The organism is Bacteroidales bacterium (genome assembly GCA_035299085.1).
In the GTDB taxonomy this organism is placed as follows: Bacteria; Bacteroidota; Bacteroidia; order Bacteroidales; family UBA10428; genus UBA5072.
In genome coordinates this window covers 1-49057 of sequence record DATGXG010000054.1, presented here as the reverse complement: position 1 = coordinate 49057, position 49057 = coordinate 1, and the positions used below count along the sequence as shown (strand labels likewise).

Below are 49057 nucleotides of genomic sequence, written 5' to 3'. Positions count from 1 at the left end.
GCAGTCTGGCTTTTAACCGGCAGTGCGACTGAAACAAATGCTATGAGTGAAATAAATATTTTCCTTGTCATCCCTTTTTTTTACAAATGTAACAGAAACCCCCGGAATAACCTGACAGCGTCGCAGACCTGTCAGCGTTATTCCAAACTGTCAGACTTCAAGAAATCCTCTCTTTTTCAACATGGCAAAAAGTGCGGTTTCCGATGCCGCCGGTTTCGAATCATCGGCAAGCCAATCTTTAAACAGCCATTGCAGATAATGATCGAATCCGTTCTTCTTCCATTCGGAATTGATTCCGATATGCTTGTCCGGATCGTCGTATTCCTTAGTAATTGATTCCGTTTCATTCGTAGTAGGAACATGATATGTGCCTTCATGAAAAATAGCCGGGCCGCTGAGTCTTCCGGTTTTGTAATCAGGCTTCTTATCTGCATATCCCATTACAAGAGCTATCAGGGGCATACAATATTTTTCAGGCAGGTTAAGCAATTCCCATAACCTTTCCATATTTCCCCTGTGGATTCCATTTGTAAGGAGTGAATCAATATCAAGAGAGCGGGCTGCTACCGTGGCAGTCTGGGCTGCAAGAGCAGTATTTATTGATGCTGTTATAAAGGAGGTCATATTCCCCGGATAATAAGGCAAAGCGAGTGATTTGGCACTGGCAAGCAGTCGGGTATAATCAACATTGAAAAGCATGAGACAACTCCCTGAATACCCGCAAATATCAGACATAAGCTTTCGGTCGCGCACTATAACTACAGAATAGGTTTGCATGTTGGATGAATTCGCTGCACGGATGCATGAACTTTTAATCACATCCAGGTGTGAATCCGGAATCTCCTTTCCAGAGAAGTTGCCATGTGTTGTGTGAAGGTCTCCTATTGTTTTAAGCGTTTCGTTAAGAGGTTTTGGAGTAGACCCGGAGAATGCATCCACACCTGAATGGTTAGCAGATACAAATGGTTTGGCAAGAAAAAAGCCGGCTGAAGCCGCAATTCCGTTTTTTACAAAATTTCTGCGAAAAAGTTTTTGTTCCATTGGTTTATTTAGTAGGTATGCAAATATGAGCAATACATTAAAATGAGCAATAAAGCAAATCGTTAATCATTCTTAAAATAGTATTAATTCAGGCATGAAAAAGTAAGCCTGTTAACCTGACAGCGTCGCAGACCTGCCAGCGTTTTTGCACAGTTTGTAAATGCTCAAAAATTAATTAATGATTACTTTCTGAACCACTGTTTGGTTTTTGGTTATTATTTGTATTACAAAAACACCGGTTTGAAAATCATCAACGGGTATGCGGTTATTCAATTGACTGATCTGTGCGACTTTGATCAGTTTGCCATTCAGATTGAAAATCTTAGCAGTTGCCGTTTCATTTTCATCCAGGTAAATAGTGATAAAATCTTTTGCCGGATTCGGAAAAACTGAAGGCTTTGAAAAATGGCCTCCGGTTGAGGAATTAACCACTGAATGAAGCGAATAGTAATAAAAATCCTTGTTCATGATAAACGATCCTGGCTCTCCATTTGTATTATTCCACACAGCAAGAGTCCGGTTATTATTGACATCATATACATTTTCCCAGCTCTGTTCTTCTATCCACTGGCTTCCGGAATTATCCCACGAGAAACCAGTTTCTTTTATCTGATTATGGTTTGAATCATAATCATATTCGGTTTTGAATTTTGTCAGCCATTGTGACAGGGCATTGTCCCAGCGATAACTCATCCTGGAAATTTTATTCCCATTCAAATCATACCCGACAACATATTTGTAATCCGGTATCCAGTCATCTGACTCATTATTCCAGATGGAACCTTCAGAAACACTGTCATTGCCATGTATATCATAAAAATAAAGTTCCCTGTTAACATTAACCCAATCAGTATCATTGGCATTCCAAGTAAAACTAACTGATGAAATGCGATTACCCGATACATCAAAAATACTTTCCGCTTTGCCCTGTTCAACCCAGGCATTGTTCGTTGTGTTCCAGGTATAGGCCACAGAGCCTTTTTTATGATTAACAGTATCAATGTAAGATTCGCTTTTGTAACTATTAATCCATTCACTTTTCTCCGTATCCCATATGGTGGATATAATTGCGCTGACTTCCCCTGAATCATCAACCGTCAGATCAATCTTGAACTGAGGAATCAATTGGTTAGTGTTATTATCGCGGGTGTAATAAATTTCCTGAATTACTTTATTATTATCATTAAACGAAGTTTCTTTTGCTGACGTAGGTATCCAACTGTTCAATGTATCTTCCCACCAATGACTTTCTTTACCAATCTGATTGTCCCTGGCATCATATTCGTAATCGGTATAATAAGTTGGATTCCATTGGTTATCACGCCAGAAAAAAGTATGATCAGTGATCAGATTATTCCTGTCATCATAGGTATAATAGATCTTGAATTCTGCAATTGAATCCAGGGTTGAAAAATAACAATACTTAAATGTTGAATCCATAAGAAAACCGGAACCATTCATCGTATGAGGTTTGTTCCGTGCTTTAAAATCAAGCATGTTTAAAAGTGTATCACCTGCCGGGATAACTCCAGTGACATTCTTTTGATCGATTCTCCTGAATTCCTGTGACAATCCGGAGAAAGGTATTAAAAGCAACAATAGCCATCCTAAACTGACAGCAATGAAAATTTTTTGAATTGGTTTTTTCATGATAATTTTTGCCTTAAGGTTTATTACTATTCAAATCTAATAAAATTCTGTTTTCATACGTTTTCCTGCTTATGGTTTTCAATCGGCAGAGCTTATTTTAAACAGAATGGGTCTTTTGATTGTTTTTGTGTAGGATTTGGCATCTTAAGTTTAATCATTAACCCTTAACCCATGAAAATGACTTACTTCATTACAGCTTCACTGGCCCTGGTAAGCTTATTCTCCTGTAACCATAACCAGGCAGCCAATGATGAAAATGCAAACACAAAAGATACAACGGCTGCCTCTCAGGCTGGAATAACTCTTCCGGCAGGATTCAGCGCCACTATTTTCGCCGATAATGCCGGCCCGGGCAGACACATTACTGTCGGGGAAAACGGCAATGTTTACATGGCCCTCAGCCAGCTTACAAATAATGGCGGTATTGCTGCACTGAAAGATAACAATGGTGATGGAAAAGCCGATGTAACACAGTATTTCGGGAAAGAAACTTCAACAGGTATTGAATTAAAAAACGGATACTTATATTTCAGCAATTCAATGCAGGTTTCAAGAGTTGCGGTCACTGGTGATGAACTTGTGCCAACTGCTGCTCCGGAGGTGATTGCAACAGGCTTCCTCAAGCAAAACCAGCACCAGGATAAAACCTTTGCACTCGATAACAACGGGAATCTTTATGTAAACGTAGGAGCCCCGTCTAATGCCTGCCAATTCAAGGACAGGACGCCCGGTTCAAAAGGTCAGGATCCCTGTCCCCAACTTGACCGGCATGCCGGTATATGGAAGTTCAAAGCCGACAAACCCAACCAGGACCAGGTAAAAGACGGGCACCGTTATGCGACAGGCATACGAAATTCGGTTGCCATTACGTGGAGCCCCGTAAACAATAAGCTTTATGTGGTTCAGCACGGAAGAGATCAGCTTTACCAGTTCTATCCCGAATTATTCACCGAACAACAGGGCGCTGAATTGCCTGCTGAAGAATTTCTTCTTGTTGAAGACGGCGATAACTTCGGTTGGCCATATTGTTACTATGACCAGTTTCAGAAAATAAAGCTCCTTGCTCCTGAATACGGCGGAGACACGAAGAAAAAAGGACGCTGTGAAGATGCGAAAGACCCCATAATGGCCTTCCCCGGCCACCTTGCACCCAATGATATATTGTTTTATACAGGCACCATGTTCCCCGAAAAATACAGGAACGGTGCTTTTATTGCATTCCATGGATCATGGAACCGTGCCCCTCTCGAACAAAAGGGATACCTCGTTGCCTTTGTGCCTTTTAAAAACGGCCTGCCTTCGGGCGAATGGGAAACCTTTGCTGACGGATTCGCCGGGATCAAACCGATCCAGAATATGAATGATATCAAATACAGGCCTACGGGACTGGCACAGGGACCTGACGGATCAATTTATGTATCTGACTCGGAAAAGGGAAGAATTTGGAAAATCACGTACACTATAAAATGAGAAGGATTTTCATATTGGCTGTCTTAATTGTACCTCTTAGCCTGGCATTCGGTTGCAAAGGCACAACCGGTGAAAAAGAGGTTGCAAATAAACAGGATTCTTCGGTTATGGAACAGGGAACCATTGCCACAGGCCAGAATGAATATGTAAAATACTGCCTTACCTGTCATCAGCCCGATGGCAACGGGGTAAGAAGCCAGTTCCCTCCCCTCGCCGGCAACGTACTGGTCACCGGCCCGGCAGATACACTGATTCGCATTGTGCTTTCGGGACTGGAAGGGCCAATTACTGTGATGGGTCAACAATACGGAACACAAATTATGCCGGCACAGAATTACCTTACGGATCAGCAAATAGCGGATGTATTATCGTATATACGGAATACGTGGGGAAATAAGGCAGATGCGGTTAACGCTGAAGAGGTAAAGAAGATCAGAGGTGAGAGATAGTTCGTCATTGCGAGGAGCTTGAAAATGCCTAATGAAAGACGATCTTATCCAGTATCCAGGATCCAGTATCCAGTATCAATCTTTTTTACTATTTTTATAACATGAAGATTTGAAAGTGAACCCTTTTCAAACTTCTCAGGTTTGTTCAGTATTCCGGATGATCAAATTAATTCTATATAATTTAAACCTCTTATTATTATGAAAAACAATACATCCAGAAGGGAATTTCTGAGAATGTCGGCCACAGGAATGTTGGGTGCCTGGGTGCTCGCACAAAATGCATCAGCATTGGACTTTAAATCAGTTGACCCTAAAACTTTCGGTCTTGCTTTGCAGTTGTATACCATCCGCGATGCCATGAAGGCTGATGTTCCCGGTTCTCTGAAAAAAGTTTCCGACATCGGTTTTAAATACCTTGAACTGGCAGGTTATTCCGACAGGAAATTCTATGGCATGGAACCCGATGCTTTTAAAAAGCTTGTAAATGATCTTGGAATGGAAATACTCAGCAGCCACACACAGGTGGAAGCACAGGGTATTACCCTTGACAATGCCAAATATATGGCTGAAGATCATGCCAAACTGGGTGTAAAATATTGCATACAGCCATGGGTGGTTGCCGAAGCACGCACAGTGGACAGCTATAAGAAAATGGTTCAGGACTGGAACCAGGTCGGAAAAATCATGAAAGAAAACGGCATCCAGTTCGGCTATCATAACCATAACTTTGAATTTGCCAACCTCAACGGTGTGGTGCCCTATTTCGACATCATCATGCCGGGACTCGATAAAGATCTTGTAACTATGGAACTCGACTTATTCTGGGTGAACAAGGCAGGACAGGATCCGGTTGACCTCTTTAAGAAATACCCGGGCCGCTTCCAGCTTTGGCATATGAAGGATATGTTCACCAAGGAAGCTCCGAAATTCACAACCGACGGTGAAACCGATTTTGCACCTGTCGGCGCCGGCGTGATCGACTTTAAGCGTATCCTTGCAGCCAAAGACACTGCAGGAATGAAATATATGATCGTGGAACAGGATTCAACAAAAGACGGCAAACCGTTCGATGCCATCAAAACCAGTATAACAAACCTTACCACTAAAATATTGGTGTAATAAAGCGTAGCAGTTAAAGAGACTCTAGAGACCTTAGGGACTCTAGGGTCTTCTTATTCCCTACTCCCTACTCCCTACTCCCTACTCCCTACTCCCTACTCACCTCTCACTTCTCACTTCTCCTGTTATACAAATCAATTGCCATAGCCATGCCTTTCTCGTTATTGAGGACTGAAATTCGGTTGTGACGAAGCACCTTTTTCATGTCGGCTTTGACAATAAAGGGCAACTCAAGCAGACTTTTACGTTTGAGTGGAATAACATAATCTTTGCCACCGGTTTGGAGTATATACCGGGTATTGTCCATCAGATTGTATTCAACAGGTTCTTCCTTTACCTTCCTGTATACATAAAATGAAATATCCCCCACTACCAATTCCTGCAGAAAAACTTCAGTTGAATCGAGCCATGGCAGAAAGATCCTTCTCTTGGTAAAGTGTGATTGCGGCTTATTCCAAAAATCTTTTACAGTAAAACCTGTAATAATATCCTTATTGAGCATACCCTTGCGGTAATCCATTTTTCTAAGCCACAAAAGCTGATCAGCGTACCGGTCATATCGTATTATAATATCACGGATAATTTCGCCATCGGTGAGCTCTACATCTCCGTATGCCCAATCCTGCAAATACTGTGATCCTTTATATCCGTTTACGGGATTGAAATATTCCACCCCTATAAGGCCTTTTAGCAGCCACCGGCTGTATTCATCGGATGATGAACAGTTACAGTTGTCCTGTTGTGACCAGGCTCTTACAATTATAAACAGAAGGGTCAAAAATGCGGTGAGACGTTTCATATCCTTTTTCTTATTCTTTTACTTCAAATGATGCCGAAGCATGTACCGGTATTCCGTCTTCAGTGATACCTTCAACCTGAACCTTAAAATGGCCTTGCAGCATGAGTGCAGGGAAGATGACAGAAACCGGCTTATTCCCCTCAGTTTTAATAAAGGGATTCCAATACACGCAGTTTCTGATTTGGGGGAAATGATTTCCCTGCATTGATTCCGCTTTGGTTTCCTGAGGTTGTGATGTGGCATCCATAACCGAATTCATGAAACGGACAGCAAAACTCTTTAGATAATGCTCCGGTATTTCTGTCTTGTATGTGTAAATTGAAACCAATCCGGGAAGGGTTATATCACCAACCAGAACTTTTGATTTAATTATTTCTATCCTTTTGATGTCTTTTGTTCCGAGTGTTGAAACATAGGCCATATCGGTAAACGGTACACCGTTTAATAAAACAAGATTGCACTCATCCCATGAATTTACGATATTCAGAACCAACAGGTTGAATTTCCCGCTCCGCGATAGAAACCTGATATCGGGGGCAATATTATTGGCAATTTCCTTGAAATTCCTCATGTCAGAAAATTCAGAAGGTATGATAACTTTATCCGGTTTTCTGAGAAAACTCAATTTGCGGGTTGTGGTTCCCGGCTTACCCGGAGTCTCTTCATTTTCATATACGGCCTCAATAAGCCTTATGTCCTCGCAGGTTTTCAGATACGATTCATGAATCGAATCAAGAAACATTGTATTTGTAGCCGTGTCGGCAATATAAGCTTTGGGAAACAGCTCCATGCGACAATCCCGGTTCTTTTCCGGATCAGCGAGTTGTATGATCAGTTCTTTATTATCAAATTGACTGCTGAGGTAAAACCTGAAATTTCCCAGGGAATCAGTCAATGAATATTGCAACGCAGGTTTAATACTGTCAACAACCGAAAGCCATACATTGCATGGCTCTGAAAGGGGCTGAAGAGAAATAATCCGGCCTGAAAGGATAAAACCTTTGTCTTCTACAGGGTAGAAACAGTTAATAACATTCTTCTGCCTTAAATTTCCTTTCTGAAGAGGTATTGCATCTGTAATATCCTTATGATCCAGAATTTCGGTAAAAGGGTTATCTGCATTTACACTAACGGACAGGTCTGCGATTTTCCCGGCTGTCGGCATACTAATTTCAAGATTAACGGGCTGATTTATGCTGTATTCTTTTCTGTCAGTCACAGCCTGCAAAACCGATTCCTGATCCTCACCTTCAACATCCCGGTTAGTATTGTCGAGCACCCTGATTTGATTTCCCGTTTCTTTTGAAAGGCTTGTGATTAAAATTTTCTGTTTGAAGAATGTTGAAGGATCATCGTTCAGCATCCAGTTTGTATATGCTGTAAGCTGATACATTCCTTCTTTTAACCGGTCGGGCAATGGAAATGAACCTGCCATTGATTTGCCGGTGATGTTTATTCTCCAGTTAATCACCTCATTCCCGCCGGAAAGCGTGAAATATAGTATTTTACTGCACAGGGCACTGCCCGGATTAAGCGCGTTGACAAGGTATGTCTTATATTTCAATGACTCCCCTGCAACGTATGTCGATTTGTCAAGATGCACGTATACTAATTCATTGCCGGCATAATTATACCGAACCTGCTGTGATGTGACCTGTGTCGGAAAGAAGATCGCAGCGCTGAAAAAGACACTGAAAATAATTGGTTTTATAACCTTCATATGATCATTCTAAAAATAAATCCAGAAATCCGGGGGCAAGCGCTCCTGTGATCCGGAACCCACCTCAGGAAAATAGTACAGATCTTTAGTTCTGTATTCGGTTTTTGATTTCCATGCAAAACCCTTGTAAATCCTTAGTTTTGCACATGCCTCGAAAACACCTGCGACTCTTGTCACAGAACCGGCGACATACGACATATTACTTTTAACCTGAGACGTTGCCGGTGCAAAAATCTGATTATCCGGATTCAGCTGTTTGTTAATCGAGTTATAATAAGAATATACATCCTTTGAAATGGAATATATGTCACATGTAAGAATCCAACCCTCGGTAAACGGGGCTGTGCTTGTTTCAGTCTCTAATGTGGCATCATAAAAATAACGGAGAAAACCTATATTGTGCTGTAACAATAACTGGCGGTTATTGCTTAAAGTGGTATAATCAACGGTGTACGTGTTGTCCATCGAATGCGTCTCCCACATATACACGCCGTGAGATGCAGGGCTGCCAATATCTTCTGTTTTCACCATGAGTTTAACCATCCTGGTATTGAACCGGTAATACACAGTTGATTGACTATAATCACTTAAATCGCATTTCACCTGCAATCCGACCTGGTTTTGAACCATGGGTTCGCCGGAAGAATTATAATAAAGTATTTTATATTCTCCCGGTTCTGCGTAAATCCTATCTATTTGAGGGATTCTTTCAATTCGTTGCCAGTTGGATTGAAACAGGCTGCTATCGGCTAATCTCACTATCAACCGGTAGGATTGTCCAATGTCACCGACAATACCATAAGCAGTGTATTGCCCGGCTGAAATCTCCTCAAATATGGTGCTTCGTCCAAAATCATCTTCAATGGTAATAGTAGCACCACTAACATAATCCGGAGTCTGCTGCCCATAATTCCTCGCCCATGTAAGAGTAACCTGCGGGAATTCGCCATACTGAACCATGCCCTGAACAACTAATATCGGTTCAGAAGTGTCAATATCTTCCGGATCATATACCTCACTACAAGTCCAGGTTATAAGAGATATTATAAATAATCCTGCAAAAAACAGCTTTCTCATATCACACTAAAAAATAAAGGTGTAAGCAAGCGTAGGAACCGGTCTGCCGATAAGGTAAAGCTTATATAAATTAAAACGCTCGTAGTTGTTAGAAGCATTAGGTTCCTGTTGTTTATAATATATTGTATAGGGGTTTTTCCTGCCGTAAACATTCAGAATTGAAAAACTCCAGTATCCTTTCCATTTTTTATGCAGCCTCAGGCTTTCATTCATTGTCATGGTCAGGTCAAGCCTGTGATAAGGAGGAATGCGGTACTTGTTCTTTTCAGAATACAAGGCTACCTGATCATTGCCGAGGTCATAAAAGCTTTCGGGAAGAGTGATCGGCCTGCCTGTTGAGTAAGAGAAGTTTCCGCTGAAGATAATTCTCTTGTTCAGATGAAAATTGGCAATCATACTGAAATCGTGCGGCCGGTCATAAGAGGAAGGATAATATTCATTATTATTTATTTTCTTATTGCTGAAAGAGGAGAACGTTTTCCTCAATGAGCGGGAATACGTGTAACTGATCCAACCATCTACCTGGCCTGTATTTTTCTTCACCATAATTTCGAAACCATAGTTCCTGCCCTTTGCCTCGGTTAATTCCGTCTCAATATGATTGTTCATTTCAAGTGAGGCGCCGTCCATGTAGTCAATCACATTTTTGAGCCCTTTATAATACACTTCAATTGAAGTCTCAATGGTATTATTCAACATATTCCTGTAAAAACCAAGGGCAAACTGGTCAGCTATAAGAGGCTTGATATGGGCTCCGGCCATTTTCCATATATCGCTCGGAGTTGAAACTGAGGAATAGGATATTAATGCAAGATACTGGACATTTCTGTTGTAGCTCATCTTCAGTGAACTTTCGTCATTCAGTTTTAATCTCATTGAAATTCTCGGTTCCAGTCCACTGTAAAATTTGATCATATCCTTATTCGCGTAATCCGCATAACCGCTTATGTTGACTGTGTCGATCGGCATGTTGGGTAAATATTGTGCCACGTGTCCCGGTCCCATAGCAGCATAACCGGAATACCGCAAGCCAATATTGATCAGGATCCGGTTATTCAGGCTGAATTCATCATCAAAGAAAACGGCTCCTTCATATCCTTGTTCTTTATCAAGTGAAGCAGAATGAACAAGAGATATGCTGTCCAGGGGTCCGAACTTTCCGGGGGCTATATCATACCGGTTAAAACTTATTCCTGCCTCAATATTGTGTTTCTGAAATCCGCCATATTGAATCCGGTATTTAAAGCTCCTGTACTGAATCTGCGAATTCAGTCGGCTTTTCGTAGTAGCTGTATTGATTGCGTCCTTGTCAACATTATAATCACTGTAAGCCAGGGTCAGATAGGAAGCAAGATTTGAATTATGCAGGTATTTCCAGTTAAGCGATGCCAGTTTGTTCTGGTATTGATATTTTACATAGGACGAGAACCTGAATTCATCATAACCATAGTAACCTGAAACAGAGATATGGCTTTTCCCGAGATTCAGATGAACCGAACTGTTCACATCATAAAAACCGGCTTTGCTGTTTTTCAGATCATAATCTTTCATCATATCCAGAAGCCAGCCTGAGTAACTGGCCCGGGCACCAATATCAAAAAACACCTTATCCTTTACTACAGGAACCGTAAACATAAGCCGGCTGTCATAAATTCCGACTCCTCCTTTTGCTGTGAATTTTTTAGGCGGCGTATCAGCTGTTTTTATGTCGATTACCGACGACACCCGCTCCCCATAACTGGCCGGGATATGACCTTTATAAAGTGTTAGTTTATCCACCGCATCGGGATTGATGACAGAAACCAGGCCGAAGACATGGGCTGTATAAAACAGTGGTGCTGAATTCACCAGGTACAGGTTCTGATCTTCACCTCCACCCCTTACATTAATTCCAGAACTGAATTCTCCTATCGATTTTACACCGGGCATGATGGTAAGGCCCTTAAGAATATCTCTTCCACCGGCAACCGAAGGAAGCTGCCCGATTTCACGCAAATTCAATTCTACCATGCTCATCTGGTGACCGGATACATTTTTATCGAGCCGCTGTCCATAAATGACGATATCATCAAAACGCACTGATTTATCAAACAGCTCCATTTTGAATTCACCGTTGCTGATTACCTTTATGTTGAACTGTGATGTTTCATATCCTACACTTGAAACAATCAGAGTATAAAGCCCGGGGGCTATCAGAAGTTTGTAATCACCCTGTGTATTTGTTACCACACCCTGTTGCAGGTTCTGAATTTGTATGGTGGCGCCAATCACGGGTTCCCCGCTTTTACCGTCAGTTACCTTACCCGTCACAGCAGCCGTTTTGTGCTTTCCTATTTCGGCCACGTTGCCTACGATGCTGAAATCCTCATCGGAACCGTTATTGCTGAAATTCGGCATCTGTCCGGCCAGCAAGGCAACCTGTGCCCTGGGAAGCAATACGATCTTGTTACCGTTAACAACCCGATACGTATACGGTTTGCGACTGAACATCAGATCAATCGCTTCACTCACTGTATGGTTTGAAAAACGTACGGTCACTGAATCCTTTACAAACCATTCTTCTTTATAGAAGAACTTAACCCCGCCTTTTTCTTCAAGGTAGTTCAGGACTGTAACTGTCGGGACGCGGTTAAAATTTGCCGAGATCCGAACCACTTCATCAGATTGGCAGAAAAGGGATGCCGGAATCAGTAAACCGGAAAGGTATAATAATAAAAGAGGAACAAATTTTTTAGACATACTGATAGATACAAGGGCATCAAATTTAAAAAATAAAGATGCACAAACAACCTTTATCTACCAAATGACTGAATTTATCGGCCAAAAGGTCAAGTTTTTATCCGGTAACCGATAAACGGATATAATCAATCATCATGGGTATATCAATCTGCTCTATGCCAAACTGTCCAAGATACTTGCTGTCCTCGGGAAACGCTTTTGAAAACCAGTCGATATCCATGCCTGAAACAATAAGGCTTTGTCTGTAGTTTTCTATTGCCTTCTGTCTTTCATTTTTACACCAGTATATATGCCCGAGATTAAGGTAATCATTCTTGCTTGTGCCGTGCAGGAGCGGTTTTTCGAGGTACTTTGCCGCATTGTCAAATTTCCCGAGCATAAATGAACACCATGAAATTGGCCTGTACACCTTAAAATTATCAGGCTGAAGATATTCCACTTTAAAATAATACTTCAGGGCCTTTTCATAATCACCGGTTTCCATGTAAACATGACCAAGGTAGGCCTGCACCTGAAGGTTGTCGGGTTCAAGTTTTTCAGCTTCAAGGTAATATCCGATTGCCAGTTCAAACTCACCTTTCTTCTTATAACACCAGGCTATCCTGTTGATCAGCCAAAGTTTGTTTTTGTCAAGCAGCTCGGCCTTATGATAGTATTCAAGCGCTTTATCAAAATCACCGGTTTGCTCATAGCAATATCCGATTTTTTCAAAGAGTTCATAGTTGTTAGTCGATTCAACTATCTGCCTGAAAATGCCCAGTGCATCTCTGAAATAGTTCTTCTCAAAAAAGAATTCGCCTATATTTCTCAGAATACGACTGTCATCAATCCAGTTCCTGAAGAATTCGGTTTCATAAATCGGTACGGGAAGTTTAAAGACATCATCGAATTCAGTGCGCAGGGGGTACAATTTATAGAACCTGTAAAGGTCATGAAAATACTGTGTAATGATAATACGCGTGGCAGAATCCGCATTGATCATCTCGTCATCCACGGCCATTTCATTCATCGCCTTCAGTTCCATGTTAAACAGTTCCATAACCGTTGATTTCTGAAAGGCCGGCATCTGGCGGATGTTCAGACAGAACGAATATTTATCTGAATTGCAGAGGAAGTTGCTCTTTTCTATGCCCTCTCCGAACATCTTAAGGTTCACGCCTTCGCTCACTCCTTCAAAAGCTTCGGCTATATATTCATTTTCTTTATAGAAAGGAACAAACCAGTTGTTCATTTCATTGAAGAAATCAAAATGCTTGAGCATGGCAAAGGCCCCAAGGAATACATCGGCTCCCTCCATTTGCAGGTTTGTGAATTCCTCAAGCTTATTGTAAACATCAGGCGATTCCTTAAAAAATCCTTCCCATTCGGGATTTTTATCTTCGGGATTTATTGAGGAGAGCATATTTTCAAGATCAAGCTTTTCTTCAAGTTTCGATTTGATCCTGATCATTTCAGGAAGTATCTCCTGCTGGATCTTGCGGGTGATTTTCTCGGTTTCCCTGGCTTTGATGAACTGCTGAACTATGATTTCAATGCTTTTATTCACCCGGTTCATTCCCTGGAGGGCTTTCAGCCGCTGGAGGATTTCGGGATAGTAACTGATGCGCCGGTTGTAAAAAGCCAGTCCTAAAACAAGACCTACAAGGGCTCGCTGCCAGATCTGTTTCTCACCTGCTTCATAAAACCTGAAAAGCAAATCGATTTTAGCACTGTCAAAATGGCGGATTAATGACAAGGTAATGGCACTAACAACCACACATTTGTCATACCAGGCAATTGTATTCGGGGCGCTGATATCCGACAATAACTTGATTTCTGTATCCTTTAATTTGTCGGAATGCCAGATTATTCTGAAAAGGGTTCGTATGTTTTCTTTATATTCTTTAGATTTATACAGTTCTGAAAGATCGACGTTATCAGTGTTTGTCTCGAATTGCAGCGACAACTCTTCAACCATCCTGGAAATATCTGCTACCAGGTTTTCCGACAGGCTGTCAGGGTTCAGCTTAAGCTTATAGTAGCTGAGCAGCTTATTTGAACGGATGATATCTTCCTTAACATCATCCGCAAGTGAAATGATAGCTTTGACAAGCCGGTTGTATACCTTTTCTTTCTCAGGATCATCATTCAGCTCGAACGCATATTTCAGCATATTCAGGTAAGTTTCCGAATGGTTGTCAAGCTGTTCCCTGAAATCGCGGTTCCTGCTGTTATTGCATAAAAAACCAAGGGCATCCAGTGCGTCTTTGATCCGGCTTTTTGATATATAGTCAAAAACCTGGAGGTATCTCGAATTAAGTTCCTGATAATTCATATTGTAGAATAAGAATTATTGTAAATCAAGATATATGCCAAAAAATTGCCCCGGCCTTAAGGTCGGGGTAGTGAAATATCTTATCTGATCCCCGGCCTAAAGGCCGGGGCAATTACTTATTCCGCCAGCAAAAACATGGCTATGGAGGCTAGAACAAGGCCTGAGAGCAAAACACCGCCGGGAACCACACCATATATAATAAGAGAAAGGATGATTGTGATTACAGGGGCAAGTCCGGTCATCGGCACCACAATGATTGCCTTGCCGTACCTGAGGGCATACACCAGGGTCAGGGCGCCAATGGCATTCAGGATCTGAATCATGGCGGCAAGCCACGGTCCTTTAAAACCCCAGTTTATAGCCACTGAAAAATCGGTCATGAATAAAGCCAAAGGTGCCAGGATTAACGATGTGATCGCCATGTAAAAATAGATGCTTTCAGCCCGCATGGTGTTATTGGCGAATTTCATCACATACGCCTGTATGGCCCACATTACGAAAACAAGTATCGATAGTGCAAGCCAACCCATTCCTGTTGACTGCACCGGGTTATTCTGGGGATTCGACAAAAAGAACATGGCTACAAGGGCAAGTACAATTCCTGTCCATTGTTTAAAACGGGTTCTTTCTTTTAAGAAAATAATGGATAAGGCAATCGTTAAAACAGGGTAAAGTGAAATAATCGGAAAGACTATGTAAGCGGGACCCGAACGTAAGGCCTGGAAGAGCAGGAGCTGACCACCCGCACCGAGGAACCCCGTAGCGGAACCAAGAATAACCGATCGGAGGTCCTTCTCAGGTTTCCAGTTTATTTTATACAATGCAAACAGGGCACAAGGGATCATCGTCAGGGCCCATACCATATAGCCGAGAGTGGCAGGGAATCCGGCCTTTTCAGGTATTTCGATAAATGCACCCCATACACCCCAGAATAAAGTGGTGACAAGAGCATAAGTGAGCCAAAGTCGGTTTGCTTTCATGAAAAGTGAAATTTATACGACAAAGATAAATTAATAAGATTTCATAACTAATTTTCAACGAAAAAAAATATATCAAAAGATAATAATCGTTAAAAATAATTTTTACATTTGCTTTAATAATGAAATGAAAGTTTTCTTACTCTTTTTGCTTTTGTTTTGAAAATTAAAATCAAATAACTACTGATTCATGAAAATGTTTTCTGACCATTTAAGAAAGATCTGGCTGATTTTAAGCCTGATTCTTACAGGTTTTACCTGCACTTACGGGCAGATTGCCGTTAAGGGACAGGTACTGTCTTCTGAGGACGACCAGGCGTTGCCAGGGGTTAATATCCTTTTAAAAGGAACAAACCAGGGAGTAATTTCCGATGTGGACGGCAATTTTTCGATCAACGTCCCGGACGAATCCAGTGTGCTGGTCTTTAGCTATATCGGATACAACACTGAAGAAGTAACCGTTGGTACCCAGCGGACTATTACAATGAGTATGGTACCCAATATTACATCCCTTGAAACTGTGGTTGTGATGGGCTATAGTTCAAAGAAAAGAAATGAAATAACAAGTGCCGTAACCACAGTGTCATCGGATAAACTGATGGATGTTACCGCAAATGACATAGGATCGATGTTACAGGGGAAAGTCCCGGGCATCCAGGTCACTCAGGGTACCGGAACTCCCGGAGCTGCACCCGATGTTCGGATCAGGGGTATTTCATCCTTTAATGCCCCACAAGGTCCACTTTATGTGGTCGACGGAATCATCGGTGGTAATTTCGACCCGAACGATGTGGAAACCATCACCGTTATGAAAGATGCAGGTGCAACTGCATTGTACGGTTCACAGGCAAACGGAGGGGTTATCGTAGTTACAACCAAAAAAGCCACATCGCAAAAACCACAATTTGAATTCAAAGCGGTTACCGGCATGCGCGTTGCAGACCATGGCCATGTAAAAATGATGGATAGCAAAACGTTATACAATTACCACAGGGAGTATTTCAGGGATCCAAACCTTTATGTAATTGATGACAGAAAATTCCTTGCAGCCAGGCCGGATTCGGTGTTAAAAACAAATACCAACTGGCTTGATGAAGCCTTTAATCCTGCCCTCGTTCAGAACTACTTTCTGTCTTCGGCCGGCAAAGCAGGTAAGCTGGATTATTATTTAGGAGCAAGCTATTACGATGAAGACGGAACATTTATCAATTCAGGCTATAAACGGGTAAATGTAAGAGCAAATACTACTTATAATTTCTCTGACAAGGTAACCCTTTCAAATAACATAAACCTCAGCGGATCGAAAACACGTGGTGCCGATTATATGAATATTTATTATTCATACACCAGTATGCCGTGGGACAATCCCTATGATGCCAATGGAAAAATAAGGAGCTTTAAAAATGCAACAGGAATCTGGTCGAAAGATAAGATCAATCCCCTGCAGGCAGCCAGGAATTCAGAACTCACCAACATGGGATTCAACCTGGATTATGATCTTGACTTGAATATCAAACTTACCAACTGGCTGACTTTCTCGACAACAAACCGCATCAGTGCCGGTTCCTACCTCGACAAACAGTATTATTCGGCACTTGCCGATAACCTGGCCTATTACGGTACTGGGTATGTAAATTCACAGAGTGATATGAGTTTTGGAGGGATAACAACCAACCTGTTAAAATTCAATTTCCTGGGAACCATACATTCACTTACAGGACTTGTTGGTTTTGAAGCTCAGGGCGATAACACTGATTATATTAGAGGTTCGGGTACCGGAATTCCTGACGGCTTAAAAGTCCCTACTGTTGCAGCGGGTCAATATGAAATAGAAGGTGCACCTGACAAATCGTTCATGCAATCGCTAATTTCCCAGGTTAATTACATTTACAACAATAAATACTTCCTTACTGGTTCACTGCGTGTTGACCAGTCGTCATCGTTTACGGCTAAAAACCGGACGGCTATATTCCCCAGTTTCTCGGCCGCCTGGAATATCAACAAGGAATCCTTTATGGAAGGCGTTGACTTTATTGACAACCTGAGATTAAAGGCAAGCTGGGGAAAAACAGGGATGAAGGATATCGGTCCTTACATGTATCTTGAACAGTTCAGTTATGCCACCCAGTATGACGGCGAAACGGCAGCAGTGCCATACCGGAGGGCCAACCCTGATCTGACCTGGGAACAGACCGACCAGTACAATGCGGGAATTGAAATCGGCCTTTTCAACCGGATCACCTTTGAACTGAATGTATACAACAACATTACAAACGACCTGCTGGTTTACCGTGACCTGCCCCCTTCGGGAGGTTTCAGAAAACAGTGGCAGAACATTGGAAAAACCCATAATAAAGGAGTCGAAATCGGAATTAGTTCAACCAATGTGAAAACACAGAATTTCACATGGACAACCGACTTTTCAATGGGCTATAACAAGAACAGCCTGTCGGGGTTTGGCAGCGATACCATTTATAATGCCAATGCCTACGGTATTATGCAAATATATCACGACGGAGGTTCGCTCTACTCATGGTATGCCAAGGAATATTACGGTATCGACCCTGAAAATGGATCCATGCTTTGGGTAGGAAAAGACGGCAATCCCACACACGATTACCAGGCAGCCCGGAATATTGAATACGGAAGCCCTATTCCGAAACTCCAGGGCGGTTTTGGTACCGAAATGAAATATAAAAACCTCTCACTCCGGGCAAATTTCTCTTTCCTAACCGGAAACAAAATTTACAACTACTTCAGAAGATATGTGGATCATGATTTGCAGGACGCAGGCTTCAACGTAATGATGCCTCGTGACGACTGGAAGATCTGGCAAAAGCCGGGCGACAATGCCAATCATCCGCTGCCTCAGAATGCCAGCAATTCATACGATCCTTCCACCCGGTATATTGAGGATGGAAACTACCTGAAGGTTCGCAATATTACACTCACTTACAACCTTCCGACCGCACTGGTATCAAAAATGAAGCTAACCGGATTGTCAGTTTCAATTGGTGCTGACAACCTCTATACCTTTACAAGGTTTTGGGGACAGGATCCCGAAGTATCTATAGCTTCATCTACCGGAAATTTGCCCGGTTACGCAGAATTTAAATATCCCAACAACAAGCAATATGTACTTGGCATACAAGTAAGATTCTAAAACAAAAAACTTAAGAGAAAAAATGAAAAAGGCACTATTATATAGTATGCTCCTGCCTGGTTTCCTATACCTGGCAAGCTGCGATCTGGATGTGATTCCCAGTGCTGCACTCACTGGTGACCAGATCAAAAACACATCTGACGGACTGGTAAGCCTGGTGAACGGGTGCTACGCCCAGTTCAAGGATTTCCCCGATGAAGGTAGCACAAACAACTGGTACCTGCGTCAGTATTTCCAGCTGAGCGATTTCGCAAGCGACGACATTGTATGCGGTTACAAAACCGAGGACGACCTGATCAACAGTTTCAGGTTTAAAGACCGGATATCGGAGAAATCAAACATAAACAGCTTCTGGGAAGTATCTTATAAAATTATCTATGGCGCCAATGTCGCCATTAAGATGGCAGACGAAAAAGGAAGTGATGTACTTACCGACCACCTGAAGGGTGAAAGTTACTTCCTGAGGGCTTATGCCACCCACAGCCTTGTGCGTGTTTTTGCAAGGCCCTATTCTGAGGCCAACGCCGGTTTACCTGGCGTTATTCTGCGTGAATCATCATCTGACGGTGCTCCCAAGGCAAGAGCCACTCTGGCCGAAACATATGATTACATCATTTCGAGCCTTAAGACAGCTGCCGCCCTGATGAGTGCTGAAACTCCCGAAGCGAGGAACACAAGGGGCTACGCGACAAAATATACCGCATGGGCTATGCTTTCAAGAGTCTACCTGTATAAGGGCGATTATGAAAACTCAATAGCTTATGCCGATTCTGTAATTAATTCGGGTAATTATTCCCTTGAAACGGCTGAATCTTTCCCCGGCTATTTTGCCGGTGCAAAATCATCACCCGAAACCATCTGGTGCATTCCCTTCACTGTAACCGACGACAAGAAAGAAGCTTCCGTTGCATCCATGATTTACAATGGTGAAGCCTGCTGGGGTGAAGAAGGAGCTTCCCCGTCATTACTGAAAGATATGGGATACGGCACAGAACTCATGGATGTGGATCAGCGCTGGTCGTATATTGAAACACAGGAACCGGGATTGAAAAACGGCGTTGTTCTGTATTACATCAGCAAGTTCTCGGGGCAGGAAGGTCTGTCAACCCTGAGTTCGCCTGTCATGCTGCGTCTTGCCGAAGTATACCTAAACAGGGCAGAAGCTTATGCCAAAACAGGGAACCTGGACGCTGCCCTTGCCGACGTGAACGAAATAAGAACGAACAGGATGCTTGTTCCGGAAGGCGGCGACCTGAACGATTACCTGGCGGTTGCCACAAACAACAACATTACTGATGTGGTGCTTAAGGAAAGAAGGATCGAACTTGCCTTTGAAGGCCAGAGGATATTTGACCTCCTGAGAAACGGAAAAGACATTGTCAGAAATTACTGGGGCTTCCATCTCGACAGTTATAACGGAATACCCACAGGCAGTGAACCCGGTTTAGCTTCAGGCGGTGTAGTTATCCATGCTGCCGACGCCTCTACGGTATACCCCATCCCGTCAAGTGAGCTCAGTACAAACAAACTGGCTGTTCCCAACAATTAAAAAAAAGAATCATGAAAAATATCCGTAATATTTTGTTGTACATTGCCGTTGCAGGGTTCTTCACCATCATGTCCTGCAGCAAGGAGGGTAATTATACGCTTACCGAAACGGCTCCTCTTGATTTCAAAACTTACTATAACGGCCTGGATGTGACTTTTGTAAACAAAGCATCAAACGCCCAGGATGTTTCATGGAATTTTGGCGATAACACTCCTGATGTTGCCGGCGATTCGGTGGTTCACACGTTTGCTCAAATCGGAAACTATGTGATATCGCTGAATGCAACGGTCGAGGGAAAGCCTTACGTATTCCACACCATTCTGAGGGTTGATAAAGTAGCACTTGTGGATATGAACGACGGAACATTTGACGACTGGAATAACGTGACTTACCCTGATTTTCAACTTTCAGGGAAAGGGGCCATCGACACGGCAAAAGTTGATTATGATGCCAACTACGTGTATGTATATGTTGAATTCGATTCGATTGCGGAGAACGCCGGTATCAACGATCATATCTTCGGTGTATACATGGATGTTGACAATTCGGTGGCTACAGGCTTTTCAATGAAAGAAATGGGCGTGGACTATGCCGTGGAAGGAAACCTGTTTGGCGGGTGGTTTGCCCCCAGCATGGTGGATATGATCAATGGCGATCCGGGCTGGCCTTTTATGGGATTTGACAACGAAAATGCTGTTCTGCCCGGTAACATGACCAAAGAAGGAAATACAATCAAGATGGAATTCGGAATCTCACGAGAAGTTTTCAAAATCAATTCCGATGCGATGTCGTTTTCAATGAGTATTATGAATGGCGACTGGTCGGATGTAGGAAACCTGGTTACACCTTTGCCTGAGTTCAGTGAAAAAATTCCGGTAATGATGAATAAGAGCGGTAAATAGTAAAATTTGGTTTTTAGTTAGGGGTTCGGCTGCCTGATATGTTCAGGCAGCCATTTTTTTAGTGTTTCAGGCAATAATAACTTCAATGCCCGCGTCCTCAAGCCTTTTTTTATCTTCCTCGGGAATACCGCTGTCGGTAACCACTTTGTGAAGCCTTTCAATACCACAGATATAGGCAAGGCTCTTCCTGGCGAATTTTGAAGAATCGGTAACAAGGATCACTTCCCTTGCATTGCGGATCATGATCTCATTCAGTGCAGCTTCATCAATATTGGGCGTGTAAATGCCATGTCGCGTGTCGAATCCGTCAACTCCCAAAAATACCTTGTCAACGTAAAGGTTTTGAAAGTTTTTTTCAGCCAGCGGGCCCATCAGTGAAAGTGAATTTTTCCGAAGGTAACCTCCCGGGATTATCAGGTGGAAACCGGGATGCTGAATCAGCTGGCTTACTATATTCAAAGCATTGGTGATGACAGTGATTTCTTTCAGGTTTCCCAGGTTCTTGGCAACTTCCATTGTTGTGGTGCCCGAATCAATTATCACTGTATCCAATTCTTTGACAAGAGAGGCGGCTTTCCTGCCTATCCTTGCCTTTTCCTCGGTATGAAGCTTATCTTTTTCCGAAATATGATGATCAATTCCAACACCGTTATCCACTTTCAGTGCACCGCCCCGGGCACGGATCAGCATTTTTTTCCGTTCAAGCTGCTCAAGATCATTACGGATGGTTACTTCACTTACATCGAATTCACGGCTGAGCGTCTGGACAAGTACCTGGCCGGCGGTATTCAGCTCATTCAGGATAAATTTACGCCGCTCAACAGTGGAACTTCTTTTATTTTTGGGCATTTTGCTGTCTGTTGTCATAAATACTTCATTTCGAAAGATAAAGATAATATTCCTTTCTGTTTAAAGATATAAAATAAGTGAATTAAAGATAGTAATGTTTATTTCTTTCATTTACTTTTTTTATTACGATTTTATCTTTCATTTTATTTTTTTAATAATTTCATATTATATATATTTGCTTAAGCTTTATAAATATCGACACATGCAATTTCTTGGTTTTGAAGAAGGATTCCTTAAGGAAAAGGGAGGAATTCATACAGCCCGTGAAATACAATCGCAGCCTTCATTGTGGCTCAATATATATACAAGTCTTGTACATGAGATTCCGTCACTTCAGAAATTCCTGAACAAGGCTGTTCAGGATTCCGATAAGATCATTCTTACCGGTGCAGGGTCAAGTGCCTATATCGGCCTTTCGCTTAACTGCGTGTATAACCGGAGGCTTGGTAAAACAGCCCTTGCCATTCCCACAACCGATCTTGTAACTCACCCTGAAAACTTTTATTTTACTAACGAAACCATACTGCTTGTATCATTCGCGCGTTCGGGAAACAGTCCCGAAAGCACAGCCGCTGTTGAGCTGGCCGACAAATTCTGTAAAAAGGTATATCACCTGGTTATAACCTGCGATAAAACCGGGAACCTGGCTTTGCTTAAATCATCAAATCCCCGGTATGTGCTGGTTCTTCCTCCTGAATCGAATGACCAGAGCCTTGCAATGACCGGAAGCTATTCCGGTATGCTGTTAAGCGGACTGCTTATTGCACACCTGGATGAGATGGCAAAGATTGAGACAACCGTCCGCAAGCTTCATGACTATGGAAGGAAAATAATTGAAAAATATGCACCTGAGATCAGGCGGGCTGCCGAATTGCCTTTTAACAGGGCTGTCTTCCTGGGTTCTGGTCCGTTCTACGGAACATCAACCGAATCGGCTCTGAAACTGCAAGAACTTACTGATGGAAGGATTATCTGCAAGAACGACAGCTTTCTCGGCCTGAGACACGGGCCTAAGGCTGTTATTGACGGAACTACCCTGCTCTTTTTCATCTTTTCCGGCAATCCTTATGTTCTGCTGTATGAAAAAGACCTTGTCAATTCAACCAGGAAAGGGAATAAACCCCTGATCACAATGGGAATCTCCGAAAATCCGGTTAAGGATTGCGTATTGGAAACTTCAATCAGGCTGAGTGAGGAGGAAAATCACATTGATGACGAATTTCTTACTGTCTGCAATATTATACCCGGCCAGATGCTCGGATTCTATAAATCACTTGCAACAGGACTCAAACCTGACAATCCTTCGGTGAGCGGTGCTATTTCCAGGGTAGTGGAAGATTTCAGGATTTATAATTATTGATCGGGATGGACCCAGAATTAAGGAAAGCCGCTGCTTCAGCGGATGTTTCATATATGGATTATTTGCTGAAGCAAATAAAAGGAATTGAAGCGAAAACCGGCCTCCGCCGTACTATCTTTGCTGCATGCCCGAACTCAATCACAGTAATCCGTTCGGCTCTGAAATCGGCCAAAAGAAATAATTCACCGGTTAAATTCGCCGCCACCCTCAACCAGGTGGATATTGACGGAGGTTATACAGGGCTTACGCAGCATGAATTTGTAAAGACCATCCGGTTACAGGCCCGTAATTTGAATGTCACGGTGCCTGTCATCATTGCGGTTGACCACGGCGGTCCCTGGTTAAAGGATCAACAGGCACGTGAGAAATGGAGCTTTGCCGATAGCATGAATGCTGTTAAAAAATCGTTCGAAGCTTCAATTGACGCCGGTTATGATCTGTTACACGTGGATCCGACAATTGACATAACCCTTTCGAAAGGTACCGTCATTTCAATTGATGTGGTTGCTGACAGAACCGTCGAACTCATTACCCATGCTGAAAACTTCAGGCGAAATGGCGGATACCCCCGTATAGCCTACGAGGTTGGTACAGAGGAAGTCCATGGAGGGCTTGCTGATCTTCGAATTTTCAGGAGATTTCTTGAAAAACTGAAACATGGATTACGTCAAAATGGACTTGACGACGTGTGGCCCTGCTTTGTTGTAGGTAAAGTAGGAACTGACCTGCATACCACCACATTTGATCCGGCTGTAGCTTCGGACCTGGTTCACATTGCAGCGGAATACGGCAGCCTTATTAAAGGCCACTATTCCGACAATGTAAGCAATCCTGAGGAATACCCTGCTTCGGGTATGGGAGCCGCCAACATAGGCCCTGAATTCACTGAGATGGAATATGAGGCGCTTTGTGAGCTGGAAAATCTGCAGATGAATCTTAATAATGAAGGCAAAATAGCTAAAACAGCAATGATTCGTGAAACATTGCAGAATGCAGTGATCCGTTCAGGGCGATGGAAAAAATGGCTTCATGACGGGGAAAACGCGGATGACTTCTTTGCGAATTCGGCAGAGCGGCGCGACTGGCTGATACGCACATGCTGCCGGTATATTTGGGAAGACGCTGAAGTGCTGGCCGAAAGAGCAAAACTTTACAGGAACCTCTCCATGCAGGGAATTGAACCGGATAATATTGTGGAATCAAAGATTGAAAGTGCCATGGATCGCTACTTTTGTAAATTTAATTTAACGGGCCTTACTAATCTTTTAAAAGAATTAATTTAGATAATCATGAGTCATAAAGAAACGGATGTTGTTGTTGTCGGTGAACTGAATGTAGACATCATTCTGAATCAGATCGAAGGCTTTCCGGCTATCGGAAAGGAAATCATCGCCAACACAATGGATGTCGTGCTTGGCAGCTCTTCCGCTATCTTCGCCAGTAACCTCAGTGCACTTTCGGTTAAAACCGCTTTCATCGGAAAAGTGGGCAATGATAATTTCGCGCGCGTTGTGATTGATAGTTTAAACCGCCGGCATGTCAATACCCGCCAGGTTGCCGTTTCATCCACCAGCAGTACAGGTGCCACCGTAGTACTCAACTATGATCAGGACAGGGCTAATGTGACTTACCCCGGTGCCATGAACGAGCTTAGTATGAAAGATGTTGATTTCAATTTTATTGCCGGTGCCCGCCATCTTCATTTTTCATCGTATTTTCTTCAGCCCGGAATCCGGAAGGACATATGCAGCCTGTTTCAGAGGGCAAAGGAACTGGGATTGACAACCTCGCTGGATACCCAATGGGACCCCGAAGAAAAGTGGGAGATACCTTTACAGGAATTATTGCCATATGTGGATGTATTCCTTCCCAATTCGCAGGAACTGCAGCACATGACAAAAACTACAAGCATTGAGGAAGGAATCCATAAACTGAAACCCTTTGCCAACCTGGTGGTTGTTAAAAACGGCAGCGATGGAGCGATCGGCTGGGACGGGAAAAACGTGGTAAGCCAGCCTGTGTTTCTGAACAACCATATTGTCGACTGTATAGGAGCAGGCGACAGCTTTAATGCAGGCTTTATAAAAGGTTTTATCAGCGGCGAGCAATTTAAAAAATGCCTTGAACTGGGTGCACTTACCGGAGCAATTAACACTACCCGGGCAGGCGGGACAGGAGCGTTTGAAAACACTGAGCTGGTAACCCGAATTGCCGCCGAAAATTTCAACTATACCTTTAAACCATGACGCTCAGCGAAAAACTTCAACAGCTTAAAAAGGAAAGAAAAGCCATCCTGGCCGCCAACTTTTATAATTTCGAAACCCTTTCAGGAATTCTTACTGCTGCTTCGGAATTAAAACTTCCTGTAATCCTGCAGCTTTCAGAGAGTTCGATACGGTACCTGGGCATCGGCGTTGCCAGTGCCATGGCAAAGAATGCTCTGAGGGAATACGATGTTGAAGGTTGGCTGCACCTGGATCATGGAAGTTCGGTTAGCATGGTGAAACAATGCCTGGAAAATGGCTTTGACTCGGTAATGATTGATGCAAGCGAAAAACCTTTCGCTGAAAACATCCGGATCACACAGGAAGCTGTTGAACTGGCAAAAAAGCATCATGTAAATGTTGAAGCCGAACTGGGCTTTGTGGCCAAACTGGGACAGGACATGACCGGGACTTTTACGCAGCCTGAAGAAGCGTCAGAATTTGTCTCGGCAACAGGGGTGGATGCCCTGGCCGTGGCAATAGGTTCGGCACACGGATTCTATAAAAAAGCCCCGAAACTGGAAATTGAGCTTCTTTCACGGATCAGCAAATCCGTCACCTCGCCGCTGGTTCTTCACGGCAGTTCAGGAATTCCTGATGCCATGCTTCAGGAGGCTATCCGGAACGGTATTTGTAAAGTGAACCTTGCAACAGAAACTAAAAATGCTTTCATGCGTGCTCTGCAGGAAACTCTCGCAGGAAATGAAGAAATTGACCTTCGGGTTGTATTTCCGAAAGCCACTCAATCCGTAGTTCAACTCATTAAAAACAAATTGGAAATCATTAATAATGCCTGATATGAAAACCGTTCTTCACCACCTTACATACCGGACCCTGTTACTTGTTTTATTCGGAATCACTTTAAGCTTCAGGGGATTCTCTCAGGACCCGCAGGATATTCTGCTCAGGAATTACAGGCCCAGGTCGATTTATAAGATTCCTGAAACCCATGTTCAGAAGGCGGCATTCCCGGTAATTGATATGCACTCACATGCCTACGCAACTAGTGCATCTGAAATTGATGAATGGGTTAAAATCATGGATTCATGCGGCATACAAAAGACTATTGTGCTTACAATGGCAACAGGTGCCAAATTCGATTCGCTTATAAAAGCTTATTCAAAGTACAAAGACCGTTTTGATCTTTGGTGCGGATTCGATTACACCGGTTACAACACCCCTGCATTTCCGGCTTCCGCTGTAAAAGAACTTGAACGCTGCCATAAAATGGGGGCCAAAGGCGTTGGCGAACTGGGCGATAAGGGATATGGGGAACTCTATTCAGAACCGGTTGCAGGAGTCGGACTCCATCTTGACGATTACAGGATGAAACCTCTTTTTCAGAAATGTGCTGAACTCAATATGCCCATCAACATCCATGTGGCCGATCCCATCTGGATGTATGAAAAGATGGATTCAACGAACGACGGACTGATGAATGCCATCGAATGGAAGATAGATGCTTCACTCCCCGGTTTGCTTGACCTGGATGAACTGGTAAACACCCTTGAAAATGCGGTTAAGGAAAATCCGAAAACAACGTTTATCGCCTGCCATTACGCAAACCTGATGCATGACCTTGACAGGCTCGGCGTTATGCTCGATAAATACCCGAATTTCTATTCCGATATTTCAGCTCGATATGCTGAAACGGCTACCATTCCGAGGTATATGAAATCGTTTATTGAAAAGCACCAGGATAAGGTCGTTTACGGAACCGATATGGGATTTAATTCTTCAATGTACCGTATTACCTTCAGGATCCTTGAAACCAACGATGAGCATTTCTATGAAATATCACAATTCAACTATCACTGGCCGTTACAGGGATTCGGCCTTTCTCCTGAGGTGCTCCGAAAAATTTATAACAAAAATGCCTCGGCAATCATTAAGTAATACAGCCATGAAGAACCTTACATTCTTGTGCCTTTTGGGTTTTACCGTGTTTTCATGCAACAGGGTAACCGTAATTGAAAGCGGTGACCTGAGGATCGAATTCAATAAGCAGATGCAAAGCACGATCAGGAGCAAATCAGAACAGAAACCGCTGATGACCGGCTTTATGAATTCAGAATACATTGAAACGCCGGAATTCAAAGCGGACCTGTTCGGTTTAAAATCAGTTAAATCCACTGATCTTGAAATTAAACAGGGAAAAGGTAAAAGCACTGTTCTTACAGGCATATTTGAAAAATACGGATACCGGCTTGAAAAAAAGGTAACTGTGACTGTTCTGGATTCCTTTCCAGGTATGGCTTTTTACAATGTGAGCTATACTAACCGCGGCAATAAGGAGTTGGACATCACCAAATGGGTGAACCATGCCTACACAGTTAATGGTAACGGCGATACGCCGGCTTTCTGGTCATTCCAGGGAAGTTCAACATCTGCCCGGAAAGATTGGATTTTACCGGTTGATTCTACATTCTTTCAAAAGAACTTCATGGGAATGAATAATTCCGATTACGGCGGAGGCATTCCTGTTTCTGATGTATGGCGCCGTGACGCAGGAATTGCCATAGGACATACTGATCTCGTGCCGAGAATGGTTTCATTGCCTGTTTCGAAAAATAAATACGAGGACGACGTACATGTCGCACTTCAATATGATTATCCTGAAAAGGCTGTGCTTGCGCCGGGAGACACACTCAAGACCTATGGAAGCTTTGTGATGGTACATCAGAAAGATTGTTTCAGTTCGCTGCAGGCGTATTCAAAATACATGCAGGCTTCAGGAATCAAACTGGCACCCGTGGAAAAAGATGCCTACGAGGCCGTTTGGTGCGCCTGGGGCTACATGAGAAAGTTCACCGTTGCCGAGGTGTTGGGAACTCTGCCAAAGGTTAAGGAACTTGGACTGAAGTGGGTTGATATAGATGACGGGTACCAGCAGGCCGAAGGTGACTGGGATGTGGTACAGGATAAATTTCCGGACGGTGATGCCGATATGCGGAAACTGGTTGATAAAATACATAGCATGGGATTAAAAGCCAAATTATGGTGGGCCCCGCTGGCTGTAGATCCCGGAAGCAAACTGCTCACCGAAAACCCTGACATCATTCTGGAAACAAGCGATGGGGCTCCCCAGTATATCACCTGGTGGAACAGCTATTATATGTCGCCTGTATACAAAAAGACAATCGATCACACACAGGGTGTTGTGCGGATGTTTTTAAAGGACTGGGATTTTGACGGTCTCAAAATGGACGGCCAGCATCTGAACTGTGTTCCTCCTGATTATGGGAACCATAACCTCAGCGATCCGATGGAGTCGTTCGAAAAACTACCGGAGTTTTTTAAAATGATTTATGAAACGGCTCATACATACAAACCCAACGCCGTTCTGCAGATTTGCCCGTGCGGTGATGCCATGTCGTTTTTCAATATGCCCTGGACTAACCAGACCGTGGCTTCAGATCCCACATCGAGCTGGCAGATCAGGCTGAAAGGAAAAACCTACAAAGCCTTATTGGGAAAGAGAGCTTATTATGCCGATCATGTTGAACTGAGCGACGGAGGTGATGATTTCGGAACACAGATCGGAATAGGCGGTGTGCTCGGAACGAAATTCACCTGGCCGAAAGACAATCCTTATGTAACCGAAGGCCATTTTGTTCTGACACCTGAAAAAGAAAAAACCTGGAAAGAATGGATTTCAATTTACAATCAGAAAATGCTTCCCACAGGCACTTACCTGGGTTCATTGTATGATATCGGGTATGATAAACCGGAAACTCATGTAATCGTCAAGAACGACACCTTTTATTACGCCTTTTACAATCCCGACTGGAATGGCGAAATTGAATTGAGAGGATTAGGTACAGGAAAATACCGCGTTACGGATTATGTAAATAAGCGGGAGCTGGGTGTTGTTGACGCTTCGAATCCGAAAATAAATGTGCAGTTCAAACGGAACCTGCTATTAGAAGTTGCGAAAACCGAATAGTTACTGATACCAGGCACGCCCTTTCGCAGAATCAAAGTAGCGATACAGAAGAAGTCCGCCTATAAAGCCACCTATATGTGCCCAGAAAGCTATTCCTGTGGCGGCATTCGAAAGCATCAGGGATGTGGTTCCGCTCAACAGCTGGATTAAAAACCAAAGCCCGATGAAGATCAGTGCCGGAATGGGAATGAAAAGCGGAATGATGAACACCGGAACAAAAGAAACAATAGTGCTTTTCGGAAACATAATCATATAAGCCGCCATAACGCCGGATATGGCACCCGATGCGCCGATTGCAGGAATGGGAGAATTACGGTGCAGTATAAAATGGGTGAAGCTGGCTATAAGTCCGCACAGAATATAAAACAGGAAATACCTTACTTTTCCCATTCGGTCTTCGACGTTATCACCAAAAATAAACAGGATCCACATGTTTGAAATGATATGCCCCCAGCCTCCGTGCAAAAACATATTGGTAAGGAATGGCCGTAAAATGTCGGTTCGCAGCTGGTATATGCTTCCTACTTCAGAAAGGCGGATATGATCGGGGATCAGACCGTATTTGAAAATCATCTGTTCGGCCTGCTTGCTGTCGAGTACAAAAACACCGAAAAGGAAAACTCCCACATTGACAAGGATCAGCATGACATTGACTATAGGAAAGCTTCGTGACGGTATTGTATCTCGTAATGGTATCAACTATCTCGTTTTTGCGCGGTTCAGGTTACAAAGATAGAAATAAGGATGATCAAAGGAAAGGGCTACCTGTGATGGCTCCTTTTTTCACAGGGACATGGCACCTGTCCATACTTCGACGATGCACAGCTTTGAATTCCCGTCACAAACAGGATAAACAGAACGTAAAACAGCAGGCGCAGGATGAACTGCCGGGAATTTAAAAAGGTTGTCAATATTTTCATGGAACAAATATATTATGTTCTTTTTGTCTTTGCCAGCATTCTCACCTGTCGGTTTAACTGGCTGAATATCAATCCGGCTATCACAATAACAATTCCGGCCACCTTAAGGCCTGTGAAACTCTCTTTCAGAATGATAAAGGAAAGAACTGCCGTGAAAACCGGGATAAGATTTACAAAAACATTGGTACGGGCCATTCCTAAATGCTGGATCGAATAAACAAATAACAAAAAGGCAAACGACGAAGCGAAAATGGCCAGCTTAATAACGGGAAGAACCATCGTGAAAGTATGTTTCATGCTGATGAACTCCCTGAATCCGAGAAAATAAAACAAGGGAAGAAAATAAAGAAGTCCTAGCGTGCTCTGATAGGTAACTATTGTAAATGTATTGTATTTGTCAGTAAGTTTCCTGACAAAGACAGAATGGCAGACTGCGGATATGACGGCCAGGAACATTAAGAGTACCCCGCTCAGAGCATTATTCCCGTTCTGTTCGCCGGCAATTACCATGACGACCCCTGCCATTGAAATGAATAATCCTATGAAATTGGTAAATGTGAACCTTTCCCTGAAAATATACCAGGCAGGTATTGGAGCTACAAGCGGAATTAAGGAAATAATGATGGATGCAAGAGTCGGCGAAATACGATTTACCCCGTAACATTCCCCGATAAAGTAAAGAAACGGCTCAAACAAGGCCAAGCCCAGGAAATAACGCAGGTGACCTTTTTCAATTTTCTGCAAACGCTTAAAAGATAATGATATAAGAAAAAGGAACGGGATCGCAAGGGTAAGCCGGAATACTATAAGGGTAACCGGTCCGTAGTAAACAAACACCTGCTTGTACCAGATAAAGCTGAAACTCCAAAAGAGCATGGCGGCGATAACAGGCAGGTAGGAGGTGATGCGACTACGGAATTCTGTTGGCATATTTTTTGATCAATTTAGATTAAATAAAATTTGCATAAGAGGCAAAAATGAACTAATTTACAGGGCCTTAATAATTTATTCATATTTAGCTTTTTTTAAGAAATAAGCTTGCAACAAAAAGGTCTTTTTATTGTTTATTTGTATTGATTAAACGTTACTTCTTAATAATTATACCAAACATGAGGCAATTAAAGATAACCAAATCTATAACAAACCGTAACAGTGACTCATTAGAAAAATATTTGCATGATATTGGCAAAGAAGAATTAATTACTCCCGAAGAAGAAGTAGAGTTGGCGAAACGGATTAAGATGGGCGACCAGGAGGCTCTTGAAAAACTCACAAAAGCGAACCTCCGTTTCGTTGTTTCAGTTGCAAAACAATATCAGCATCAGGGATTAAGCTTACCTGATTTAATTAATGAAGGAAACCTGGGTTTGATTAAAGCTGCCAAGAAATTTGATGAAACCAAAGGTTTCAAATTCATTTCATATGCAGTATGGTGGATCAGACAGTGCATATTGCAGGCTTTGGCCGAGCAATCACGTATTGTAAGACTTCCTTTGAACAAGATAGGTGCATTGAATAAAATAAACAGGGCGTTTTCACAACTGGAGCAAACTCATGAACGTGAACCGTCCCCTGAAGAAGTAGCAGCTATTCTCGAATTACCGGAAGGCAAAGTAGCCGGTACACTTGAACTCTCAGGAAGGCATCTCTCAGTGGATGCTCCTTTCTCGGATGGGGAAGAGAATAGTCTGCTTGATGTACTTCCCAGCCACGACACTCCTACAACTGATAATAAGTTAATTGAGGAATCGCTGGCAAAAGAAATTGAAAGAACGCTCAGCACTCTGCCTGATAAAGAAAGCAGTGTGATCAGGGCCTTTTATGGAATCGGCACCAAACCGATGTCGCTTGAGGAAATCGGCGCAACAATCGGTATTTCACGCGAAAGAACCCGCCAGATCAAGGAAAAGGCCATTAAGCATCTGAGGCAGAAATCGAAAAACAGATTGTTAAAGACCTATCTGGGCTAGTAAATAAGACTTTCATGTATCAGAAACCAACCCGGGCATTTGTCCGGGTTTTTTTTATCCGGGGTACAAGGTATTTTTTATTCTTCACTCCCGGCCGTTCAATACACCCTCGGTGTTTTGCTTTTCTTAAACACAATCGCACTACGAGAAGGTAAATACAACAGCAGGTAACACGGTGCATCCGGCCTGAGTTCTCCCCTTGCCATATACCTTAGGCTTTCATCCACATTGCCGTTTCCGCCATATAAAGGGTTATCGGTATTCAGTACGATCCTGTATTTTCCCGGATCGGTGCGTATTCCGTAGTCGGTGTAAGAGCGGTCGGGGCTGAAATTAAACACAAATACGAATTCTCCCCTTTCAAAGGCCAGTACCTGGTCGGCCTGGTTATCCGCAAGGAGCCTGCAATACGGGTGAGTATACAAATTACTGTCACTTATAAGATGAATCATATCCCTGTCGAAATCGCCCAGGAAATGATACTTCAGCAGGTTATCATCCACCAGGTTCCATTGCCGGCGCGCATATTTAAAAGACCAGTTGTTACCCTCACGCGGAAAGTCAATCCATTCGGGGTGCCCGAATTCATTTCCCATAAAGTTGAGATATCCGCCGCCGCCAGTGGCTGCTGTTACCAGCCTGATCATTTTATGAAGGGCAATCCCGCGATCGACAATGATATTAGGCATCAGCTTGCTCATCGAAAAATACATCTCTTTATCCATCAGCCTGAAAATGATGGTTTTGTCGCCCACGAGCGCCTGGTCATGCGATTCAGCATAGGATATTGTTTTTTCATCCGCCCGTTTGCTGGTTAGCTCATGGTAAAGAGCAGATACATTCCATTGTTCATCAGGCATCTCCTTGATGATTTTAATCCAGTAATCGGGAACGCCCATGGCCATCCTGAAATCAAAACCGTACCCGCCGTTTTCGTGGGTTGATGCAAGTCCCGGCATTCCGCTCATTTCTTCTGCAATCGTAATGGCTTGGGGGTTAACCTGCTTAATAAGCTTTGTGGCCAAAGAAAGGTAAATAATGGCATCTTCATCCTCCATGCCGTCATAGTACATGCCGTAATTGGTGAAATTCCTTGAAAGCCCGTGATCATAATACAGCATACTGGTAACCCCGTCAAACCGGAAACCGTCAAACCGGTATTCATCAAGCCAGAATTTGCAATTGGATAACAGGAAATGAACCACTTCATTCTTGCCGTAGTCAAAACAAAGGGAGTCCCAGGCAACATGTTCCCGGCGTGCGCCATCATGAAAATATTGGTAAGGCGTCCCATCAAAACGTCCGAGTCCTTCAAGTTCATTTTTAACCGAATGGGAATGAACAATATCCATGATAACGGCCAAACCCATTCCATGGGCTTCATCTATAAGGCTCTTGAGATCTTCGGGCGTACCGAAACGTGAGGAAGCAGCAAAAAAATTGGATACATGATAGCCGAAAGAGCCGTAATAAGGATGTTCCTGGATGGCCATCAACTGAACAGTATTATAACCGGCCTTTTTTATTCGGGGTAAAACAAGTTCACGGAATTCATTATACGTACCAGTCCGTTCCTCCATGGTGCTCATACCTACATGAGCCTCATAAATAAGAGGCGGGCGTCCCGCAGCATCAACATTCGGGTTTTTCCATGCATAGGGCTCAAGGTTGTCCCAAACCTGTGCATTGAACAATTTTGTATTCTCATCCTGAACCACCCGCTTCACATAGGATGGAATTCTTAAACCATGACCGCCGTTCCAGTAAAGTGAAATCTTGAACAAATCACCGTGTTTCATGGCACCGGAATGAAGCTCGATTTCCCAGACACCATTATCAACCGCATGCATCCTGTACTCCGGAATTTCCTTCCAATTGTTGAATTCACCAATAAGATACATATCCGTGGCATTCGGAGCCCATTCCCTGAATATCCAGCCGTTGAACGTCTGATGAAGTCCGAAATAAAGATACCCTGTTGCAAAATCGGAAAGCGATTTTATTTCACCCGTGAGTTCAGATTCTTTTTGCTGGGCTTTCAGCGACCGACGGTAAATGATCTCACTGTAGGGTGCCAGCCACGGGTCGTTCTTAACTATATGAGGTTCACTTTGTATCATAAATGTGCGGGCAGACTTTTCCTATTAAAATTATGAATTAATAACTGATTTGAAATGAAATCACGTCAACCATTATGAAAATTTGACCTGTGTCGGGTATCAGGAGACCAAAGGTCGGATATTTCAATGACTTTTTTAAGATAAGTGTTAACTTTGCACCGCTTTATTTGCATTAGAGGTTGAAGATTATCAATGACATATCCTCCTTCAGGAAATCCAATACAGTTGTAACCATTGGTATATTTGACGGCGTTCATCTCGGTCATCTTCAGATACTGAACCGTCTGAAGCAACTTGCTGAAGAATATAAGGGCGAATCGGTTGTATTTACTCTTTGGCCACATCCCCGATTTGTTCTTCAACCTGAAAATAAGGAATTGCGTTTACTCGCGTCATTGGATGAAAAGATTGAGATGATCCGGAAACATGGCGTCGATAATCTTGTTATACTTCCTTTTGACAGACGATTGGCGGATATCACATACGACCGCTTTTTTTCAGAATATATTATAGGTCATGCAGGCGCAAAACATGTTGTGGTAGGTTTTAATCACCATTTCGGGAAGGACCGGAAAGGTACATTTGAAAATCTGCAGAAAAGTGCACAACAGCACGGTATAAAAGCGGAAAGACTCAACCAGGTGATCATAGATGACATGCCGGTGAGTTCCTCCGCTATCAGGAAAATGATTGATGAAGGTAAGATCAGTGAGGCTAACCGGATTCTCGGTTACCCTTATTTCCTTACAGGCAGGGTTGTGGAAGGAAATAAAATCGGGCGCACACTTGGCTATCCTACAGCAAATCTGCAGGTTGAGGAATCACTGAAACTTCTTCCCCGAAATGGCGTTTATGCTGTATTGGTGCGTATGGGAGAAAGGGTGTTTGACGGAATGGTTAACGTAGGTGTCCGTCCGACACTCACCCTTGTGAAGCATGACAGGCTGGTTGAAGCTAATATATTCGGATTTGAAGAAGATATATATGGCAAAACAATTAAGATTGCCTTTCTGAAATGGCTCAGAACTGAAAGGAAATTCAGGAACATGGCAGAGCTGACACAAGAAATGGCATCTGATCAAATACAGGCAATCAACGTACTTGAACAATATAGAAATAAAGAATCTTTAATTTAATTTATTCATATTATCCATGAAAACAGAAACGATGTCCGAAACACTTCCCTATAAGGTGCATGACCTTGGATTGGCCGATTTTGGCCGTAAGGAAATTGAAATTGCAGAAAAGGAAATGCCAGGTCTGATGGCTATCAGGAAAAAATATGCCTCCCGGAAACCGTTAAAAGGTGCACGCGTATCCGGTTCACTGCACATGACCATACAGACGGCCGTTCTCATTGAAACTCTCAAAGAACTCGGTGCCGATGTGCGCTGGGCCAGTTGCAACATTTTTTCAACCCAGGATCATGCTGCCGCTGCAATAGCCAAAGCCGGAATTCCGGTTTTTGCCTGGAAGGGCGAAACACTCGAAGAATACTGGTGGTGCACTGAACAGGCCCTTACATTCCCCGGCGGGGAAGGTCCGAACCTCATTGTGGATGACGGTGGTGATGCCACCCTTCTGATCCACCTTGGTTATAAAGCTGAGAAAGACGCCTCGGTTCTTGATAAGAAACCTGAAAGCCATGAAGAAGGCGTAATTCTTCAACTTTTAAAGAAAACTCTGCAGGAAGATCACGGTAAATGGCACCGTTTTGTTAAATCGTGGAAAGGGGTATCTGAAGAAACTACAACCGGTGTTCACAGGCTTTACCAGATGATGGAAAGAGGTGAACTGCTCGTGCCTGCAATAAATGTAAACGACTCGGTCACCAAGAGCAAGTTTGACAACCTGTATGGTTGCCGTGAATCACTTGCTGACGGTATCAAAAGGGCAACCGATGTGATGATTGCCGGGAAAGTGGTTGTTGTGCTTGGCTACGGCGATGTCGGAAAGGGTTGCGCCCGCTCGATGCGTGCCTATGGCGCCCGTGTTCTTGTAACTGAAATCGACCCGATCTGCGCACTCCAGGCTGCTATGGAAGGTTTCGAAATCACCACCATGGAAGAAGCGGTCAGGGAAGGAAATATCTTTGTTACAACAACCGGTAACCGCGACGTGATAACCATTGAGCATATGCTTCAGATGAAAGACCAGGCCATTGTGTGCAACATCGGTCACTTTGATAATGAGATACAGGTGGATAAACTGGTAAATTACCCGGGCATTCAACGAACTAATATTAAACCACAGGTTGATAAATATACCTTCCCGAAAGGCAATTCAATCTTCCTGCTGGCTGAAGGCCGACTGGTAAACCTGGGATGTGCAACAGGCCATCCCTCATTTGTGATGAGCAACTCGTTCTCAAACCAGACACTGGCACAGCTCGACCTTTGGGCTAACAATTATGCTGTCGGTGTTTATCGCCTTTCTAAGAAACTCGACGAAGAGGTTGCACGCCTGCACCTTGAACAGCTTGGCGTTAAGCTCACCACACTTACCAAACAACAGGCCGACTACATCGGTGTTTCACCTGACGGCCCTTATAAACCGGAGCATTACAGGTATTAGGAAACAGCGATCGTCATTGCGAGGAGCGTACATAATTCTTGATTATAGCATAATGCAATGTCGACGAAGCAATCTGCCCGCACAGGCAGAGCCTTACAAAGAGAAATGCATAAAGAAAAGCCCGTTCAAATACGACGGGCTTTTTTAATGCTCCTGGCGAAGCCCTTCCTGTTCGGGCAGATTGCTTCGTCGCGATAGTATATAACTATAATCAATGATCTTTCAGGCTCCTCGCAATGACGGTGGCCTCTTTTTTACTACTTTTACAAAAAACTAACCACAATGATTGACCCGAACGGAAACCTGCTCATTGCCAAATCAGACAAGGATTTGTTACTGATCCCCAAAATGTCCAACCGTCACGGACTGATTGCCGGAGCCACAGGTACCGGTAAAACGGTTACCCTGCAAACAATGGCTGAAACATTCAGCAGTATCGGAGTTCCTGTTGTCATGTCGGATATAAAAGGCGATTTATCCGGTATATCAAAAGCTTCCTCCGGCGAAAATAAAAAAGTGACCGACAGGGTAAAGGAACTTGGACTCACCAATCATGTACCCATGGGTTTCCCGGTTTGCTTCTGGGATATTTTCGGCGAACAGGGTCATCCCCTCAGGACAACCATTTCTGAAATGGGTCCCCTTCTCCTCAGCCGCCTTCTTAACCTCAACGATGTGCAATCTGGCGTTCTCACCCTGGTTTTCAAAATAGCTGACGACAATGATTTGCTGCTTCTGGATTTGAAAGACCTGCGCAAAATGCTTGAATTTGTCGGCGAACACCGCGACGAATACACTAATGAATATGGCAATATTTCTTCAGCCAGCATCGGTACCATTCAGCGCGGGCTGCTGACACTCGAGGAACAGGGTGCTGAGAAGTTCTTCGGCGAACCGGCCCTTGACATTATGGATTTCATTCAAACCGACAGCAAAGGCAAAGGTGTGATGAACATCATAGTGGCCGACAAACTGATGCTTACTCCCGGATTATATTCAACCTTTTTGCTCTGGCTGCTTTCGGAACTTTTCGAAAAGATGCCTGAAGTGGGGGACCTCGATAAGCCCAAGCTTGTGTTCTTCTTTGATGAAGCCCACCTGCTTTTCAATGATGCACCAAAAGTACTGCTCGATAAAATTGAACAGGTTGTCCGTCTTGTACGGTCAAAAGGGGTCGGTGTTTATTTCGTAACACAGAATCCGGTTGATATTCCCGATACAGTACTCGGGCAGCTGGGAAACAGGGTTCAGCATGCCCTCAGGGCTTTTACTCCGAAGGACCAAAAGGCTGTAAGATCTGCAGCTGAAACGTTCAGGCCAAATCCCCAATTTAAAGTTGAACAGGTAATTACCGAGCTTGGTGTGGGTGTTGCTCTTGTTTCACTGCTCGATGAAAAAGGTATTCCCGCCATGGTTGAAATGGCTAAGATAGTACCTCCGCAGGGACAAATAGGGCCGATAACACCTGCAGAAAGGGCGGATATCATTAAAAACTCAGTTATTAACGGAGTTTATGAGAAGCAGATCGACAGGGAATCTGCTTATGAAGTACTTCAAAAGAAATTCGAGAAGGAAGAGGAAGAAAAACGGGAACAGGAAGAGCTGATTCAGAAGGCCAAGGAAGAAAAACTGAAACAGGCTGCCAATAAATCATCAGGTGGCGGCATGATGGGCGACCTGGCCAAAACAATGGGCAGAACCATAACCCGCCAGGTGGGCAACGAAATCGGCCGAAAACTCGTCCGCGGGCTTCTGGGAACCCTGTTAACCGGTGCGGTTACGGCTATGGCTAAAAAACGCAGGTAAATCATCGTTTGAGGTTTAAGGTTTGAGGTTATTTGAAACCCCAAACATCAAACATCAAACATCAAACAATAAACAATGAATACCGAGGTAATCGGCTGGATTGGCACTGGCGTTATGGGCCGGTCGATGTTTGGTCATATACTTGACAAAGGATATAAGGGTAATGTGTATACCCGCACTAAAAGCAAAGCATCTGACCTGGTTGCAAGAGGTGCCGTATGGTGTGAGTCTCCGGGTGAAGTTGCTTCAAAATCGGATATCGTTTTCACTATGGTGGGCTTTCCTGCCGATGTACACGATGTTTACCTTTCTGCCGGTGCTTTGATTGATTCAGCAAAGCCGGGCGCCATACTGGTTGACATGACAACCACCAGTCCTTCCCTGGCAGAAGAAATTTATCACAACGCAATATCAAAGGGCGTTTACACCCTTGATGCACCTGTTTCGGGCGGTGATGTGGGCGCACGAAATGCCACTCTTTCGATCATGGTTGGAGGTGATGAAAAGGTTTTCGGGTCGCTTAAACCATTCTTCGATATCATGGGTAAGAAAATTGTATACCAAGGCAAGGCAGGATCGGGACAGCATACAAAAATGTGTAACCAGATCCAGATTGCCGGAACCATGATCGGAATGTGTGAAAGTCTGCTTTACGGGTATAAAGCGGGACTTGACCTGCCCACCATGTTGTCATCCATATCAGGTGGCGCTGCGGCATGCTGGTCTCTTGATAACCTCGCCCCACGCATACTCCGCAGGGATTTTGAACCCGGATTCTTTGTAAGGCATTTCATTAAAGATATGGGCATCGCCCTGGAGGAAGCCCGCAGAATGAACTTATCGCTGCCCGGACTGGCCCTGGTGCAGCAGCTTTACCAGTCGGTTACCGCATTGGGTTATGATGAGAAAGGCACCCAGGCACTGATGCTGGCACTTGAACATATGGCAGGTATGAATTAACAGGAAAGGTAACCACGGAGCAGCATAAAGTATTTTTGCTCCGCGGTAACCCGATAATTATCCTATCTCTCAATTACGATCCTGTTCCTGTATTCGCCAAAACCATCCTTCAATATACAATTGTATACTCCATCAGGTATTCCATGAAAATCTACCCCCACCTTGTTTTGTCCTTGGGGTAAAATTCCTAGATTTCTGGTCATTACAAGCTGCCCCTTCATATCATATATATTCAAAGAAAGATTCCCGGGCATTTCAATCCAGACACTGAAAATTGCTGATCCGGAATTCGGGTTCGGATAAACTGTCATTACCGGTTTTTCTGTTTGCTGCCTGCTCACAATGGTTATCGGCACAAACTGAATGCAATCGCTGTAAACAGTTCCCGTTGAATTGGTGGCGAAGGTTCGGGCAAAATAGGTATCTCCTTCAGTTAAACCGCTGATGGTAAGTGAAAACACATCAGGAGAAGTCTGAAAAACAATTTGGTTATCCGTAAGATCGGGGTTATACGATGAGCTCCATACAATTCCCCGGCTGGTTATATCCGATCCCCCGTTCGAAAATATATATCCTGTGAATTCCGCACTGGTTGAATGTATTGTATCTAAAGCAATTCCAACGGAAGCCAGTGAACTGACGCCCATATTCAAACGCAGCGTCTCTTTCAATATGTTTTTGGTCATGTCGCCTTTAAGAAAGTAACTATACACATCAGTCACTACCTGACCTGTAGGGTTATTAGCCTGAAACGACAACTGGCTGATAAACGGACGCATATCAGTAGTGGTTTTAGATGTAGAAAGAGCAATTTGACGCTCCTGTAAATTTTTAAAATTATCAGCTGCAGATTTAATATTTGGGGCAAGTACGAAATACATCTGTTCATCCGCACTATCGGTAAACAGGGTCCCGTTCACATTCAGCATTCCTTGGGTAGCCAGGCTGTCATCGAAATCATTACAGAATTGCTCAAAATCAGCATTTGAGTATCCGTCATTGTTGATTTTTGCAAGGTAATGACCATAACCTGATTCAATCACCTGGTAAGTAGGTTGGTTTTTCCTGTAATGATCGATGGCCGCCATGCGGAAATCGGCGTTTTTCATTTCATCAATGCCCCTGACAGGAGCATATTTGTTTATGGCCAGTATGATGGTATCATAGGTTGTTTTACTCAATGAATCAATAGCGGCCTGGTAATACGTGTCAAACTGACTGTCAAAATTGTTTATATCCCAGGTTTTATCGTCTAACTGCCCTTGTAGTGTAAGAAGATAGGCCTGAATGTACAAATCATTAAATCCTGCGGCATTCAGGGAGAATTGATACCATGGATATTTACTCGTCATGATCTCAAAAGGATTCGCAGGATCAACTTTTGATGCAGACTTCTCCAGTGAAATTTTCACATCATTCACATAATAATCCGTTCGTGTTGAGCCGTCATTATAATGGAGGGTGCTCAAACCCTGTCGCTTGCCATTAACCATATAGGCTTCTTCGGTATACGAACCGGTACTGTAAATATACTGAATGGTGATAAGGCCTTTCCACCTTCCATATTCATCTCGTTTACCTGTAGTTGTTCTTTTAATATTGGAGCGAATATTATTTAAATCCTCCTGGACAACGCCATTACCAAGGTCTGTTACTACCGTATAGTCAAGTGAGGCGTAAGCAATTAGGATAAAAAATATCAAAATTGCAGTTGAAAATACAGACAATCCCGTCGTTGAATTAAGTAATCGTTTTTTCATGATATTTGGATTTATAAGGTTTGATGCCAATGAAGAATCCGCTTACCATTCCTGCAAAACCTGAAAAAAGGTCAGCATTTGAGTAGGTACCGGGAAGAACTGAAAAAAACTGCAGCACTTCAAATCCCAAAACAAGAAGAGGTACGCTGGCGAGCCACAGGTATCTGGTTTTCCCGTGGTGTTTCGACCAGAGGCCCGTAATAATTACTGAATAACCAAAAGACCATAGAAAATCGGGTAATGAACCAATAAGCCATGATGGTATGTAATGCGGCTTGTAAGGAGACCATTTATGGAAAAAACTGAAAACCGGCCATTGTGTGAAAGATGGCGGACTGCTTCGGAAAAATAAATAGATGAAAGTACCCACTGTCAGGGCAATAAAACACGGAAGGATGTGCACCCGGGTTCTTGTGTTAGGATGGGTTGAAATAGTCAGGGTTTTAGGTTACCGAACTGCCTAAAATACAAATTTTTCACAAAATACGATACCGAGGTTGTTCAAATAAATGAATGTTTGTTGCTAATTTTAGGAAAAAGAATTTCATCATGGATGCAGTTGAAAAGTATATATCGGAATTTCCCCCGCAGATTCAAAATGTATTGAATGAATACAGGAACCATATCCGTCAACTGGTTCCGGATGCACAGGAAACCATCACTTACGGAATCCCCACTTTTAAATTAAACGGCAGAAACCTTGTTCACTTCGGGGGATTTAAAAGCCACACCAGTTTCTTCCCCGGGGCATCGGGTATCGAAGCTTTTAAGAATGAATTCTCCGAATACAAAGTATCAAAAGGCACTGTTCAGTTTCCGCTCGATAAACCCCTGCCACTTGACCTGATCACCCGAATTGTCAAGTTCAGGATTGAGGAGGAAATGGGGAGGATGAAGAAGAAATAGCATTTCCAAAACTTTCAATTCCTGGCCTGAACAGGGTTCAAATCATCACTCGCAAATTGATTTGATGCCTTCAGGCCGGCGTTTTTCAATTAAACGGGAGGATTATGCGTTCTCCTTCTTTCATACAAAGGCAAGCCGGTTAATTCTGAAATTTTGCGGGCGGTTGCATCTCCTCCTTCAGTAAAAGGCCATACAAACAATGATTTTATTGGGTGCTCTTTCTGCATTTCGTTCAGAGCGCTGATTACAAACCGGGTTGTAATTCCCTTATGCCTGTATTCCTCAAGAACAAGGGCGGAACATAAATAAAGTGAATCGTATTTAATTCCAATCGGAGTAAGATCAAAAAGCTGTTTTTCATTGATCTCTCCGTTTATAAACTTCTCCATTAAGTCAGTGGTTGTCGGTATAACCAATATCCAGGCACCAGGTCCCTTGCCATTGTTGTATTCCATCATGGTGGAAGGATGTATTTTCCTCAATCGATCCATAATCTCCGGATTGACATTTAATTGCTCCGGATCGCTTCTGAAGGAAAATACATCCTCCGCCAGTTTGATTAATCGCTCGTAGTTATTCATTTAGTCTGTTATCCTATCAAATCTTCTTAAATCTAAAATCGGTGTTCGATGTTCGGTGTTTCAGAGACGATAGGGACCATAGGGACGCATCCAGCATCCAGTATCCAGCATCCAGTATCACTTTAATGGTAGCCCGATCTTTGTTCCTCCGGCTGTTTCTGATGCTCAAGCTTCCTAAGTTCTTCAACCAGTGCCTCTCCCACTCCGCGTGCGGAAGCAGGATTTTGTCCGGTGATCAACCTTTCATCTTTAGCAACATGCGGTTGTTTCGGACCTGACTTTTCAAATCTTGCACCACGCTGGATAAGCTTGGTTTCCAAAAGAAAGGGAACAGCTTTATCCAGTTGCGATGCTATTTCTTCTTCGTTTGTATACGAATTGACCTTTTTCCCCTGGATCAAATAACTGCCATCATTCAATTTTAAATTGACAAATCCGGATGGGCCATGACAAACAGCACTTACAACCCCGCCTTTTTCATATATCCTGCGGGTAATATCGGCCAACCCCTCATTATCCGGAAAATCCCACATTGTACCATGGCCACCGGCGTAGAAAACCGCCACGTAATCATCGGCTTTAACCTGGTCAGGCCGCATGGTGTTTTCTATTTTTTTACGATATACCTTGTCCTCCCAAAATTCCTTATTCACCGGATCCTCAAGGTTAAACCCATCAATTGGCGGGTTGCCGCCTTTCGGACTTACAAAATCGATTTCATACCCGGCTTTCCTCAGCACTTTCCACGGATGAGTAACCTCGCTCATATAGTAACCGGTAGGTTTACCGGTATATCCTTTAATTCCGTGACTCGTCAAAACAAACAGAATCTTTCTTTTCATGATAACGGACTTTAGTTTCTATTATCCGTTATAACAAAGAGCTTCTGTATAGGGTTAAATTTTTAACAAATCATTTTGTCCTGCTCACACTCTGACAGTCCGGACTCTGTCAGGTCATCGCCTACTCGGGAAATGACTACCGGGGACCCGGAGGACAGTTCTTCTTCAAAAAGTCAGTGTACGTGGTCCGCAGGTGCGTGAAAGTCCCTTCTCCTTCGGAAATGCCATGAGTACGGTTGGGGTACGGCATGAACTGGAATTTCTTGTTGTATTTAATCAGTTCATTCAGGAGGAGTTCCGCATTCTGATAGTGCACATTGTCGTCACCGGTTCCATGAATAATCAGGAGATTGCCTTTCAGATTCTTCGCATAAGTAAGCGGTGATCCCTTTACATAATCTTCCATGCTTTCTTCAGGCAGGCCCGAATACCGTTCAGTATATATATTGTCATAGGTAAGTTCATTGGTGACCGATGCGATGGCAATACCTGTCTTATATATTTCAGGAAACTGAAACAACAGGTTCAGTGTGGCTCCACCGCCTCCACTCCATCCCCACACGGCAATCCTGTCGGGATCCACGAAATTCCATTTCAGTATTTCCTTAGCAGCCATTGCCTGGTCATGTATGTTAATGACCCCCACTTTCCTGTAAATTGATTTCCTCCATTCACGTCCCTTAGGAGCCGGGGTTCCCCTGTTATCGATCGACATGTAGATATACCCGTCTTTTGCCATGTTGCCGGCATACAGGTAGTTATATCCAGTTCCGTATTCATCGGTAACCGTTGCACTTGCCGGTTCGGTATAGACAAGAAATACAACCGGGTACTTTTTTGACGGATCAAAATTATCAGGCTTAACCATCCATCCGTCCATTGTAACACTGTCAGCCGTAGTAATCTGAAAGAATTCCATGTTTGATTTCACCCTCAGGGAATCCTGCATTTCAGCAATTCCCTTCTTATGATTCAGTGTTTTCCCGTTTGAAAGAGATATCAGTTCTTCGGATGAACGGGTATTGTGATTGGAGAAACTGTGAAATGCATATTTCCCGCCCGGAGAAATCACATAGTCATGGGTTCCTTTAAGTGATCCGGGACTCAGCGGCTGCAATTTGCTTTTCCCGTCGATTCTCAGCCTGTAAAGATATTTCCGGGTTGCATTTTCGGGTGAAGCGGTAAAGTATATATAACCATTCATTTCATCAATGCGCTTCAGCTCGATCACATCGAAATTACCTGTTGTAATCTTTCTTTCCGGTTTACCATCCAGGGAAATCTCATAAAGCTGCTCCCATCCTTCTTTTTCGGAAGCCCATACAATGCTCTTCCGGCTTGGCATCCACTTAAAATCAAGGATGAAATCAACCTCGTAAGCATCACCTGAGTTATCAAAATAAGACTCCAGGAAGGCGGGATCAGATTCCTCAAAAACAACCCGGCTGCTTCCGGTAACCGGATCGCTGATATAAAGCTTTCCCTCATTCTGTTTGCGGTTAAGCTGATGAATCAGGAGTTGCTGCGACCAGGGGATAAAATCCATCCTCACAATGTAATTGTTATCCGGTTCCCCGGGAATATCGATCCATGTGGTTTTTGCATCGTCGATATTCGCGACACCCACCCTGCAATAAGATGGCTTTTCACCGGCCAGGGGATACTCAATCGGAATCACACGGGGATGAATGGAATCGGTATTATTGATCATTAAAAATTTACCAATCTTGCTGGCATCGAGCTGCCAGTAAGCAATCTTTTTACTATCCGGACTCCACCTGAAACCATCGCGGCAAAAGAATTCTTCCTCATACACCCAGTCGAATGTGCCGTTAATCAAGGTAGTGGTTCCATCGGTTGTAAGAGGTCTGATTTGAGATGTTTTTAAATCTTCAACATAAATATTGTTGTTGCTGACATAGGCGGCGTATTGGCCATTTGGTGAAATCTTGGCAAACATCAGTGATGAAGGAGGAAGCGATTTTCCGATTTGGCTTAAGGTTCGGCTTGTCACATCATAAATAAAATAATCGCCTTTTGTTCTGAGTCGCCATACCTTTTTTGCATTGGTAAAAATCAATACCCTATTGCCGTCGGGAGTAACTGAAAAGGACTGGATGCGCATCGTTTTCTTACCTGCCGGTGTAAGTATTCTTGCAGAAACCAACGTATCAGGCTTATCCTGGGGCAAAGAATACTTCATGATTGAATTTTCATCTTCAATATAATACGCATTACCGTCCTGTGACCACTTTTGAGCAATTGCTGCAGAGGATACAACAATCGCAATAAGAATAAGGAATGTCTTTAAAAAATTGAAGTTTTTCATAATTATCTGAATAATGACAGCTAAAGATAAAGGTTTAAGTATCAAAGTAACTCGTATTATATAAATTTTTATTAGGTTATTGGTATCGCCGCCTCGTCCTGTTTTTTGACAGACATGTTATTTTTTTGACAAAATCAGATCTATAAGAATTGCATAACCCTCTGATTTTGTTCAAAATAATAAAATGGCATATCTTTTGATTTTATTTCAAAACCACTTATTTCACCTTGACAATGTATATTCGTGAGGCTTTCAGGAACCTGGCAAGGAACAAACTGATTACTTGTGTAAATATTGCCGGTTTGGTTATTGGCCTTACCCTTATTATCCATCTTACGGTTTATATAGACAATGAAAAAAGTTTTGACAGGTTTCATGCAAAGCATAGCCGTATATATAGAATTCTGACAAAATCTACAGAAAAGGGAAAGAAATCCAATATAGTCGGAATCTGTCAGGGACAATTGCCTGCAATAATTGATGCTGTACCTGAGGTTGAAAAATGTCTCCGAATCTACGGCTTGGAGACAGTTGATCTCGAATATAATGAAAACCGACTTGTAAATAATCACATAATATATGCTGATTCTACTTTCTTTGATGTTTTTTCATTCAAATTAATTGTAGGTACTCCTGATGTTTTAAAGGATCCGAATAGCATAATCCTTAGCCGCACATTTTCAATTAAAGTCTTTGGCAATGATAATGCACTGGGAAAAACTGTAAGAATCAGAGATAAAGAATTTACTGTTGGTGGAATACTTGAAGATATCCCGCAAAACTCTCATTTACAGTTTACCATATTAACAGGCTTTCATGACCCCTTTCTTGAAAACCTGGTTCAGAATTCCGGGTGCGAGTTTTATACTTATGTACTGCTTCATGATAAAACCGACACAAGGCAGGCACTGGGCAAAATTTCAAAAATGTACGCATCCTTCATGTCAGGTTTCAGGAGTAGCGGCGATGAAAATACTCATTATGAAGGTGTGGCTCAGCCGCTGGACCGAATAAGACTTCATTCTGAGGAAGTTGTTTGGGATGTGCAACATGGAAGTCTTTATAATATATGGTTGGCTAGCGGTTTAATCGGTTTCATAATGATAATAGCCATCCTCAATTTTATTAACCTGGTCACAGTCAGTGCAGAGACACGACTCCGTGAAGTCGGCATCAGGAAGTTAACAGGAGCCATAAGGAAAGATTTGATCATGCTGTTTATTAATGAGACAATAATGATAGCCTTGATTTCATTGGCATTATCATTGGCATGTAGTGTTTATACATGGCATTTTGTGAATGACTTTACTGTTAAAAATATTCCCTTGAAAGAATTATTCAATCCAACGATCCTATTATTTATCATCTCAATCACTTTATTTGTAGGCATAATCTCAGGAATTTTCCCCGCATTACATCTGTCTTACATAAGCGTATTCCGGATATTAAAAGGCACCGTGACAAAATCAGGCCGAAAGGGCACTTTTATTAAGGGACTTTTACTATCACAATTTGCTATTGTGATTTTTATGGTTTGTTGTGTGATGGTATTTTATAAGCAAATGGATTTCATTAAACATAAAAACCTTGGATTTGATAAGGAAAACGTAATTGCTGTTAAAAGTCTGGATAAAAGTGTTTATGCAAAATACGAAACCATCAGACAAAAATTACTTAAGTACAGCGGAATTGAGGATGTCTGTCTGGCTCAGGACATTTCAGTTTCGAATATGAGCGGTCAATATGCAGGAAGACCGGGAGAAAATCCCGACAACTTTATTCTTGTAAACCATACCCGTACAACCGCTGGTTTTGTGAAAACCTTCAGACTGAATATAATTGAAGGCCGTGATTTCAATGATACATTGGCGACTGATAGAAAAAATTTTATAATTAACGAAACTGCGGCAAAAGCATTAGGTTTTACAGATAGTCCAATTGATAAGCCTCTGATAATGAATGATTCCGGACGCATAATTGGTGTGGTTAGGGATTTTAACTTCGCTTCACTGCACAACACAATTGATCCATTGATAATTACACTAAATGATTTGAAACGTGGAACTCTATTTGTGCGGGTGAAATCATTCCATATACAGGATGGGCTTGACAATATTAATCAAACCATCAAATCAGTGGACCCTTTATATAATCTGGATTACGAATTTGTTGATGATAGATTCAATATCATGTATACTCAGGAGGTAAAGATGAGCCAGCTATTGTATATAACTACCTTCATTGCCATTTTTCTATCATTCATGGGTCTGGTTGCACTTACTACCTTTGTAATCCTACGCCGTGTAAAAGAAATCGGAATTCGCAAAATCAACGGAGCCTCCGTTGTTGAGATTATTATTTTATTGAACCATGATTATACCCGACGGATTATACTTGCCTTCGTATTTGCCTGCCCGGTTTCCTATCTTGTAATGCAAAAATGGCTTGCAAACTTTGCCTATAAAACTGCCATTAACTGGTGGATTTTTATATCGGCCGGAGTGTTTATTTTTGTAGCCTCCTTAGCAACTGTGAGTATAATATGCTGGAAAACGGCAAACAGAAACCCTGTGGAAGCTCTGCGATTTGAATAGAGGTTTCTGGCTTCACTCGAAATGATAGATGTATTAGGAAATCCGATCAAAAGAAAATCTTTACTGTCCGTATACGTACACCTACTGATTCGATCTGAACAGTTTTGACAAAGGGTAATTCTGACGAAAACTCTTATATAATACTGTATTTTTGTTTGTTACGTAGTTTGGCACGGAAGATGTAATTAGGTAGTCACAACCTGATTAATCTTAAAAACTAAAAAAAATGAAAACACAGAATCAAATCAACCTGAAAAAAGCCGGTTTAACCCTTTTTGCTTCTTTAGCTCTTACTTCAGTTTCGATG

Annotated in this window: 36 protein-coding genes; 19 read left to right on the top strand and 17 right to left on the bottom strand. The window is 42.9% G+C overall.

Annotated elements, in window-relative coordinates:
* Nucleotides 1-150: 150 nt before the first annotated feature.
* Together VK179_18655 and VK179_18650 are read right to left on the bottom strand one after the other, a co-directional pair.
* On the bottom strand, nt 151-1041 hold the full coding sequence (locus VK179_18655) for a hypothetical protein (GenBank protein ID HLO60779.1): 891 nt from the start codon (nt 1039-1041) through the stop codon (nt 151-153).
* A 171-nt stretch (nt 1042-1212) separates the two neighbouring features.
* Nucleotides 1213-2691, bottom strand: a complete 1479-nt coding sequence (locus VK179_18650) for a T9SS type A sorting domain-containing protein (protein HLO60778.1) — start codon at nt 2689-2691, stop codon at nt 1213-1215.
* Between the two features lie 171 nt (nt 2692-2862).
* Here VK179_18650 and VK179_18645 point away from each other — a divergent pair, with 171 nt between their 5' ends.
* The 3 genes from VK179_18645 (at nt 2863) to VK179_18635 (ending at nt 5729) form a co-directional block, all read left to right on the top strand.
* The gene (locus VK179_18645; protein HLO60777.1) at nt 2863-4161 is read left to right on the top strand and encodes a PQQ-dependent sugar dehydrogenase; all 1299 of its coding nucleotides are present in this window, start codon (nt 2863-2865) and stop codon (nt 4159-4161) included.
* A complete protein-coding gene (locus VK179_18640) occupies nt 4158-4610 on the top strand; it encodes a cytochrome c (protein ID HLO60776.1) in 453 nt (150 codons plus the stop codon). Before VK179_18645 ends, VK179_18640 begins: the two co-directional genes overlap by 4 nt.
* 198 nt (nt 4611-4808) lie before the next feature.
* On the top strand, nt 4809-5729 hold the full coding sequence (locus VK179_18635) for a sugar phosphate isomerase/epimerase (GenBank protein ID HLO60775.1): 921 nt from the start codon (nt 4809-4811) through the stop codon (nt 5727-5729).
* 106 nt (nt 5730-5835) lie between these two features.
* On the opposite strand, the gene VK179_18630 is transcribed toward VK179_18635, so the two are convergent.
* From VK179_18630 to VK179_18605, 6 genes are all read right to left on the bottom strand, one after another.
* Entirely contained in the window at nt 5836-6528 is a 693-nt protein-coding gene (locus VK179_18630; protein HLO60774.1) for a hypothetical protein, read from the bottom strand.
* A 10-nt stretch (nt 6529-6538) separates the two neighbouring features.
* A complete protein-coding gene (locus tag VK179_18625; GenBank protein ID HLO60773.1) occupies nt 6539-8248 on the bottom strand; it encodes a hypothetical protein in 1710 nt (569 codons plus the stop codon).
* A 9-nt stretch (nt 8249-8257) separates the two neighbouring features.
* On the bottom strand, nt 8258-9325 hold the full coding sequence (locus tag VK179_18620) for a DUF4249 family protein (GenBank protein HLO60772.1): 1068 nt from the start codon (nt 9323-9325) through the stop codon (nt 8258-8260).
* A 6-nt stretch (nt 9326-9331) separates the two neighbouring features.
* Nucleotides 9332-12064 carry a TonB-dependent receptor gene (locus VK179_18615; protein ID HLO60771.1) on the bottom strand — a complete coding sequence of 911 codons (2733 nt, stop codon included), beginning with the start codon at nt 12062-12064 and terminating at the stop codon, nt 9332-9334.
* Nucleotides 12065-12161: 97 nt separating this feature from the next.
* Complete coding sequence (locus tag VK179_18610; GenBank protein HLO60770.1) at nt 12162-14378, bottom strand: tetratricopeptide repeat protein; 2217 nt, start codon at nt 14376-14378, stop codon at nt 12162-12164.
* Between the two features lie 116 nt (nt 14379-14494).
* Nucleotides 14495-15358 (bottom strand): EamA family transporter, encoded by an 864-nt coding sequence (locus tag VK179_18605; GenBank protein HLO60769.1) that lies wholly within the window; start codon nt 15356-15358, stop codon nt 14495-14497.
* Nucleotides 15359-15545: 187 nt separating this feature from the next.
* On the opposite strand from VK179_18605, the gene VK179_18600 reads away from it, so the two are divergent.
* Genes VK179_18600 through VK179_18590 form a run of 3 tightly spaced genes read left to right on the top strand, consistent with a single transcriptional unit; the run spans nt 15546 to nt 20969 of the window.
* Nucleotides 15546-18518 carry a SusC/RagA family TonB-linked outer membrane protein gene (locus VK179_18600; protein ID HLO60768.1) on the top strand — a complete coding sequence of 991 codons (2973 nt, stop codon included), beginning with the start codon at nt 15546-15548 and terminating at the stop codon, nt 18516-18518.
* Between the two features lie 22 nt (nt 18519-18540).
* Entirely contained in the window at nt 18541-20067 is a 1527-nt protein-coding gene (locus tag VK179_18595; GenBank protein ID HLO60767.1) for a RagB/SusD family nutrient uptake outer membrane protein, read from the top strand.
* Between the two features lie 11 nt (nt 20068-20078).
* Nucleotides 20079-20969, top strand: coding sequence for a PKD domain-containing protein (locus VK179_18590; GenBank protein ID HLO60766.1), 891 nt, complete (start codon nt 20079-20081; stop codon nt 20967-20969).
* A 66-nt stretch (nt 20970-21035) separates the two neighbouring features.
* Here the strand turns inward: VK179_18590 and agaR are convergent, their stop codons facing one another.
* Complete coding sequence (agaR, locus tag VK179_18585) at nt 21036-21836, bottom strand: transcriptional repressor AgaR (GenBank protein HLO60765.1); 801 nt, start codon at nt 21834-21836, stop codon at nt 21036-21038.
* Between the two features lie 184 nt (nt 21837-22020).
* Here agaR and VK179_18580 point away from each other — a divergent pair, with 184 nt between their 5' ends.
* Genes VK179_18580 through VK179_18555 form a run of 6 tightly spaced genes read left to right on the top strand, consistent with a single transcriptional unit; the run spans nt 22021 to nt 29388 of the window.
* The gene (locus tag VK179_18580) at nt 22021-23178 is read left to right on the top strand and encodes an SIS domain-containing protein (GenBank protein ID HLO60764.1); all 1158 of its coding nucleotides are present in this window, start codon (nt 22021-22023) and stop codon (nt 23176-23178) included.
* Nucleotides 23179-23183: 5 nt separating this feature from the next.
* Nucleotides 23184-24461, top strand: a complete 1278-nt coding sequence (locus VK179_18575; GenBank protein HLO60763.1) for a class II D-tagatose-bisphosphate aldolase, non-catalytic subunit — start codon at nt 23184-23186, stop codon at nt 24459-24461.
* A gap of 6 nt (nt 24462-24467) precedes the next feature.
* Nucleotides 24468-25424 carry a carbohydrate kinase family protein gene (locus VK179_18570; protein ID HLO60762.1) on the top strand — a complete coding sequence of 319 codons (957 nt, stop codon included), beginning with the start codon at nt 24468-24470 and terminating at the stop codon, nt 25422-25424.
* Nucleotides 25421-26239, top strand: a complete 819-nt coding sequence (locus VK179_18565) for a class II fructose-bisphosphate aldolase (protein HLO60761.1) — start codon at nt 25421-25423, stop codon at nt 26237-26239. The genes VK179_18570 and VK179_18565 overlap by 4 nt, the downstream gene beginning before the upstream one ends.
* Nucleotide 26240: 1 nt before the next feature.
* Entirely contained in the window at nt 26241-27338 is a 1098-nt protein-coding gene (locus VK179_18560; GenBank protein ID HLO60760.1) for an amidohydrolase family protein, read from the top strand.
* 7 nt (nt 27339-27345) lie between these two features.
* Nucleotides 27346-29388 carry a glycoside hydrolase family 36 protein gene (locus tag VK179_18555; GenBank protein HLO60759.1) on the top strand — a complete coding sequence of 681 codons (2043 nt, stop codon included), beginning with the start codon at nt 27346-27348 and terminating at the stop codon, nt 29386-29388.
* On the opposite strand, the gene VK179_18550 is transcribed toward VK179_18555, so the two are convergent.
* Both VK179_18550 and VK179_18545 read right to left on the bottom strand, forming a co-directional pair.
* Nucleotides 29389-30087, bottom strand: a complete 699-nt coding sequence (locus tag VK179_18550) for a rhomboid family intramembrane serine protease (GenBank protein HLO60758.1) — start codon at nt 30085-30087, stop codon at nt 29389-29391. It lies immediately after the preceding gene.
* Nucleotides 30088-30320: 233 nt separating this feature from the next.
* On the bottom strand, nt 30321-31238 hold the full coding sequence (locus VK179_18545) for a DMT family transporter (protein HLO60757.1): 918 nt from the start codon (nt 31236-31238) through the stop codon (nt 30321-30323).
* Between the two features lie 179 nt (nt 31239-31417).
* Between VK179_18545 and VK179_18540 the strand changes: the two genes are divergently transcribed.
* Nucleotides 31418-32278 carry an RNA polymerase sigma factor RpoD/SigA gene (locus tag VK179_18540; GenBank protein HLO60756.1) on the top strand — a complete coding sequence of 287 codons (861 nt, stop codon included), beginning with the start codon at nt 31418-31420 and terminating at the stop codon, nt 32276-32278.
* Nucleotides 32279-32376: 98 nt separating this feature from the next.
* Here VK179_18540 and VK179_18535 read toward each other — a convergent pair whose 3' ends face one another.
* The gene (locus tag VK179_18535; protein HLO60755.1) at nt 32377-34398 is read right to left on the bottom strand and encodes an alpha amylase C-terminal domain-containing protein; all 2022 of its coding nucleotides are present in this window, start codon (nt 34396-34398) and stop codon (nt 32377-32379) included.
* 179 nt (nt 34399-34577) lie between these two features.
* Here VK179_18535 and VK179_18530 point away from each other — a divergent pair, with 179 nt between their 5' ends.
* The 4 genes from VK179_18530 to VK179_18515 all read left to right on the top strand — a co-directional run bounded on the left by VK179_18530 (nt 34578) and on the right by VK179_18515 (nt 39738).
* Entirely contained in the window at nt 34578-35534 is a 957-nt protein-coding gene (locus tag VK179_18530) for a bifunctional riboflavin kinase/FAD synthetase (GenBank protein HLO60754.1), read from the top strand.
* A gap of 16 nt (nt 35535-35550) precedes the next feature.
* Nucleotides 35551-36972 carry an adenosylhomocysteinase gene (gene ahcY / locus VK179_18525; protein HLO60753.1) on the top strand — a complete coding sequence of 474 codons (1422 nt, stop codon included), beginning with the start codon at nt 35551-35553 and terminating at the stop codon, nt 36970-36972.
* 282 nt (nt 36973-37254) lie between these two features.
* Nucleotides 37255-38778 carry a helicase HerA-like domain-containing protein gene (locus tag VK179_18520; GenBank protein ID HLO60752.1) on the top strand — a complete coding sequence of 508 codons (1524 nt, stop codon included), beginning with the start codon at nt 37255-37257 and terminating at the stop codon, nt 38776-38778.
* A 75-nt stretch (nt 38779-38853) separates the two neighbouring features.
* Nucleotides 38854-39738, top strand: coding sequence for an NAD(P)-dependent oxidoreductase (locus VK179_18515; GenBank protein HLO60751.1), 885 nt, complete (start codon nt 38854-38856; stop codon nt 39736-39738).
* Nucleotides 39739-39800: 62 nt separating this feature from the next.
* Here VK179_18515 and VK179_18510 read toward each other — a convergent pair whose 3' ends face one another.
* Entirely contained in the window at nt 39801-41498 is a 1698-nt protein-coding gene (locus tag VK179_18510) for a T9SS type A sorting domain-containing protein (protein ID HLO60750.1), read from the bottom strand.
* Nucleotides 41479-41901 carry a hypothetical protein gene (locus VK179_18505; GenBank protein ID HLO60749.1) on the bottom strand — a complete coding sequence of 141 codons (423 nt, stop codon included), beginning with the start codon at nt 41899-41901 and terminating at the stop codon, nt 41479-41481. The genes VK179_18510 and VK179_18505 overlap by 20 nt, the downstream gene beginning before the upstream one ends.
* A gap of 146 nt (nt 41902-42047) precedes the next feature.
* On the opposite strand from VK179_18505, the gene VK179_18500 reads away from it, so the two are divergent.
* The gene (locus VK179_18500) at nt 42048-42404 is read left to right on the top strand and encodes a DUF1801 domain-containing protein (protein ID HLO60748.1); all 357 of its coding nucleotides are present in this window, start codon (nt 42048-42050) and stop codon (nt 42402-42404) included.
* Nucleotides 42405-42493: 89 nt separating this feature from the next.
* Here VK179_18500 and VK179_18495 read toward each other — a convergent pair whose 3' ends face one another.
* The 3 genes from VK179_18495 to VK179_18485 all read right to left on the bottom strand — a co-directional run bounded on the left by VK179_18495 (nt 42494) and on the right by VK179_18485 (nt 46156).
* A complete protein-coding gene (locus tag VK179_18495; GenBank protein ID HLO60747.1) occupies nt 42494-42985 on the bottom strand; it encodes a hypothetical protein in 492 nt (163 codons plus the stop codon).
* Nucleotides 42986-43107: 122 nt separating this feature from the next.
* Nucleotides 43108-43827 (bottom strand): type 1 glutamine amidotransferase domain-containing protein, encoded by a 720-nt coding sequence (locus VK179_18490; GenBank protein ID HLO60746.1) that lies wholly within the window; start codon nt 43825-43827, stop codon nt 43108-43110.
* 136 nt (nt 43828-43963) lie between these two features.
* The gene (locus tag VK179_18485; protein HLO60745.1) at nt 43964-46156 is read right to left on the bottom strand and encodes a S9 family peptidase; all 2193 of its coding nucleotides are present in this window, start codon (nt 46154-46156) and stop codon (nt 43964-43966) included.
* Between the two features lie 233 nt (nt 46157-46389).
* Between VK179_18485 and VK179_18480 the strand changes: the two genes are divergently transcribed.
* A complete protein-coding gene (locus VK179_18480; GenBank protein HLO60744.1) occupies nt 46390-48750 on the top strand; it encodes an ABC transporter permease in 2361 nt (786 codons plus the stop codon).
* Nucleotides 48751-49057: the final 307 nt, after the last annotated feature.

Coding starts and splice junctions, on each gene's coding strand:
- VK179_18655 (HLO60779.1), bottom strand. CDS start 1,041: ATGGAACAAAAACTTTTTCGCAGAAATTTTGTAAAAAACGGAATTGCG.
- VK179_18650 (HLO60778.1), bottom strand. CDS start 2,691: ATGAAAAAACCAATTCAAAAAATTTTCATTGCTGTCAGTTTAGGATGG.
- VK179_18645 (HLO60777.1), top strand. CDS start 2,863: ATGAAAATGACTTACTTCATTACAGCTTCACTGGCCCTGGTAAGCTTA.
- VK179_18640 (HLO60776.1), top strand. CDS start 4,158: ATGAGAAGGATTTTCATATTGGCTGTCTTAATTGTACCTCTTAGCCTG.
- VK179_18635 (HLO60775.1), top strand. CDS start 4,809: ATGAAAAACAATACATCCAGAAGGGAATTTCTGAGAATGTCGGCCACA.
- VK179_18630 (HLO60774.1), bottom strand. CDS start 6,528: ATGAAACGTCTCACCGCATTTTTGACCCTTCTGTTTATAATTGTAAGA.
- VK179_18625 (HLO60773.1), bottom strand. CDS start 8,248: ATGAAGGTTATAAAACCAATTATTTTCAGTGTCTTTTTCAGCGCTGCG.
- VK179_18620 (HLO60772.1), bottom strand. CDS start 9,325: ATGAGAAAGCTGTTTTTTGCAGGATTATTTATAATATCTCTTATAACC.
- VK179_18615 (HLO60771.1), bottom strand. CDS start 12,064: ATGTCTAAAAAATTTGTTCCTCTTTTATTATTATACCTTTCCGGTTTA.
- VK179_18610 (HLO60770.1), bottom strand. CDS start 14,378: ATGAATTATCAGGAACTTAATTCGAGATACCTCCAGGTTTTTGACTAT.
- VK179_18605 (HLO60769.1), bottom strand. CDS start 15,358: ATGAAAGCAAACCGACTTTGGCTCACTTATGCTCTTGTCACCACTTTA.
- VK179_18600 (HLO60768.1), top strand. CDS start 15,546: ATGAAAATGTTTTCTGACCATTTAAGAAAGATCTGGCTGATTTTAAGC.
- VK179_18595 (HLO60767.1), top strand. CDS start 18,541: ATGAAAAAGGCACTATTATATAGTATGCTCCTGCCTGGTTTCCTATAC.
- VK179_18590 (HLO60766.1), top strand. CDS start 20,079: ATGAAAAATATCCGTAATATTTTGTTGTACATTGCCGTTGCAGGGTTC.
- agaR (HLO60765.1), bottom strand. CDS start 21,836: ATGACAACAGACAGCAAAATGCCCAAAAATAAAAGAAGTTCCACTGTT.
- VK179_18580 (HLO60764.1), top strand. CDS start 22,021: ATGCAATTTCTTGGTTTTGAAGAAGGATTCCTTAAGGAAAAGGGAGGA.
- VK179_18575 (HLO60763.1), top strand. CDS start 23,184: ATGGACCCAGAATTAAGGAAAGCCGCTGCTTCAGCGGATGTTTCATAT.
- VK179_18570 (HLO60762.1), top strand. CDS start 24,468: ATGAGTCATAAAGAAACGGATGTTGTTGTTGTCGGTGAACTGAATGTA.
- VK179_18565 (HLO60761.1), top strand. CDS start 25,421: ATGACGCTCAGCGAAAAACTTCAACAGCTTAAAAAGGAAAGAAAAGCC.
- VK179_18560 (HLO60760.1), top strand. CDS start 26,241: ATGAAAACCGTTCTTCACCACCTTACATACCGGACCCTGTTACTTGTT.
- VK179_18555 (HLO60759.1), top strand. CDS start 27,346: ATGAAGAACCTTACATTCTTGTGCCTTTTGGGTTTTACCGTGTTTTCA.
- VK179_18545 (HLO60757.1), bottom strand. CDS start 31,238: ATGCCAACAGAATTCCGTAGTCGCATCACCTCCTACCTGCCTGTTATC.
- VK179_18540 (HLO60756.1), top strand. CDS start 31,418: ATGAGGCAATTAAAGATAACCAAATCTATAACAAACCGTAACAGTGAC.
- VK179_18535 (HLO60755.1), bottom strand. CDS start 34,398: ATGATACAAAGTGAACCTCATATAGTTAAGAACGACCCGTGGCTGGCA.
- ahcY (HLO60753.1), top strand. CDS start 35,551: ATGAAAACAGAAACGATGTCCGAAACACTTCCCTATAAGGTGCATGAC.
- VK179_18520 (HLO60752.1), top strand. CDS start 37,255: ATGATTGACCCGAACGGAAACCTGCTCATTGCCAAATCAGACAAGGAT.
- VK179_18515 (HLO60751.1), top strand. CDS start 38,854: ATGAATACCGAGGTAATCGGCTGGATTGGCACTGGCGTTATGGGCCGG.
- VK179_18510 (HLO60750.1), bottom strand. CDS start 41,498: ATGAAAAAACGATTACTTAATTCAACGACGGGATTGTCTGTATTTTCA.
- VK179_18500 (HLO60748.1), top strand. CDS start 42,048: ATGGATGCAGTTGAAAAGTATATATCGGAATTTCCCCCGCAGATTCAA.
- VK179_18495 (HLO60747.1), bottom strand. CDS start 42,985: ATGAATAACTACGAGCGATTAATCAAACTGGCGGAGGATGTATTTTCC.
- VK179_18490 (HLO60746.1), bottom strand. CDS start 43,827: ATGAAAAGAAAGATTCTGTTTGTTTTGACGAGTCACGGAATTAAAGGA.
- VK179_18485 (HLO60745.1), bottom strand. CDS start 46,156: ATGAAAAACTTCAATTTTTTAAAGACATTCCTTATTCTTATTGCGATT.
- VK179_18480 (HLO60744.1), top strand. CDS start 46,390: ATGTATATTCGTGAGGCTTTCAGGAACCTGGCAAGGAACAAACTGATT.